The sequence below is a fragment of the Nitratireductor aquibiodomus NL21 = JCM 21793 genome (assembly GCF_000615975.1).
GTDB lineage: Bacteria > Pseudomonadota > Alphaproteobacteria > Rhizobiales > Rhizobiaceae > Nitratireductor > Nitratireductor aquibiodomus.
Genome location: NZ_BAMP01000024.1, coordinates 1 through 51,271 on the forward strand (window position 1 = coordinate 1; position 51,271 = coordinate 51,271).

General features: G+C 61.4%; 50 protein-coding genes, 6 pseudogenes and 1 riboswitch. Of the genes and pseudogenes, 29 read left to right on the forward strand and 27 right to left on the reverse strand.

Annotated features, from left to right (window positions below; all coding sequences use genetic code 11):
• Window positions 1–79: 79 nt before the first annotated feature.
• The 3 genes and pseudogenes from JCM21793_RS08925 to JCM21793_RS24955 all read right to left on the reverse strand — a co-directional run bounded on the left by JCM21793_RS08925 (window position 80) and on the right by JCM21793_RS24955 (window position 2,050).
• Window positions 80–466 carry a hypothetical protein gene (locus JCM21793_RS08925; RefSeq protein ID WP_025030160.1) on the reverse strand — a complete coding sequence of 129 codons (387 nt, stop codon included), beginning with the start codon at window positions 464–466 and terminating at the stop codon, window positions 80–82.
• Window positions 463–1,413: a phosphatidate cytidylyltransferase gene (locus JCM21793_RS08930; RefSeq protein WP_007007181.1), complete on the reverse strand. Its 951-nt coding sequence runs from the start codon at window positions 1,411–1,413 to the stop codon at window positions 463–465. Before JCM21793_RS08930 ends, JCM21793_RS08925 begins: the two co-directional genes overlap by 4 nt.
• Window positions 1,413–2,050: pseudogene (locus tag JCM21793_RS24955) on the reverse strand (lysophospholipid acyltransferase family protein). The gene JCM21793_RS08930 and the pseudogene JCM21793_RS24955 overlap by 1 nt, the downstream one beginning before the upstream one ends.
• Window positions 2,051–2,264: 214 nt before the next feature.
• On the opposite strand from JCM21793_RS24955, the pseudogene ugpB reads away from it, so the two are divergent.
• The 4 genes and pseudogenes from ugpB to JCM21793_RS08955 all read left to right on the forward strand — a co-directional run bounded on the left by ugpB (window position 2,265) and on the right by JCM21793_RS08955 (window position 6,468).
• A pseudogene (gene ugpB, locus JCM21793_RS24960) lies at window positions 2,265–3,585 on the forward strand (sn-glycerol-3-phosphate ABC transporter substrate-binding protein UgpB).
• Between the two features lie 61 nt (window positions 3,586–3,646).
• Entirely contained in the window at window positions 3,647–4,528 is an 882-nt protein-coding gene (gene ugpA, locus JCM21793_RS08945; RefSeq protein WP_007007184.1) for a sn-glycerol-3-phosphate ABC transporter permease UgpA, read from the forward strand.
• Between the two features lie 13 nt (window positions 4,529–4,541).
• Entirely contained in the window at window positions 4,542–5,378 is an 837-nt protein-coding gene (gene ugpE / locus JCM21793_RS08950; RefSeq protein WP_007007185.1) for a sn-glycerol-3-phosphate ABC transporter permease UgpE, read from the forward strand.
• Window positions 5,379–5,394: 16 nt separating this feature from the next.
• Window positions 5,395–6,468, forward strand: coding sequence for a sn-glycerol-3-phosphate import ATP-binding protein UgpC (locus JCM21793_RS08955; protein ID WP_025030161.1), 1,074 nt, complete (start codon window positions 5,395–5,397; stop codon window positions 6,466–6,468).
• A 3-nt stretch (window positions 6,469–6,471) separates the two neighbouring features.
• Here JCM21793_RS08955 and JCM21793_RS08960 read toward each other — a convergent pair whose 3' ends face one another.
• From JCM21793_RS08960 to JCM21793_RS24965, 5 genes and pseudogenes are all read right to left on the reverse strand, one after another.
• A complete protein-coding gene (locus tag JCM21793_RS08960) occupies window positions 6,472–6,957 on the reverse strand; it encodes a hypothetical protein (protein ID WP_025030162.1) in 486 nt (161 codons plus the stop codon).
• A gap of 27 nt (window positions 6,958–6,984) precedes the next feature.
• Window positions 6,985–8,043: a D-TA family PLP-dependent enzyme gene (locus JCM21793_RS08965; RefSeq protein ID WP_025030163.1), complete on the reverse strand. Its 1,059-nt coding sequence runs from the start codon at window positions 8,041–8,043 to the stop codon at window positions 6,985–6,987.
• Between the two features lie 4 nt (window positions 8,044–8,047).
• The gene (locus JCM21793_RS08970) at window positions 8,048–8,959 is read right to left on the reverse strand and encodes a MurR/RpiR family transcriptional regulator (protein WP_007007188.1); all 912 of its coding nucleotides are present in this window, start codon (window positions 8,957–8,959) and stop codon (window positions 8,048–8,050) included.
• Between the two features lie 2 nt (window positions 8,960–8,961).
• Window positions 8,962–10,029, reverse strand: coding sequence for an ABC transporter ATP-binding protein (locus JCM21793_RS08975; protein WP_007007189.1), 1,068 nt, complete (start codon window positions 10,027–10,029; stop codon window positions 8,962–8,964).
• An 11-nt stretch (window positions 10,030–10,040) separates the two neighbouring features.
• Window positions 10,041–10,797, reverse strand: a pseudogene (locus tag JCM21793_RS24965) (SDR family NAD(P)-dependent oxidoreductase).
• Window positions 10,798–11,082: 285 nt separating this feature from the next.
• On the opposite strand from JCM21793_RS24965, the pseudogene JCM21793_RS24970 reads away from it, so the two are divergent.
• The 6 genes and pseudogenes from JCM21793_RS24970 to JCM21793_RS09010 all read left to right on the forward strand — a co-directional run bounded on the left by JCM21793_RS24970 (window position 11,083) and on the right by JCM21793_RS09010 (window position 16,591).
• Window positions 11,083–12,314 (forward strand): annotated as a pseudogene (locus JCM21793_RS24970) (ABC transporter substrate-binding protein).
• 96 nt (window positions 12,315–12,410) lie between these two features.
• On the forward strand, window positions 12,411–13,286 hold the full coding sequence (locus JCM21793_RS08990; protein WP_007007192.1) for a carbohydrate ABC transporter permease: 876 nt from the start codon (window positions 12,411–12,413) through the stop codon (window positions 13,284–13,286).
• Complete coding sequence (locus tag JCM21793_RS08995; RefSeq protein ID WP_007007193.1) at window positions 13,283–14,107, forward strand: carbohydrate ABC transporter permease; 825 nt, start codon at window positions 13,283–13,285, stop codon at window positions 14,105–14,107. The genes JCM21793_RS08990 and JCM21793_RS08995 overlap by 4 nt, the downstream gene beginning before the upstream one ends.
• A 26-nt stretch (window positions 14,108–14,133) precedes the next feature.
• Complete coding sequence (locus JCM21793_RS09000; RefSeq protein ID WP_007007194.1) at window positions 14,134–14,499, forward strand: RidA family protein; 366 nt, start codon at window positions 14,134–14,136, stop codon at window positions 14,497–14,499.
• Between the two features lie 24 nt (window positions 14,500–14,523).
• Window positions 14,524–16,011: a M81 family metallopeptidase gene (locus tag JCM21793_RS09005; RefSeq protein WP_025030164.1), complete on the forward strand. Its 1,488-nt coding sequence runs from the start codon at window positions 14,524–14,526 to the stop codon at window positions 16,009–16,011.
• A 118-nt stretch (window positions 16,012–16,129) separates the two neighbouring features.
• Entirely contained in the window at window positions 16,130–16,591 is a 462-nt protein-coding gene (locus tag JCM21793_RS09010) for a pseudoazurin (protein WP_025030165.1), read from the forward strand.
• 61 nt (window positions 16,592–16,652) lie between these two features.
• Here the strand turns inward: JCM21793_RS09010 and JCM21793_RS09015 are convergent, their stop codons facing one another.
• From JCM21793_RS09015 to JCM21793_RS09025, 3 genes are read right to left on the reverse strand one after another with little or no spacing between them, the layout of a single operon-like run.
• Entirely contained in the window at window positions 16,653–17,111 is a 459-nt protein-coding gene (locus JCM21793_RS09015; RefSeq protein WP_306306740.1) for an Rrf2 family transcriptional regulator, read from the reverse strand.
• Between the two features lie 10 nt (window positions 17,112–17,121).
• Window positions 17,122–17,595 (reverse strand): DUF4149 domain-containing protein, encoded by a 474-nt coding sequence (locus JCM21793_RS09020; RefSeq protein WP_025030166.1) that lies wholly within the window; start codon window positions 17,593–17,595, stop codon window positions 17,122–17,124.
• On the reverse strand, window positions 17,585–18,052 hold the full coding sequence (locus JCM21793_RS09025) for a group III truncated hemoglobin (protein WP_025030167.1): 468 nt from the start codon (window positions 18,050–18,052) through the stop codon (window positions 17,585–17,587). Before JCM21793_RS09025 ends, JCM21793_RS09020 begins: the two co-directional genes overlap by 11 nt.
• A 201-nt stretch (window positions 18,053–18,253) precedes the next feature.
• On the opposite strand from JCM21793_RS09025, the gene JCM21793_RS09030 reads away from it, so the two are divergent.
• Window positions 18,254–18,712, forward strand: coding sequence for a GyrI-like domain-containing protein (locus JCM21793_RS09030; protein WP_025030168.1), 459 nt, complete (start codon window positions 18,254–18,256; stop codon window positions 18,710–18,712).
• Between the two features lie 172 nt (window positions 18,713–18,884).
• On the opposite strand, the gene JCM21793_RS09035 is transcribed toward JCM21793_RS09030, so the two are convergent.
• Both JCM21793_RS09035 and JCM21793_RS09040 read right to left on the reverse strand, forming a co-directional pair.
• A complete protein-coding gene (locus JCM21793_RS09035) occupies window positions 18,885–19,148 on the reverse strand; it encodes a hypothetical protein (protein ID WP_007007202.1) in 264 nt (87 codons plus the stop codon).
• Between the two features lie 305 nt (window positions 19,149–19,453).
• Window positions 19,454–20,275, reverse strand: coding sequence for a GntR family transcriptional regulator (locus JCM21793_RS09040; protein ID WP_025030169.1), 822 nt, complete (start codon window positions 20,273–20,275; stop codon window positions 19,454–19,456).
• Between the two features lie 196 nt (window positions 20,276–20,471).
• Between JCM21793_RS09040 and fahA the strand changes: the two genes are divergently transcribed.
• The 4 genes from fahA to JCM21793_RS09060 are packed head-to-tail and all read left to right on the forward strand — an operon-like array spanning window position 20,472 to window position 24,489.
• Window positions 20,472–21,797, forward strand: coding sequence for a fumarylacetoacetase (gene fahA / locus JCM21793_RS09045; RefSeq protein ID WP_025030170.1), 1,326 nt, complete (start codon window positions 20,472–20,474; stop codon window positions 21,795–21,797).
• Between the two features lie 19 nt (window positions 21,798–21,816).
• Entirely contained in the window at window positions 21,817–22,845 is a 1,029-nt protein-coding gene (locus tag JCM21793_RS09050; RefSeq protein ID WP_007007205.1) for an ABC transporter substrate-binding protein, read from the forward strand.
• On the forward strand, window positions 22,845–23,663 hold the full coding sequence (locus JCM21793_RS09055) for an ABC transporter ATP-binding protein (protein WP_007007206.1): 819 nt from the start codon (window positions 22,845–22,847) through the stop codon (window positions 23,661–23,663). Before JCM21793_RS09050 ends, JCM21793_RS09055 begins: the two co-directional genes overlap by 1 nt.
• The gene (locus JCM21793_RS09060; RefSeq protein ID WP_007007207.1) at window positions 23,656–24,489 is read left to right on the forward strand and encodes an ABC transporter permease; all 834 of its coding nucleotides are present in this window, start codon (window positions 23,656–23,658) and stop codon (window positions 24,487–24,489) included. The genes JCM21793_RS09055 and JCM21793_RS09060 overlap by 8 nt, the downstream gene beginning before the upstream one ends.
• Window positions 24,490–24,606: 117 nt before the next feature.
• Here JCM21793_RS09060 and uxuA read toward each other — a convergent pair whose 3' ends face one another.
• The 13 genes and pseudogenes from uxuA to JCM21793_RS09115 form a co-directional block, all read right to left on the reverse strand.
• Window positions 24,607–25,767, reverse strand: a complete 1,161-nt coding sequence (gene uxuA, locus JCM21793_RS09065) for a mannonate dehydratase (protein WP_025030171.1) — start codon at window positions 25,765–25,767, stop codon at window positions 24,607–24,609.
• Entirely contained in the window at window positions 25,764–26,627 is an 864-nt protein-coding gene (locus JCM21793_RS31440; protein WP_051556143.1) for a mannitol dehydrogenase family protein, read from the reverse strand. Before JCM21793_RS31440 ends, uxuA begins: the two co-directional genes overlap by 4 nt.
• Window positions 26,624–27,223, reverse strand: coding sequence for a mannitol dehydrogenase family protein (locus tag JCM21793_RS31445; protein WP_051556144.1), 600 nt, complete (start codon window positions 27,221–27,223; stop codon window positions 26,624–26,626). The genes JCM21793_RS31440 and JCM21793_RS31445 overlap by 4 nt, the downstream gene beginning before the upstream one ends.
• A 6-nt stretch (window positions 27,224–27,229) precedes the next feature.
• Window positions 27,230–28,290 (reverse strand): annotated as a pseudogene (locus JCM21793_RS24980) (ABC transporter ATP-binding protein).
• A 2-nt stretch (window positions 28,291–28,292) separates the two neighbouring features.
• Window positions 28,293–29,534: an AGE family epimerase/isomerase gene (locus tag JCM21793_RS09080; RefSeq protein ID WP_025030172.1), complete on the reverse strand. Its 1,242-nt coding sequence runs from the start codon at window positions 29,532–29,534 to the stop codon at window positions 28,293–28,295.
• Window positions 29,531–30,361 (reverse strand): carbohydrate ABC transporter permease, encoded by an 831-nt coding sequence (locus JCM21793_RS09085; protein WP_025030173.1) that lies wholly within the window; start codon window positions 30,359–30,361, stop codon window positions 29,531–29,533. The genes JCM21793_RS09080 and JCM21793_RS09085 overlap by 4 nt, the downstream gene beginning before the upstream one ends.
• Window positions 30,362–30,408: 47 nt before the next feature.
• Window positions 30,409–31,296, reverse strand: a complete 888-nt coding sequence (locus JCM21793_RS09090) for a carbohydrate ABC transporter permease (protein WP_007007211.1) — start codon at window positions 31,294–31,296, stop codon at window positions 30,409–30,411.
• A gap of 78 nt (window positions 31,297–31,374) precedes the next feature.
• The gene (locus tag JCM21793_RS09095; RefSeq protein WP_025030174.1) at window positions 31,375–32,697 is read right to left on the reverse strand and encodes an extracellular solute-binding protein; all 1,323 of its coding nucleotides are present in this window, start codon (window positions 32,695–32,697) and stop codon (window positions 31,375–31,377) included.
• Between the two features lie 144 nt (window positions 32,698–32,841).
• Window positions 32,842–34,104, reverse strand: a complete 1,263-nt coding sequence (locus tag JCM21793_RS09100) for a neutral/alkaline non-lysosomal ceramidase N-terminal domain-containing protein (RefSeq protein ID WP_025030175.1) — start codon at window positions 34,102–34,104, stop codon at window positions 32,842–32,844.
• Window positions 34,101–34,991, reverse strand: a complete 891-nt coding sequence (locus tag JCM21793_RS24985; protein WP_306306741.1) for an N-acetylglucosamine-6-phosphate deacetylase — start codon at window positions 34,989–34,991, stop codon at window positions 34,101–34,103. Before JCM21793_RS24985 ends, JCM21793_RS09100 begins: the two co-directional genes overlap by 4 nt.
• Window positions 34,988–35,251 (reverse strand): hypothetical protein, encoded by a 264-nt coding sequence (locus JCM21793_RS31210; protein ID WP_306306742.1) that lies wholly within the window; start codon window positions 35,249–35,251, stop codon window positions 34,988–34,990. The genes JCM21793_RS24985 and JCM21793_RS31210 overlap by 4 nt, the downstream gene beginning before the upstream one ends.
• A complete protein-coding gene (locus tag JCM21793_RS09110; RefSeq protein ID WP_051556145.1) occupies window positions 35,248–36,018 on the reverse strand; it encodes a sugar isomerase domain-containing protein in 771 nt (256 codons plus the stop codon). Before JCM21793_RS09110 ends, JCM21793_RS31210 begins: the two co-directional genes overlap by 4 nt.
• Window positions 36,011–36,709: a 6-phosphogluconolactonase gene (locus tag JCM21793_RS09115; RefSeq protein WP_025030177.1), complete on the reverse strand. Its 699-nt coding sequence runs from the start codon at window positions 36,707–36,709 to the stop codon at window positions 36,011–36,013. Before JCM21793_RS09115 ends, JCM21793_RS09110 begins: the two co-directional genes overlap by 8 nt.
• Window positions 36,710–36,967: 258 nt before the next feature.
• On the opposite strand from JCM21793_RS09115, the gene JCM21793_RS09120 reads away from it, so the two are divergent.
• On the forward strand, window positions 36,968–37,978 hold the full coding sequence (locus JCM21793_RS09120; RefSeq protein WP_025030178.1) for a LacI family DNA-binding transcriptional regulator: 1,011 nt from the start codon (window positions 36,968–36,970) through the stop codon (window positions 37,976–37,978).
• A gap of 204 nt (window positions 37,979–38,182) precedes the next feature.
• Here the strand turns inward: JCM21793_RS09120 and JCM21793_RS09130 are convergent, their stop codons facing one another.
• Window positions 38,183–39,091 carry a LysR substrate-binding domain-containing protein gene (locus JCM21793_RS09130; RefSeq protein ID WP_007007217.1) on the reverse strand — a complete coding sequence of 303 codons (909 nt, stop codon included), beginning with the start codon at window positions 39,089–39,091 and terminating at the stop codon, window positions 38,183–38,185.
• Between the two features lie 137 nt (window positions 39,092–39,228).
• Between JCM21793_RS09130 and JCM21793_RS09135 the strand changes: the two genes are divergently transcribed.
• The 13 genes and pseudogenes from JCM21793_RS09135 to JCM21793_RS28685 all read left to right on the forward strand — a co-directional run.
• Complete coding sequence (locus JCM21793_RS09135; RefSeq protein ID WP_007007218.1) at window positions 39,229–40,203, forward strand: Bug family tripartite tricarboxylate transporter substrate binding protein; 975 nt, start codon at window positions 39,229–39,231, stop codon at window positions 40,201–40,203.
• A gap of 26 nt (window positions 40,204–40,229) precedes the next feature.
• Window positions 40,230–40,742, forward strand: a complete 513-nt coding sequence (locus JCM21793_RS09140) for a tripartite tricarboxylate transporter TctB family protein (RefSeq protein ID WP_202901410.1) — start codon at window positions 40,230–40,232, stop codon at window positions 40,740–40,742.
• Between the two features lie 27 nt (window positions 40,743–40,769).
• A complete protein-coding gene (locus JCM21793_RS24990) occupies window positions 40,770–42,206 on the forward strand; it encodes a tripartite tricarboxylate transporter permease (protein ID WP_202901411.1) in 1,437 nt (478 codons plus the stop codon).
• 48 nt (window positions 42,207–42,254) lie between these two features.
• Entirely contained in the window at window positions 42,255–42,911 is a 657-nt protein-coding gene (locus tag JCM21793_RS29715; protein WP_202901412.1) for a M20/M25/M40 family metallo-hydrolase, read from the forward strand.
• The gene (locus JCM21793_RS29720; RefSeq protein WP_244439704.1) at window positions 42,902–43,444 is read left to right on the forward strand and encodes a M20/M25/M40 family metallo-hydrolase; all 543 of its coding nucleotides are present in this window, start codon (window positions 42,902–42,904) and stop codon (window positions 43,442–43,444) included. Before JCM21793_RS29715 ends, JCM21793_RS29720 begins: the two co-directional genes overlap by 10 nt.
• 93 nt (window positions 43,445–43,537) lie before the next feature.
• Window positions 43,538–44,455, forward strand: a complete 918-nt coding sequence (locus JCM21793_RS09155; protein ID WP_162175218.1) for a LysR family transcriptional regulator — start codon at window positions 43,538–43,540, stop codon at window positions 44,453–44,455.
• Window positions 44,456–44,553: 98 nt separating this feature from the next.
• Window positions 44,554–45,558: a TRAP transporter substrate-binding protein gene (locus JCM21793_RS09160; RefSeq protein ID WP_025030181.1), complete on the forward strand. Its 1,005-nt coding sequence runs from the start codon at window positions 44,554–44,556 to the stop codon at window positions 45,556–45,558.
• 34 nt (window positions 45,559–45,592) lie between these two features.
• Window positions 45,593–46,096, forward strand: coding sequence for a TRAP transporter small permease (locus JCM21793_RS28190; protein ID WP_007007224.1), 504 nt, complete (start codon window positions 45,593–45,595; stop codon window positions 46,094–46,096).
• A gap of 74 nt (window positions 46,097–46,170) precedes the next feature.
• On the forward strand, window positions 46,171–47,394 hold the full coding sequence (locus JCM21793_RS25005; RefSeq protein WP_051556147.1) for a TRAP transporter large permease: 1,224 nt from the start codon (window positions 46,171–46,173) through the stop codon (window positions 47,392–47,394).
• Window positions 47,395–47,431: 37 nt separating this feature from the next.
• Window positions 47,432–48,237 (forward strand): annotated as a pseudogene (locus JCM21793_RS25010) (carbon-nitrogen hydrolase family protein).
• Window positions 48,238–48,248: 11 nt separating this feature from the next.
• The gene (locus JCM21793_RS09180) at window positions 48,249–48,908 is read left to right on the forward strand and encodes an RraA family protein (protein ID WP_007007227.1); all 660 of its coding nucleotides are present in this window, start codon (window positions 48,249–48,251) and stop codon (window positions 48,906–48,908) included.
• A 174-nt stretch (window positions 48,909–49,082) separates the two neighbouring features.
• Window positions 49,083–49,207, forward strand: a riboswitch (TPP riboswitch).
• Window positions 49,208–49,319: 112 nt separating this feature from the next.
• Window positions 49,320–51,134, forward strand: coding sequence for a phosphomethylpyrimidine synthase ThiC (gene thiC / locus JCM21793_RS09185; RefSeq protein ID WP_025030182.1), 1,815 nt, complete (start codon window positions 49,320–49,322; stop codon window positions 51,132–51,134).
• A gap of 3 nt (window positions 51,135–51,137) precedes the next feature.
• The coding region (locus JCM21793_RS28685) for an FAD-dependent oxidoreductase (protein ID WP_155983404.1) at window positions 51,138–51,271 on the forward strand (134 nt) is incomplete at its 3' end.

The following is a 51,271-nucleotide window of genomic DNA, read 5'->3' on the forward strand; positions in this document are numbered from 1 at the left end:
GTCGCGGCCAGCCAGCGCGTCACGGTGTGGGCCCAGCCGGTGTCGCGGCTGGCCAATGGGCGGCGGTTTTCGGTCTCGCTCACGGTCGGGCACTCCATAGGGTGTAGGTGTAGAGGGCCGCATAGGATGTTGCGACCGTCAACGGTACGGTGATCGTTGCCAGAATTTCGGGCGTCCCGGCAAGGCTGTGGATGGCGTAGAGAAGGGTCAGCGAGGTGAGGCCTGCGTAAAACGGAGGCAGAACGAGGCCGGAAAGCCCCTCATGGCGCGTCACCAGCGTTTCGATGAACCGCTTGAGGAAAAGGGTTATGCAGGCCGAGAGGCTCCCCTGAACGACGCCTGCCAGCAATGGGTCGGGCATTGCGTGACCCCGGTTGGCAAACACCGCCCACACGCCCATGGCGAGAAACGCAAAACCCATGTGCACGGCGCTGCTTTTCGCCAGCCGGGCCAGCGCCGTTTTCATGTAAGAGACCACCAGTAGCGCACGAGGTGGAAGAAGATGGGGGCCGAGAAGATCACCGAATCCAGCCGATCGATGAAGCCGCCATGGCCGGCGATCAGGTGTCCCCAGTCCTTCACGCCACGGTCGCGCTTGATGGCCGACATGACGAGCCCGCCGAAAAAGCCCATGAGCACGATGACAAAGGACAGCAGTCCCGCCTGAACTGGCGTGAACGGCGTCATCCAGAAGAGGGCCGCACCGACGAGTGTGGCGCTCAGTGCACCGCCGACAAACCCCTCCACCGTCTTCGATGGAGAGAGCTTCGGCGCGATTTTGGTGCGCCCGATGAGCTTGCCCCAGACATATTGCAGCACGTCGCTCGACTGCACGACGACCACCAGGAAGGCGATCAGGAGCAGGTTGCGCCCTTCATAGCCGGGGATCTGCAGCGTGAGCAGTGCCGGCACATGGGAAACGCAGAAAACGCAGATCATCAGCGCCCATTGCACTTCCGCGACCCGCACAAGGAAATGATCCGTGTCGCCCCGCAGTGCCGAGACGATGGGCATCAGGAGAAATGCGTAGACCGGTACGAGGATCGAATAGAGCCCATACCAGTCGATATAGACGAGATAGTATTGAAGCGGCAGCACGAGGAAGAAGGCGGAAGCGAGCGCCCAGTGATCACCGCGCCGCGTGTCGGTCAGCGTCACGAATTCGCGCAAGGCAGCGAAGGAGGCGAAGCCGAAGAGAAGGATCGCACCCATCCGGCCGAAGAGCAGCGCACCGCCCATCAGGATGATCATCACCCACCAGGCGTTTACCCGGTCGTTGAGGTTTTCGACGACGGCATTGGACCCGTCGGGTGAAAGCCTGCGCTGGAGGAGATGACCCACAAGCGAGGCGGCAACGAGAACGGCGGCAAGTCCGCCAAGCAGTTTCAGAAGATCGATCTGGTGCTCGGTCATCACGCGTTCCCTTGTTTGACGCCGGACAGGGATAAGAGCGCGTTGCGCGCGCGGGTGAGGAAAGCGTCCTTGGCTTCGTCTTTGCCGACACGCAACGGCGCACCGAAGGTAACCGTGCAGATAAGCGGCACGGGAACGAACTCTCCCTTGGGCATGACGCGGTTCAGATTGTCGATCCAGACCGGCACGAAATCCACGTCGGGCCGCGCTTTTGCGAGATGAAAGATTCCGCTCTTGAAAGGAAGAAGAGCGGCATCGGTTTCATTGCGCGTGCCTTCGGGAAAGATGATGAGGGAAGCGCCTCCATCGAGCGCGTCGGCCATCTGCCTATGGGATCGCTTGCGCGCGTGTCGCGGTTCCTGTCGATCAGCACTGCATTGAATACGTCTCGGCCGATGAAACGGCGCGTGGGGGATTTCAGCCAGTAGTCTGCGCCGGCCACCGGTCGGGTTTGCCGGCGCATGCGGGCAGGCAGAACTGTCCACAGCAGGATAAAGTCTCCGTGGCTGACATGGTTGGCAAAATAGACCCGTTGCCGCGGGACAGGCTCAATGCCCTCCCAGTCGGCCCGCACGGCGGTGATGAAGCGTGCGAACAGCGTAATCGCACCCGCTGCCAGACGCGCTATGATTGCCATTGTCTCTCAAGCCCTGAACCGATTCGATTCCTGCCCTTGTATAGGACCGCCGTGAACAAGGCCAACCGCGTCAAAACATGACCCCGGCATGAAATTTCTATAACGGAAAAGGTATGGACAATGCATTCTGCAGATGCTGTCATCCAACCGTAACAATAGCCGACCAATAGAGACCGGTCCTAAACCGGCGTTCGACGCTACAGGGAGATGAAACATGAAACTTCGCGCAATGCTTTCCGCAGCCACAGCGTTGACTGTGGCGCTTCCGGCAATGGTCGGCGTCGCACAGGCGCAGACCCAGGTCCAGTTCTGGCATGCCTTTACCGGTCGTCTTGGTGAACTTCTGGAAAAGCAGGTCTCTGATTTCAACGCCAGTCAGGATGATTATGAAGTCGTTGCCACGCTCAAGGCAACTACTCGGAAGCCCTGAATGCCGGCATCGCCGCCTTCCGCGCCGGCGAGCAGCCGCACATACTGCAGGTGTTCGAGGTCGGCACGGCCACGATGATGGCTGCCAAGGGCGCGATCAAGCCGGTCTATGAAGTGATGGCCGAGGCCGAGCCGAGTTCGACCCGAGCGCCTACCTTGCTCCGGTTGCCGGCTACTACACCAACACCGATGGCGAAATGCTGTCGCTGCCCTACAACTCCTCGACGCCCGTTCTTTACATCAACAAGAACGCGCTTGAGGAGGCCGGTCTCGACCCCGAGGCGAAGCCTGCCACCTGGCCGGAAGTTGAGGAAATCCTCGTCAAGCTCAAGGAAGCTGGCTCTGAATGCCCGCTCACCACAGCCTGGCAGTCATGGGTTCATCTCGAGAATCTGAGCGCCTATCACAACGCGCCCTTCGCCACCGAAGCCAACGGGTTTGCCGGCACCAACACCGAGCTCGCCTTCAATGGTGACCTGCAGGTGAAGCACATCGACAAGATGGGTGCGTGGGCGAAGGATGGCCTCTTCAGCTATTCGGGCCGCCGCAATGAGGGCGGTGCGCGTTTCCGCTCGGGCGAGTGCGCCATGTTCACCGAATCGTCGGCCGGTTACGCCGGCGTGAAGGCCGAGGCGGACTTCCCCTTCACCGTGACCAACCTGCCTTACTGGCCGGAGGCGGAAGGCGCGCCCTACAACACCATCATCGGTGGCGCTTCGCTGTGGGTCATGTCGGGCCACGAGGCCGAGGAATATGCCGGCGTTGCTGCATTTCTGAACTATCTTTCCAGCGCTGAAGTGCAGGCTCAGTGGCACCAGGATACCGGCTATCTGCCGATCACGACCGCCGCCTACGACCTGACCAAGGAGCAGGGCTTCTACAACGAGAACCCCGGCACCGACGTCGCTATCCTGCAGATGACCGGCAAGGCTCCGACGGAGAATTCCAAGGGCATCCGTCTTGGCAATTTCGACCAGATCCGCGCGATCATCGATGAGGAGCTGGAAGCCGTGTGGCAGGGTCAGAAAGACGCCAAGGCTGCGCTCGACGAGGCCGTGAGCCGCGGCAACGAGCTCCTGCGCCGCTTCGAACAGTCGACGCGTTAATCCCGTCAACTCCGCGGGGGCCGGCATGGCATGTGCCGGCCCCGCATCATCTGGTCGGCCCATGGAAAAGCGCGTCACTTTCGACAACCGGTTGTTGCCATACTTGCTGCTGACACCGCAGCTGGTGGTTACGATTGTTTTCTTCTTCTGGCCCGCCGCGCAGGCCCTCTACCAGTCCCTGCTTCTGCCCGATCCGTTTGGGCTTGGAGCGCGCTTCGTCTGGTTTTCGAATTTCGAATATCTCTTCAACGACCGGTACTATCTTCAGTCCTTCGTCACCACCGCCGTCTTCACCTTCTTTGTGACGCTGGTTTCCATGTCGGTCGCGCTGCTCTTTGCCGTGATGGCCGATCAGGTTATCAAGGGGGCGGGGGCATACAAGACACTGCTCATATGGCCCTATGCTGTGGCCCCTGCCGTTGCCGGTGTGATGTGGCTCTTCATGTTCCAGCCCTCCATTGGGGTGATCGCTTTCTACATGAAGGCCGTTGGGATCGACTGGAACCCCGTGCTTGATGGCGGTCAGGCGATGACGCTGGTCATTCTCGCCGCCGCATGGAAGCAGATCAGCTACAATTTCCTGTTTTTCCTGGCCGGCCTGCAGGCGATCCCCAAAAGCCTGATCGAGGCGGCGGCCATTGATGGCGCGGGCAAATGGCACCGCTTCCGCACCATCATCTTCCCGCTTCTGTCGCCCACCACGTTCTTCCTGCTGGTGGTCAACATCGTCTACGCCTTCTTCGAGACCTTCGGCATCATCCACACGATGACGTCCGGCGGGCCGGGCCAGTCCACCACCATCCTGGTCTACAAGGTCTACTCTGACGGGTTCGTGGGGCAGGACCTTGGTTCCTCCGCCGCCCAGTCCGTCATCCTCATGGTTGTTGTGGGCATCCTGACCGTCATCCAGTTCCGCTTCATCGAGCGGCGCGTGCACTATTGAGGGGGGGCGGAGCATGGTTGAAAAACAGGGCTTTGGTACGATCCTGATGCATGCGGTGCTGATCATCGGCATCGCCATTGTCTGCTTCCCGATCTACCTCACTTTTGTCGGCTCGACGCTGACGCATTTCGAAATCATCCGCCCGCCCATGCCGCTGGTGCCGGGGCCGCATTTCATCGACAATTACAGCGAAGCGCTCACTTCCGGCATCACCGCGCCGGTGGGGCGCATGCTGTTCAACTCCTTTGTCATGGCCATGGGCATTGCCATCGGCAAGATCGCCATTTCGATCCTGTCGGCCTATGCGATCGTCTATTTCCGCTTTCCGTTTCGCATGTTCGCTTTCTGGGCGATTTTCATGACGCTGATGTTGCCGGTCGAGGTGCGCATCGTGCCGACCTATGAGGTCGTGGCTTCGCTCGGCATGCTCAATTCCTACACCGGCCTGATCCTGCCGCTGATCGCCTCGGCGACCGCCACCTTCCTGTTCCGCCAGTTTTTCATGACCGTGCCGGATGAACTCGTCGAGGCCGCGCGCGTCGATGGCGCGGGGCCGCTGCGCTTCTTCAAGGATATTCTGCTGCCGCTCTCGGTGACCAATATTGCAGCGCTTTTCGTGATCCTGTTCATCTATGGGTGGAACCAGTTCCTCTGGCCGCTTCTCATCACCACCAGGCCGGAAATGAATACCATCGTGATGGGTCTGAAACAGATGATGCCGACCGCCGACGACTACGGCAACTGGCCCGTGACCATGGCGGCGGCGACGCTGGCCGTTCTGCCGCCGGTGGCGGTGGTGATCTTCATGCAGCGCCTTTTCGTCAAAGGCCTTGTCGAGACAGAAAAATAGAAGGACCGAAGTCGGCATGGCGACGATTTCCATACGCGACGTTCGCAAATCCTACGGCAAGACCGAGGTCATCCATGGTGTGAGTCTGGATGTGGCCGATGGCGAATTCATCGTCATTGTCGGCCCGTCCGGCTGCGGCAAGTCCACACTCCTGCGCATGGTGGCCGGTCTTGAGCGCATCACCGCCGGCACGATGGAAATCGGCGGGCGTGTCGTCAACGATCTGGAGCCGCGCGAGCGCGACATCGCCATGGTGTTCCAGAACTATGCGCTCTATCCGCATATGTCGGTCTTCGACAACATGGCCTATGGTCTGAAGATCGCCGGCAAGACGAAGGACGAAATCCGCCAGCGGGTCGATCAGGCCGCCGCCATGCTGCAGCTCGAACCCTATCTCGACCGCAAGCCGCGCGCGCTTTCCGGGGGGCAGCGGCAGCGTGTTGCTATGGGCCGTGCGCTCGTGCGCAACCCGGCCGTGTTCCTGTTCGATGAGCCACTGTCCAATCTCGATGCGAAGCTGCGCGTGCAGATGCGGCTTGAGATCAAGCAGATGCAGCGCTCGGTCGGCACCACCGCGCTTTACGTGACGCATGATCAGGTGGAGGCGATGACGCTCGCCGACCGGCTCGTGGTCATGAATGCCGGCATTGCCGAACAGATCGACACCCCGATGGCCGTCTATGAACGCCCCGCGACACGCTTCGTTGCGGGCTTCATCGGATCCCCGGCGATGAACATTTTGAAGGGAAGCGTTTCAGGCTCCGACTTCGTGCTGGAGGGCGGTGGAAAACTAGCGCTCGACACGAAGCCGGCCGAGACCGGCCGTCCGCTGCTCTTCGGCGTGCGTCCCGAGCACCTGCAGATCGCCGCGGCGAAAGAGGCGACGCTCAACCTTTCCGTCACGGCGGTGGAGACGCTGGGAGCCGACACACTGGCCCACGGCACGCTGTCAGGCGCCAATGGTGCCGGCGGTGAGCTGATTGCCCGGCTTCCCGGCAGCGCCAGGGTCGCGCCCGGCGACACACTGCCATTGACCGTCCAGAAGGATATGACCCATCTCTTCGATGCGGAGACGGGCAAACGCGTTTGAGCCTCAGCCGCCCAGCGGATGCGGCATGTAGCCGACAAAGCCGGTGATCTTCCAGCGCCCGTCGATCCTGGCGCAGAAATAGAGCGTCTGCCAGTTCAGCCGGTCGACGCTGCCATCGGCCTTGGCAACACTGCCGTTGAATTTCTTGTGCAGCACGGCGCGGTCGCCATCGATGTCGATGTCGCGCATGTTCGTCACGCGGAAGAGCGCATCGCGCAGCGGCTCGGCAAACTCCGTTGCCGCCGTTTCCCTGCCCTGACGCAGCCATTCGTCGCGATAGGTTTTAACATCGGGAAACTGGAGCCGCCAGGAATCCGCGTCGTTGAGGAAATGCGCATGCATGCCAAAGAACCGGTCCTCGGCAAAATCCCCTTCCACCATCGACCAGTCCTGCGCGAGAAACGCGTCGATGTCGCGCCGCACCAGCATCTCCCAGAGATAGTGACGGTCGGCATCGCCTTCAGGGAAGGGGTTCTTGTCATAGGTCATTTGCTTGTTCCTCGGAATGACTGGTTCTCAGGTCAGGCGGCCGCGTGCGGCCACCGGAACCGTTTCGGTCACGCGGTCGCCATCGACGAGGTTCACCACGTCGTAAAGGTTCGACACCGGGCAGACATGATTGGGAATAATGCGTAGTTTCTCCCCGATCTCAGGCTTCGTCGCACAGTTCGAAAGGTCGACAATGCCGTGCTCCTCGCTAAGCGAGGCGATTACCGCATCGGGATACTCCACGATGTGCCCATGGCCGGGAACGGGTGCCGTGTCGGCGGCAAGCGCCTTGGAGCCGGCATCGATGATCGCGCGGTTTTCCGTGGGCCGGCTCACCACCGTGGCCAGCACTGTCAGCGCGCAGTCTTCCAGCGTGCCATGACCGAAAGCCACCTGCATGCGGTCGGAATAGATATAGGTGCCGGGCCGGTGTTCGGTGGCGCTGGTGATCTTCTGAGCCTGGTAAAAATCGGGCGATCCGCCATTGGAAACCGTGTTGACCGCCAGCCCGCTCTCCTTGAGCGCGGCGATGGCATCGGCCAGCCAACGCTCCACCTTTTCCGGTTCGCCGCGCGGCGGATAGGTCATCAGCCCTTCGAAGCGCAACCCCGGTGCTGCATCGATCTGTTTCGCCAGCGAAACGACTTCTTCCACCGTCTGCACGCCGCAACGGCCCATGCCTGTGTCGCATTCCACGAGCACGGGGAGGGGATGGCCGGGATCGGTGAAATGCCCGGCATAGCCGGCAATCGTCACCGCGCTGTCCGCCGTCACCGTTAGCTTCACACGTTTGTGCAGGGCCAGAAGCCGGTCGAGCCTGGCAGTGCCCAGAATGTTGTAGGGAATGAAGATATCGGTCAGCCCCGCATCGGCCATCACTTCGGCCTCGCCCACCTTCTGACAGGTGATGCCGGTCGCCCCCATTTCGCACTGCATTTTCGCGAACAGGGGCAGTTTGTGGGTCTTGATGTGCGGGCGCAGTTTCAGCCCATGAGCGTCTGCATGGGACTGCGCGCGGGCAAGGTTTGCCCTGACCTTCGCAAGGTCGATCACCACGGCGGGCGTTTCAAGGTCGAGAATGCGCAAGGCATCAGTCTCCGATGGGCAGGTTGGGGTTCTTGATGTTCTGGCTCGCCAGGCTGTGGCGCACCCGCCGGAGCGGCTCCAGCACCTTCTTGCCGAGCGTGAGCGCCGTCGCCATGGCGATCATGTCCACCGCCGAGAGCAGCGCATAGCGCATGGAGGACGGCTTGTAGAGATTGCCGTCCTCCTTGAAGGTGAGCGGCAGAATGTCGTCGCCGGCAGCGGCCAGCGGCGAATTGGGTGTGGTCACGACAAAGGCGCGCGCGCCATATTGCCGGGCAATCGTCACCGCATCCATCACCGAGGCGGCCTGCCCCGAAACGGAAAAGCCGATCACCACCGCCTTGGGCTCCAGCACGGAGGCGCTCATGCGCTGGAGCTGCGGGTCGGTGTGAGCGGTGACATGGAGCCCGAGCCGGAAGAGCCTGTTTTGCAATTCCACCGCTGCAAAGGAAGAGCTGCCGCCCGTGCCATAGACAAGGATCTGGCTCGCGCGGCTGATCTCTTTCGCCATGGGCTCAAGATCAATGTCTGCGAGCGCCATCGACATGAGGTCGAGCGCGGCATGGGCGCCCGAGGCAACCTTGGCCACCACCTGTCCGGAGAGTGGCAATTCTTCCACCGGTGCGCTCGGCTCGCGCAGATAGGCGCCACCAATGGCGAGCGCCTGCGCCAGATGAAACCGCATCTCCCGCGTGCCGGGAAACCCCAGCGCCCGCGCCAGCCGCGTGATGGTCGGCTCGCTCACGCCTGCGCGCTCGGCGATCTGCGCGATCGGCGCATGGGCGGCAAGTTGCGGATCGGCCAGAATGCTCTCCACCAGGCGGATTTCTGCGCCGCGCCCGCGCTCAAGGCGATCCTGCAACCGGGCGATGATATCGACCGTGCGTTCGCTGTCATCGGGCACGCGCTTGTCCATGATCAGTGCGCCTCCAGCCTTTGTCCGCCATCGTGGTCAAACAAATGCACATGTTCGACCGGCACGGAAAGCGCCAGCGTTTCCCCCGGTTTCGGCAATTCCCTGTCACGCAGCACGACGCGCACGTCTTCTCCGGCAATGGTGCCGAACACATGGATCTCCGGGCCGGTCGGCTCCACGACTTCGACATGGAGTTTCAGCGGCCCTTCCGGGTCCCTTTGATAGGATTCGGGGCGAATGCCAACCGTCACGGTCTCATGGCCGAACCCCTGCGCGATGGGGAGGCTCGTCCCATCCTGAAGCACCGCCACCGGTGTCGCGCCCACCATGCCCGTTTCAGCTTGCAGAAAGCTCATCGCCGGCGAGCCGATGAAGCCGGCAACGAAGGTGTTGGCGGGCCGGTCGTAGAGTTCCAGCGGTGTGCCCACCTGCTCGATGTTGCCGCCATTCATGACAACGATCCGGTCGGCCATGGTCATAGCCTCGATCTGGTCATGCGTCACATAGACGATGGTCGTGCCAAGCTTCTGGTGCAGCGCCTTGATCTCGGTACGCATCTGGATGCGCAGTTTCGCATCGAGGTTCGAAAGCGGCTCATCGAAGAGAAACACTTTCGGATCGCGAACGATGGCCCGGCCCATGGCGACGCGCTGGCGCTGGCCGCCGGAGAGCTGGCCCGGCTTGCGGTCGAGATAGGCATCGAGATTGAGAATTTCCGCCGCCTTGCGGATGCGCCGCTCGGTCTCGTCTTTCGGTTCGCCGCGCACACGCGGCCCGAAGCTGATGTTCTCGCGAACGCTCATATGCGGGAAGAGCGCATAGGACTGGAACACCATGGAGGTGTCGCGCTTCTGGGGTGGCACGTCGTTGGCGCGTGCGCCGCCAATGACGAGGTCTCCGCCGGTGATCGGCTCCAGCCCGGCAATCATGCGCAGTAAGGTCGACTTGCCGCAGCCAGACGGCCCGACCAGAACCACGAATTCGCCATCGTCAATCGCCAGTGAGAGTTTCTCGATCACGGTCAGCGAACCGTAGCGCTTGGAAATGTCCTTCAGTTTCAGCTCTGCCATGAAGGGTCTCCTCAGCCGGCTATCTGTTCAAGAAAGGGCAGGTTCCCGGCGGAAATGCCCGCATCCACTGGAAGCACCGTGCCGGTGATGCCGCTTGCAAGCGGGGAGGCGAGGAACGCGGCAGCGCGCGCCACTTCCACAGGCTCAACCATGCGCCCCAGCGGATAGAGCTGCCGCACCTTGCTAAGATGCCCGGGTCGCGTTCGATGCGGTGATCCCAGGCCATGGTGCGCACCGAACCCGGCGTAATCGCATTGGCGCGGATGCCGTGTCTGCCTTCCTCCGTGGCGATGGCGCGCATCCAGGCGATCAGCCGGCCTTGGCTGCCGCATAGGCGGGGTTGCCATAGTGCGAAAGCGCGTTGATCGAGGAAATGAACACGAAGGCCGCCTCCTTTCGGCCTGCGCGCATGGCAGGCAGGAAAGCCTGTGAAAGCCGCGCCGCGCTGCGCAGGTTGAGATCCAGTTCATGGGAGAGCGCCTTGGGCGTCACATCGTCCAGCGTTTCGGCACGCGTCCAGCCGGCGTTGGAGATCACGGCATCCGGAACGCCCCCATCGCAGATGCGCCTGACCGCCGCTTCGACCGCACTGTCGTCCAGCAGGTCAAAGCGTTGGGCCTCTCCAACTCCGTCAAAAGACAGGTCGGCTTCCTCTAGATCGCATGCGACCACAAAGGCGCCAAACCCCGAAAGGACGTCCACCATGGCCCGGCCGATGCCACCGGCCGCACCCGTCACGACAGTTCTGTGACCATTGAGATCGATCATTGCGCTCCCGTTCTTCCCCTCATCCGCCCGCTTTCGTGGGGTCTCTTCGTTCTTTCCAGCAATCTGGCGCTGCCTGAAACACAGGCCGGCAGCCAAAGATTTGCCGATAAATCGTAATTTAGCAACATGAATGTGTGATTTCACTTGCTTATTTCCAATTTCTGTAAAAAAATTACACGAAAGATCGCTGCTCGCGCCATGCGGCAATCCGCAAGAACAGTCAAGGCGCAGGTGCCCTTCACCGGGCACGCATCAGGAACCCGAGAGAGGAACAGGGAGACAGGAATGAACAGGACCGCATTGAAAGCCACCGTCGCCGGTGCCGCGCTTCTATCCATGGCTGGGTGGGTGCAGGCCGAGACCGTGCGCGTCACCGTGGCTGAATACAGCTCCAAAACCGGCCCCTATTTCGAAGAGGCCGCCAAGGCATTCGAAGAGGCCAATCCCGGCTCCGATATCCAGATCGAGGTGGTGCCCTGGGATGTGCTTCTGCAGAAGCTGACCACCGACATTTCCGGCGGCGCCAATGCCGATCTGTCGATCATCGGCACACGCTGGCTGATCGACTTTGTCGATCAGGGCATCGCTGCGCCGCTGGACGATTACATGACACAGGACTTCAGGGACCGGTTCTTCCCGGTCTTCCTCGAGCCCTCCGTGATGCAGGAAAAGACCTATGGTCTGCCCATCGCCGCGTCGGCCCGCGCCATGTACTACAACAAGGCACTGTTCGAGCAGGCCGGCATCGCGAGGTTCCCGACACATGGGACGAGCTTGCCGAAGCGGCCAAGAAAATCGGTGCGCTGGGTGACGACATTGCCGGCTTCGGCCTTCAGGGCAAGGAGATCGAGACCGACGTCTATTTCTACTACGCTTTCTGGGCCTATGGCGGCCAGCTTGTTGAGGAGGACGGCACATCCGGCCTCGATAGCGATGCCGGCTACAAGGCTGCGGAGATGTACAAATCGCTGATCGATTCCGGCGCGACGCAGCCCGGTGTCACCTCCTATAACCGCGAGGATGTGCAGAACCTGTTCAAGCAGGGCAAGGTCGGCATGATGATCACCGCGCCGTTCCTCTCGAACCAGATCAAGGAAGAAGCGCCCGATCTCGAATATGGTGTTGCTGCCATTCCGGCGGGACCGGATGGAGACCGCGGCACTTATGGCGTGACCGATTCCATCATCATGTTCGAGAACTCAGAGAACAAGGAGATGGCCTGGAAATTCCTCGACCAGCTCTTCACCACCGAATGGCGCGCGAAGTTCACTTCGGGCGAGGGTTTCCTGCCGGTCAATCCGGAGGTCGCGGCGCAGCCGGCTTTTGCCGACAATGCCGACCTGAAAGCCTTCACGGGGCTTCTGCCGGACGCGCGCTTTGCCCCGGTCATTGCAGGCTGGGAGGAGATCGCCGCCACCACGTCGGATGCGGTGCAGACCATCTATCTCGGCAATGGCGAGCCCAAGGCAACGCTCGATGCCGCCGCTGGGGAGATCAATGGCATTCTTGGTCAGTAGGCCAAAAATCCGGTGAAACAGACATGCGCGGCGAGAAACCGCGCATGCTTCTCCTGACGTCCATCCGGCAAGGCGCCGGACAACCGTGACGGGACCATGATCCGCTCGCCCCTGACAAATCCCTATCTTCTGATCCTGCCGGGGTTTCTTCTCGCCGCGTTCATCATCCTGTGGCCGCTTTACCAGCTCGGCACGATTTCACTCAACGACGTCAACCGCTTCGGCCAGCTGCGTGGTTTCAACGGCGTCGAAAACTATGTCGCCGTCTTCACCGATCCGGATTTTCTGGGCGCGCTCTGGCGCACCTTCATCTGGACCGGCGGCATCGTGTTCGGCACACTCATCGTTTCCGTGCCCGTCGCCATGATCCTCAACGAGGATTTCTATGGCCGCTCACTTGCGCGCGTCATCGTCATGTTGCCCTGGGCCGTGTCGCTCACCATGACCGCCATCGTCTGGCGCTGGGCGCTGAATGGCGAGAGCGGCATGCTCAATTCGGGGCTGCAGAACATTGGCCTGATCGATCAGAACATCCAGTGGCTTGCCCGCGCTTCGACCGCCTTCCCGGTGCAGATCATGATCGGCATTCTGGTCACGATCCCGTTCACGACAACCATCTTTCTCGGCGGCCTCTCATCCATTCCCGACGATCTTTATGAGGCGGCGAAGCTTGAAGGTGCATCGCGCTGGCAGACCTTCCGCGAGATCACCCTGCCACTGATGAAGCCGTTTTTGAATATCTCGATCGTGCTCAACATGATCTATGTGTTCAATTCATTCCCGATCATCTGGGCGACCACGCAGGGCGGGCCCGCCAACTCGACCGATATTCTTGTTACCTATCTCTACAAGCTCGGTTTCCGCTTCGGCAAACTGGGCGAGGCGTCCGCCCTGTCGGTGATGATGTTCGCGCTGCTTCTGGTCTTCACCATCCTCTATGTCGCGCTGGCCATGCGCAGGGAGCGGACATGAACCCCAAACTGAAGAAATCGCTTCTCTACTGGGCGCTGCTGTCACCGCTCATTGTGCTGATCCTGTTTCCGTTTGCCGTGATGTTCATCACTGCGATCAAGCCGGCCAACGAGGTGCTGTCGCCAACCTGGTGGCCGCGTGAGGCGGCATGGCGGAATTTCATAGACATGTGGGCCGTCACCAATTTCGGCACCGCGCTCTGGAATTCGATCTATGTCTCGGTGCTGTCGACCGTTCTGGCGCTCGCGGTCTCCATTCCAGCGGCTTACGCCATGAGCCGTTTCCGCTTCAGGGGGCAGGGCTTTTTCCGCCAGTTCCTGCTCGTCACGCAGATGCTCTCGCCCATCGTGCTTGTCATCGGCCTGTTCCGGCTGGTGGTGTGGCTCGGCCTGCTCGACAATGTGAACTCCATCGTCTTCGTCTATGGTGCGTTCAATGTCGCTTTCACCGTGTGGATGCTGCAGAGCTATTTCTCTACCATTCCGAAGGATCTGGAAGAGGCCGCGTGGATCGAGGGCGCGAGCCCGGCAAAGGCGCTGGTGATGGTGTTCCTGCCGCTCGCCCTTCCTGCGATGACGGTCACCGCCATCTTCTCCTTCATCAATGCGTGGAACGAGTTCGTCATCGCGCTCACCATGCTGCGGCGTCAGGAAAGCTACACGCTGCCGATCCAGATTTTCTCTCTCGTCGCCGGCCGCTACACGGTCGAGTGGCACCATGTCATGGCGGCCACCTTTGTCGCCACGATCCCCGTCGCCGTCATCTTTGCCTGGTTGCAGCGCTATCTGGTGCGCGGCCTGGCCATCGGTGCGGTGAAATAAAGCAATTCCAGGAACGGAGTATATTCATGACCAAGCAGTGCTTCGGCACCTCCCATGTGCCGCTTTCCCCCGCCGTACGCGCCGGCGATTTCGTCTACATCTCCGGCCAGGTTCCGGTGGGTGCCGATGGCGTTGTCGTCAAGGGTGGCATCACCGAGCAGACCGGGCAGGTGATGGAAAACGTCAAGGCGGCGCTGGCGCTCGCCGGCTGCACACTCGACGATGTGGTGAAAACGACCGTCTGGCTGGAAGACGCACGCGATTTCGGCCCGTTCAATGCAGTTTACGGCAAGTACTTTCCCAAGAACCCGCCGGCGCGCACCACGGTTGAATCGCGGCTGATGATCGACATCAAGATCGAAGTCGAGGCCGTCGCCTACAAGCCGCTCTGATCCATAAAGCCGGAACCTCATCGCATGCGTGTCTTTACCGCCTCGCTCGCCACCGAAACCAACACCTTCTCGCCGATCCCGACCGATCGCGGGGATTTCGAGATGGCGTTTTATGCCGGGCCGGGGGAGCACCCCGAGACTCCGACGCTCTGTTCGGCGCCCATCCCGGTTTTGCGGCGGCGGGCGCGGGAAGAGGGTTTCACCCTGATCGAGGGCACTGCCACCTGGGCGGAGCCGGGCGGCTATGTCCGGCTCGATGTCTATGAGGCGCTGCGCGATGAGATTCTGGATCAGTTGCGTGACGCCATGCCGGTGGACTGTGTGGTGCTTGGCCTGCACGGCGCAATGGTCGCGCGCGGGCTCGACGATTGCGAGGGCGATCTTCTCGCCCGTGTGCGCGAGATCGTCGGCCCGGAGGTGATCGTCGCCGCCGAGCTCGACCCGCACAGCCATCTGACGGCGAAGCGCGTTGCGGCGGCGAACATCCTCGCCGCCTTTCTCGAATTCCCCCACACCGATTTTCTCGAACGTGCCGAGCATGTGGTGGATCTCGCCCTGCGTGCCACGCGCGGCGAAATCCGCCCGGTTATCTCCACCTTCGACTGCCGCATGATCGACGTCTTCCCGACAAGCCGCGAGCCCATGCGCTCCTTCGTGGACCGTATGAAGGCACTGCAGGGCAGGGAGGGCATTCTCTCCGTCTCGCTCATCCACGGCTTCATGGCGGGTGATGTGCCCGAGCTTGGCACACAGGTCATGGTCGTCACCGACAATGTGCCGGAGAAAGGTGCGGCGCTGGCCGAAAAGATCGGGCAGGAAGTGCGCGGCATGCGCGGCATGACCGCCATGAAAAGCCTCCCCGCCGCAGATGCCATCGCTAGGGCGAGGGCCGGCGGTGCAGGTGGCAAGCCACTCGTCATCGCCGACATGTGGGACAATCCCGGCGGCGGCACGGCGGGCGACAACACCGTTCTCCTGCATGCGCTCGTTCAAAGCGGCATCATACGTGCAGGTGTTGCCACCATCTGGGACCCGCAGGCCGTCGGCTTTGCGCATGGCGCGGGCGAGGGCACGATTCTCGACATGCGCATTGGCGGAAAGGCAAACGCCGCCAGCGGCACGCCGTTCGACGGGTCATTCGAGATCCGCAAGCTGGCTGGGGAAGGCTGGCAGACCTTTGGCACAAGCCGCGTCACGCTCGGCCCTGCCGCGGTGGTTCGGCTTGTCGGCACCGAAATCGACATCGTGCTCAACACCAATCGCACCCAGACCTTCGAGCCCGACATCTTCTCCAATCTCGGTGTCGATCCGCTCGAAAAACAGGTGCTTCTGGTCAAGTCGACCAATCATTTCCATGCGGGCTTCGCCCCCATTGCAGAAGAGATCGTCTATGCGGCGGTGGAGGGTTGCTACCCGAACAACCCGAAGACGGCCGGCTACAGGAAGCTCGCGCGCCCGATCTGGCCCATCGCCGAAGACATCTTCGATCGGGAAAACGCGATGCCTCTTTGACCCATCGCAAAGCGTGTCTCCATAACGGCGGCTAGAAAGAACCGTCGAACCAAAAAGCAATTCCAGGAAGCGTGGAAACTGGTTTCCCGCCTGGAATTGTCAGAAACGGAGACCGTTCATGACTGCGATCAAAACCGCCGCCTTTCTGGCGGCAGGCCTTGCTCTTGGCATCACTGTAGCGCCTGGCTATGCAGCCGATTTTGAGATCAGGATGCTCAACAAGGGCGAGAAGGGGGTGATGGTCTTCGAGCCGGATTTTGTCCGCGCCCAGCCCGGCGACACCATCAAATTCGTGTCTGTCGATCCCGGCCACAATGCCGAGACCATCAAGGGTATGCTCCCGGAGGGGGCAGCCGCGTTTCGCAGCAAGGTGAGCAAGGATTTCTCCGTGACACTCACGGAAGAAGGCGTCTACGGCGTCAAATGCACTCCGCACTATGGCATGGGCATGATCGCGCTGATCGCCGTGGGCGAACCCGTGAACGGGGAGGCCGCCGCAAGGGTGAAGCACCCCGGCAAGGCCAAAAAACATTTCGCCACGCTCTTCGAGGCGTTGCCGGAAAAACTTGCCGCGAAATAATTTCAGGAACCATGGAGGCCCGCCTGGAATTATGGGCCCAGGGGCGGGCAGGGGGCGGTTTTCATCCAGATGTGATTGCCATCGGGGCTTCTGCTCCGAGCCCGAGAAGGCCGGCAAGAGTCTGTCGATTGGCCACAAGATCGGCGAGGGAATAGCGGTCGAACACGGCAAGATAGGCGTCGAGAGCTTCCTTTACGACGCCTTTCAGCCGGCAGGCCGGCGTCAGGACGCAGGCGCTTTCTCCGGTCCCCATGCATTCGACCAGGGCGAGGCTCTCTTCCATCCCCCGAATGATCGTACCCAGCCCGATTTCCTCGGGCGCGCGCGCCAGCGCGATCCCGCCTGCGCGGCCACGCAGCGTTTTCACAGCGTCCAGCTGTCCCAGCCGACGCGCCACTTTCAAAAGGTGATTGCGCGAGAGGCCGTAGGTCTCGGCAACATCGCTCACGGTGCAGGGCGCACCCTGTTTTGCCGCCAGATAAATCAGCATCCGAAGTGCATAGTCCGTGTGGAGCGTCATGCGCATCGCACTACCTTTCGGGTCGCGCGAGCGTGGCAAGCGCAACAAGGCCTGCTCCGGCAAGCAGAAGTGCCTTCACCGCCTCACCTCCCGCATAGAGGAAATGATGCATAGAGGCCGGCAGTGGATTGCCGGCAATCACGGCAGCGACCCGTGCATCCAGCGCGGGCAGAAGCCAGAATGTCTGCGCCAGGACGATTGCCACCACAAGGCCCGTCGCAGCCAGAAGAGAGCGTTGCCTGTAAGCGAAAACCGTCGCCATCATCAGCAGGACCGCAAATCCCCACTCGACCCTGGAGAACGCCGCGAAGGTGACATTGCCCACTTCCAGCGCCACGGGCAGCGACAGGGCCTGCGCCTGAAACTTCACCGGGGTCGCAAGAAAAGAGACCCCGCAGACCATGCCCAGCCAGAAAAGCGCTACCAGTCCATAACCTGCAAGCGCATAGGGGTTGGCCTTCTCCCCTTCGGTGTTACGCATCATCTCTGGTCCGGGCTCGTGCGGCATCGGGGCCAAGCGTGGCGGGCAGGCGGAAGAACATTGCGAGTTTCAGGCTCTTTGCAATGCGCTCAGCCCGTTCGATGAACACCGCGGCAACCGCTGGCGTGCAAAGATCTCCGACGGTCTGCCGAAAAAGACCGAGCCAGATATCGAAATCCGCTTCCACCACCGTTTTGAGCCTCAGATGCGCGGGCACCGGCCGGCCATGATAGCTGCCGTCCTTGAGGATCACGGCGCACCAGAAATCGGTCATCTTCTCGAGATGCGGTTCCCAGTTGTCCTTTATCTCGCCGGCGAAAATCGGCCCAAGCCGCGCATCGCTGCGCACCCGTCGATAGAACTCCCGCACCAGCCGGCCGATGAAGTCCCTGTTCACGGCGGGGTCTTTCAAAGCCTCCTCCGGTCGAGGCTTTGGCCGGGCGATATAGGTGTCGCTCATGGAACCCTCCTAAACTGGCATTTTACATACCTCTTTTATCATTCCAATGACCCGCCTCAACTGACGTGATGTCGCACATTCATAAATGGGAATGAAATTCTCATTCTTCTTTTCATGGAGCGGTAAATTGGAAATCCATCCTGCAAATTGTCTTGTGGCGAAACTCATCCCGGCCTAACCCTCGCGTACAAGGAGAACACGATGGACATCAAGGAAACGCCCGACATGTGGGTTTTGAGCCTGCAGCAGCGGCTAAAGATTCCAGATATCAGGAATGCAACTGCCCATTGTGCCGCCGAGATCGAGAGCTCGATCGAGAAGGAAGGGCTCACGGCTTCGGGCCCCTGGACATTCATATCCTCGAATCTTCCGCGAGACAGCAAGACCCTGTTCGACTGGCGTATATGCAGGCCGGTGGCGAAGCCCGACCTTTACCGGGGCAAAATCCCACTGCTTCACCTGGAGCCGATCATGGTTGCGGCACGCACCCATCTGGGTTCGCTGCGAACTCTGTTCACGCAGGGCTATGCACCGCTGGTGCAGGAGATACACATGTCACGGCATGCGTTTTCCGGCGAAAGCCGCGAGGTTTATCATGACTGGCGTGGTCCCGGCGTGGGCTATCAGCGCATCGAAATTCAATTCGGTCTGTCGCGGTGAACACAATGGAACAACGGTCTATCGGGCAGGCAGGAATGGCGCCTGGTCTTTCGCGTGCGGTGCCACAGACTAGATCGCCGCGCGTCCATCCGGACGCACAAAGGACGATTTAAACTGTTGATGGAGCATCGGAATAAACCGAAAACCGGATCCCACTTTTCGGTCCGATGCTCTAGTCCGTGTGCGGCTTCCACATGGGCATTCCAAGCGCGATCGCCGAGCACGCAAAACCGATATGCGCCGGAGCGCCTTCCTGGCGGTATTTGGCAATTGTCGTTCTGGATATCTGCAATATTCTCGCCGCATGCCGCTCGCTGAAGTCGACATGCTTCAGCCACGCGCTGAACTCTTCCGCCGACATGGCAGGAAGCCGGGGTTTTCTGACGGTCTTTTCGGCATGCAGACGTTCCGGATCGTCAAAAGCGAGAATGTTCACCCGTTCCCCACCACGAAGAAGCTTGCAATATCTATGCCGCGTTAAAGTTGAAATGCACTACGCTGGATTGCATAATACAACCTGAGGCTACTGGCTACCCGCACCCTCAACATTTTTGTGGAATGCGATTGAGGGGAATGTTTCCGGTCGTCCGGTCCGGGCGCAGTCCCATCGCTATCCGTATGGCGATGCATCACACAACATGGCGGCTCATCACACAACCCCCCTGGCGAAAACACCCTGTACAAGGGGCGTGTCAAATTGTCTGGTGCAGTATCCGGGCCTCGGGCTTTGTCATCCTGACCCTAAAGCAGCTTGTAGAACTTTTCGAATGCGAGATAGGTCGATTTGACGTGCTGACGGGCGACCAGCTCGGCTTCCGCCGGGTTTCGAGCGGCAATCGCATCGGTGATCAGCTCGTGCTGCTGCTGAAAAAGTGCAGCCTCTTCTCGAGACACGAACTGCGCAAAACGATGCGCGAAATAGTACTGCATGTTTTTTCTGATCGAGCTCACCAGGCGTTCATTGCCGGAAGCAGCGAAGATCAGCCCGTGCAGTTCCCGATTCGATGTCAGGCGATCCGAGATATCGTCGAAATCGAGTTCCGAGCGGGCCTTTGTGGCAGCCGCGATTAAGGCGATCTCTTCTTCACTTGCGCGAATGGCCGCCTGCGCCGTGGCGAAACCCTCCAGCGCCATACGCACTTCATAGGATTCGCGTATCTGGACGAGATCCAGTTTTCGAACCTCCCAGCCACGTTTGCGGCGGGAAAGAAGACCATCGGCCGAAAGCCGCTGCATCGCTTCGCGCACAGGCGTGCGGCTGACAGCCAGTGCGTCCCCGATCTCGGCTTCGATCAGCGGCGTACCGGTCGCCAGGGCACCGGTACGAATTGCGATCCGGAGCATTTCGTAGACGATCTCGACAAAGGGAACGGCCTGCGCACCGGTTTTCACAGGGTCGGCCTGTTGCGCCTTGTCGTGGCGCAGCTCCCCGGCGATCTGCCAGAAATCATCGCCGGCAATGACGCGCTCCTCCAGCTCACGCAACCAGGAAGGCGATGTCTGGCCGGCAGGCGCCATGCGGTCGCGCGGCAGAGGCCCATCGATGATCCAGGCTCCGTTCATGTGATGCTGCTCCCGAGACTTGCTCATACGGCTCAAACTGCTCCTCAACCAGCCTGCGGAATCCGGCCTGCCGGTGCGGAATGAATATTCCACAAACCGTTCTGCCTTCAAACCAATATTTGCATCCCTTGACGTATTCGGATTTGGATGCTTTTTTGTATGCAAACTTTGTAACTATTCATCGGCACAACAATCAATGACTATCTGGACGCTCGACGAAACGCATGATCCCAACGCGGAAAGCTGGATTTCCAGCGCCAATCTGGAGAGCTCGGCGTTCGGCCTGCAGAACCTGCCTTATGGTGTTGCCACAGCGGGCAATAACGCGGAACCGGTGATCGTAGTTGCGATTGGCGACCAGGCGCTCAATCTCTCGGCCTGTGCCGCAGCGGGGCTTCTCGATGAAATCTTCGGTGTGGATGCATGCGGCATTCTGTGCCGGGACGATCTGAACGGGCTGATGGCGCGTTCGCCGGCTGAATGGCATGCGCTGCGCCTGTGGCTGCACCGCGCGCTGCGTGCCGGCTCCGAGATGCAGTCCGGCATTGAAGGCTTCCTTTTGCCGATCGAAACCCTGCGGATGCGCCTGCCGGCGCGAATCGGCGACTACACGGATTTCTACTGCTCGGTCGAGCACGCCACCAATGTCGGCAAGGTGTTTCGTCCGGACAATCCGCTGCTTCCGAACTTCAAGAGCCTGCCGGTCGGCTATCACGGGCGCGCGTCGTCCATTATTGTGTCGGGAGCGGAGGTGCGTCGTCCCAACGGTCAGATCCGTGTGGATGGCGACATCGTGTTCGCGCCAAGCCGCATGCTCGACTACGAGCTGGAGCTGGGTGCCTTCATCGGCGGTGGCAAAAATGACGGCGGCGTGCACCGTCTGCCGGAAGCACGCGAACGGCTATTTGGCGTGTGCCTCGTCAATGACTGGAGCGCGCGTGACATTCAGGCCTGGGAATACCAGCCGCTTGGTCCGTTCCTCTCCAAGAGCTTTGCGACGACCATCTCGCCCTGGGTGGTGACGATGGATGCGCTGGCTCCTTTCCGGGTGGCCGCGCGCGAGAGGCTGGCCGACGATCCGGCGCTGCTCGGCTATCTTGCCGATCAGGACGAGGCCAGGGGCGGCGCTCTGACCATCGATCTGGCCGTGCGTCTTGAAAGCGCGGCGATGCGGGAGCGCGGCGATGCCCCGCTCACCGTGACACGCACCAATGCGGCGGGGCTCTACTGGACCTTCGCGCAGATGATCACCCACCACATGTCCAATGGCTGTCCGATGATGCCGGGTGATCTGATTGCCAGTGGCACGATCTCCGGTGAAACGCAGGGCTCGCAGGGCAGCCTGCTTGAGCTGACGCGTCGCGGCGCGGAGCCGCTGGATCTGGGCAATGGAGAGAGCCGCGGCTTTCTGCAGGACGGGGATGAAATCGTACTCGAAGGCCGATGCGAACGGGAGGGTTTCCGGGCAATTGGCTTTGGCGAGTGCCGTGGAGCCGTGCTCCCGGCATCTGACTGGTCGTAGGCAAAACAGGGAGGACCGAATGTTTAACGACTGCAAGACAATGGCACAGAAGGCATCGCGCTGGATGCGCCATATGGGCGTGGCGGCTGCCGCGCTCGCAATCACCGGCGGGGTCGCCATGGCCCAGGAGCTGAAGCAGGTCACGGTGGTTCTGCCGGGCTCTTCCGCAATGGCCTGGTATCCGATGATCGTCGCGCAGCAGCGCGGGTTCTTCAAGGAAGAAGGCCTTGAAGTCACGATCAAGAGCCTGGATGGATCGGGCGCCGTTCTTCAGGCTATGGAAGCCGGCCGTGCCGAGTTCGGCGCGCCTGGACCGGGCCCGGTGCTCAATGCCGTTGCGCGCGGCGCTGACGTAAAATTCTTCTACAATCTGTTCTCGCGCGGCCTGTTCGTGCTTGCCGGTGACCGCAATGACGGCATCGAAAGCGCAGAAGGCCTGCGTGGAAAGCAGATTGGCGTCTCAACGGCTGACGGCGCCGAGGTTTCGTTCGCCCGCAGCGCGCTTGCATCCGTGGGTGTCGAGCCGGACGAATACAAATTCGTCACCATCGGCCAGGAAGGCATGGCCGTAACGGCGTTCGATCGCGACACGATCCACGCATTTGCGGCATCCTTCACCGGTATCGCGGTGTTGAAGGACCGTGGTGTTGACGTGGTCGACCTCACGCCTGAGGGCCTCGACCTTTTCGGCAATGGTCTGGCTGTTCGTGGCGAGATCTACCGTGACAACCCGGAGATGGTGGCCGGCTTCGCAAAAGCGATCCACAAGGCAACCAAATGGGGCATGGAAAACCCGGAAGGCGTTCTCGAAGACGGCGAGACCTACAATCCGCAGGAAGTCGAACGTCGTGAATATGCGCGTGCTCTTCTCGACACCGTGAACCAGCAATATGCGCCCATCGGCGACAACACGCTCGGCTACCTGCCGGAGAGCGGCTGGAACGCATGGCACAAGAGCCTGCTCGACACGGGCGAGCTTGATGCAGCGATCGAGGATCTGTCGGTCGTCTACACCAACGAGTTCGTCGAAAATCTGGAGGCCAAGTGATGCATGATGTGCGGTCGGACGGGGACGCGATCCTTCGTCTTGATAATGTGAACAAGCATTACCGCCGCGCACGATCAGGCCAGGCTGACATCATCCATGCCGCCAAGGATGTGTCGTTTGAGCTGGAGAGGGGCCAAATGGCCTCTCTCGTCGGCGCGAGTGGGTGTGGCAAGTCGACTGTTCTGAAGATGATTGCCGGCCTGATCCCGCCGACGGGCGGAGAAATCACGCTCAGAGGCGAGGCTCTGACCGGGCCGAATGAGCATATCGGCATCATGTTCCAGCAGCCCACGCTTCTGCCCTGGCGCAGCGTGATGGAAAACGTGCTGCTTCCCATCGAAATCCGCGAGGGGCGAAAAGCAGCGAACGCTGCGCGCGAACGCGCTACGCAGCTTCTCGAGATGGCGGGGCTTGCCGAATTTGCCAGTGCGGTGCCATCGGAGCTTTCCGGCGGCATGGCGCAGCGTGCGGCCATTTGCCGGATGCTGGTGACACAGCCGGAAATCCTTCTCCTGGACGAACCGTTCGGCGCGCTCGATGAATTTACACGTGAGCAGATGAATGTGGAGTTCGAACGGATCTGTCGCTCGCGCGAGGCCACGGCCATCATCGTTACGCACTCCATCCAGGAAGCGATCTTCCTGGCGGATTCCGTCTTCGTGATGTCGCCGCGACCGGGCCGGATCGTCAAGCGCATCGACATCGATCTGCCGCGTCCGCGTACGCCCGACATGATCACCGGCAACCGCTTCAACGAATATGTCCGCGAAATTCACGACCTGTTGTTCGGAAGCGGAGAGGGGGCCAGCCATGACTGACCAGCAAACTGTCGATCCCGAGGTGCTGATCGCGCTTGCCGAAAATGAGCGCAAGACGCTGATCGAGCGCACGCCGCAATGGCTGCTCGTGCTGCTGTTCGGTGCGGCCGTTGTCACTGTGTGGCATCTGGCTGTCACCTATAGCGGCATCTCGCAGCTGGTTCTGCCGGGGCCCTATCAGGTTCTGCAGGATCTCATCTTCACGCTCAACAACCTGTTCACTGGTGGTTATGTGGCACATGCCACCTGGATCACGCTGGTCGAGGTTGTCTTCGGCTTCCTGCTGGCTTCGGCCATCGGTCTCACGCTCGGCATGATCATCGGCGCGACCACGTTCGGCCGCAAGGCAATCATGCCCTATGTGGTGGCGATCAACACCATGCCGAAGGTGGCCTTCGCGCCGCTGTTCGTCGCGTGGTTCGGCTTTGGCATCGAATCGAAGATCATGATGGCCGCGTTCATCTCGTTCTTCCCCGTGACGATCAACACGGCGGCGGGTCTGGCGGCAACCGACAGCAACATGTCGATGCTGTTCAAGTCTCTTGAGGCAAACCGCTGGCAGACGCTCATCAAGCTGCAGATGCCCTATGCGACGCCCTATATTTTCGCGGGCCTCAAGCTGGCGGCGGTGTGGAGCGTGATCGGCGTTGTCGTCGGCGAATATATGGGCGGCGGCGAAGGGCTCGGCGAGCTGGTTCGTGTCGCGGCAAGCCAGCTGCGCGTTGGCCGTGTTTTCGCACAGATCCTGCTGCTCAGCCTGATGGGGCTCTCGGTGTTCGGTTTCGTGACACTGCTCGAGCGCTATTTCGTGCGCTGGAGGCGCTAGGGTTTTTACGTCAGGTTTCGGTTCCTGAGACCGCCCGCATCCGTTCTATCGCGGATGCGGGTGGTTCTTCTTTGTAGAGAATCCGTAGCGGGCTTGCGGCGCGGGAAGCCATCGGTGTCACGTCCGCACGTACTCAAGTGTCCGCATCACGCCGCGTAGCTCGGCCAGCCCCTTCAGCCTGCCAATGCCCGAATAACCCGGATTCACGCGCTTGCCGAGATCGTCCAGAATGGCGTGCCCATGGTCGGGGCGCATGGGTATCTGCCCGCCACGTCGCATCTCTTCATTCATCAGGGCAGCCACCACGGCGATCATGTCCGTGTCGCCTTCCAGATGCTCGGCCTCATGGAAAGAGCCGCACGGCTCTCGCTTCACGTTGCGCAGATGCGCGAAGTGAATATGGGGCCCGAGAGCTTTCGCCATGGCCGGAAGGTCGTTTGCCGGGTTCGCGCCGAGCGAGCCGGTGCAGAAGGTCAGGCTGTTTGCCTCTGAGGGGACAGCCTCGAGCAATGCCTTCAGATCCTCATGCGTTGAAACGATGCGTGGCAGGCCGAACAGCGGGAACGGAGGGTCGTCGGGATGGATCGCCATCACCACACCTTCCTCCTCCGCGACCGGCATGATTTCCCGGTGGAACTCTGCCAGATTTTCGCGCAGACCATCGGCCGAGATGTCGCGGTATGTGTCCAGCATGCGCCGGAAGCTCTCGCGGTCATAGACGAATTCGCGGGCCGGAACCCATTCGATGAGATTGCGCTCCAGCCGCGCCAGATCGCTTTCGCTCATCTTCTTCAGGCGCGCGCGCGCGGCCTCCACCCGCTCGGTCGGGTGGTCCGCCTCGGCGCCCGGACGCGCCAGGATGAAGACATCGTAGACACAGAACTCGATTGCATCGAAGCGCAGCGCCGTCCCGCCATGCGGCATCGGATAGTCGAGATCCGTGCGCGTCCAGTCGGTGATGGCCATGAAATTGTAGCAGATGGTGCGCACCCCGGCGCGGGCGACATTGCGGATCGAGGTCTTGTAATTGTCGATCAGTGCGCGAAAGTCGCCGCTGCGCGTTTTGACATGCTCATGCACGATCACGCTTTCGACGACCGACCATTCAAGGCCGGCCTGTTCGATTTCTTGCCTGCGCTTGTCGATCTCGTCCTGCGGCCAGGCGCGGCCGTCATTGAGGTGGTGCAGGGCGGTGACGATTCCTGCCGCACCCGCCTGCCGCACATGGGCGAGCGTCACCGGATCGTCCGGACCGAACCACCGCCAGGTCTCTTTCATTGGGGGATGTCTCCTCGAGCGTAATGGGCAAGGGTCGCCGAAACGCCATGATCCGAGATGCGCTGACAGGCTTCGAGGACGGCAGGCAGGTATCGGTCGACCCTGTCGAAACGGGCAGCCTGAAGAACGGCGGCGACGGTGTCGGCGGGACTGGTCGTGTTTGCGATGGCCGCTTTCAGCGCCTCATCCAGCGGATCGGTAAAGGCCGGCGGCTCGCCTCTATCGGCGAGTGCTGCAATCCAGAGTGCAACACCGGCGGAAAGATGCGGTGCATCTTCGCCCGCATCGAGCCGCTCCAGCAGCGGATTGATGAAGCGCTGCGGCAGTTTCTGCGAACCGTCATTGGCAATCTGCGCCGTGCGATGGCGCAGCGCCGGATTGGCGAAACGGTCTGCAAGCCGCGCCATGTATTCATCCGGCTTCAGGCCGGCGTCGCCGGAAAGTGTCCGGGCAGATTCCCGCCAAAGCCCCTTCACGAAACCATGGATAACCGGATCGGCAAAAGCATCCGCCACCGTCTCGTGCCCGAGCAGCTGTCCTGCATAGGCGATGGCCGAATGCGCGCCGTTCAGAAGCCGAAGCTTCATCTCCTCGAAAGGAGCGACATCGGCCACCATCTCGACGCCATGGCGTTCCCAGGCGGGCCTGCCCATCGGGAAATTGTCTTCCACCACCCATTGCATGAAGGGCTCTGTCACCACGGGCCAGGCATCTTCAACGCCGAGTGCCTGCGCAACCCGTTCGCGGTCGTCATCGGTGGTTGCCGGAACAATGCGGTCCACCATGCTCGAAGGGAAAGCCACATTCTGCTCGATGTAACGGCCCAGTTCGGGATCGCGCAGGGTCGCAAATTCGGTCACCAGCCGTGTAGCGTTTTACCGTTAGCGGGCAGGTTATCGCATGAAAGGACGGTAAAGGGAGGGATGCCGTCAGCCCTTCTTCGGGAGAGGGCTTCGGTCAGAAAACCAAGTATGCCGGTCGGCCGGTCGGGGTTGGCAAGGTCCGCCGCCACTGTGCGATCCTGCGCATCCAGCGTGCCGTCCGAATTCCGCGGATAGGCCTTCTCCGTCACAGTCAGCGTCACAATCCGCGTCTGCGGACTGCTCATGGCGGTCAGAACGGCCTGCGGGTCCTCCGGCGCCACCAGCACCTTCATCACGGACCCGATGACCTTCAGCGTTTCACCGGAACCATCACGCTGTGCAAGTGTGTAGAGACAGTCCTGCGGGGCGAGGGCGTCGCGCATGGCGGAACTGCGGAGGGAGACACCGACAATGCCCCAACTGGCATCTCCCTCCGCGAGACAGGCATCCACATAAACAGCTTGATGAGCGCGGTGAAACGCCCCGATGCCGATATGCACGATGCCCGCGACCAATCCGGTTGGATCGTAGGCCGGACCCTGAACGGTGCCCGCCAGATGCGAAAGACTGGAGCGGTTAAGACGCTGCGCCATCACGGATCAGCCAAGCCTCTGGCTTGTCTCCGCGTCGAAGAGATGCGCCTTGGCCGCCTGCACACCAAGGCGCACTGTGTCGCCCGCGCGAATGTGGACGCGATCACGAAGCTGCGCCGAGACGATCTGCTCCCCCACGCGAACCTGAACGAGGGTTTCAGACCCTGTCGGCTCGACATTGGTCGCAACGGCCTCAAACCCTTCGCCGTCAGTGGCCAGGTGCAGATGCTCGGGACGGATGCCGTAGATCACCTTGCCGGCGGCAGGTGATGTGCCTTCAAGCGGCAGTTCCGCGCCACTTTCAACACGGACGCTCTTGCCACCATTGGTAAGGAGGCCCGGCAGAAGGTTCATCGAAGGCGAGCCGATGAAGCTTGCCACAAAGGTGTTGTTCGGTCGGTCGTAAAGGTCCAGCGGCGCGCCCACCTGCTCCACGATGCCATCGCGCATCACAACAATGCGGTCGGCCATGGTCATGGCTCGATCTGGTCATGCGTGACATAGACGGTGGTTGTCTTCAGCCGGGCGTGAATGTCCTTCAGTTCAGCCCGCATCTGCACGCGCAGTTTGGCGTCGAGGTTGGAAAGCGGCTCGTCGAACAGGAAGACCTGCGGATTGCGCACGATGGCACGGCCCATGGCGACGCGCTGGCGCTGACCGCCGGAAAGCTGGCGCGGATACCGGTCGAGATAGTCCGACAGGCCGAGAATGGCGGCGGCCTCGCGGACCCGCTGGTCGATCTCGTCTTTCGGGCGCTTGGCGAGCCTGAGCGAAAAGCCCATGTTCTCGGCAATCGTCATGTGCGGATAAAGCGCATAGTTCTGGAACACCATGGCGATGTCGCGGTGCTTTGGTTCCACATCGTTGATCACACGCCCGCCAATGCTGATCGTGCCACCGGAAATGTCCTCAAGCCCGGCGATCATGCGCAGGAGCGTGGACTTGCCGCAGCCGGAAGGCCCGACCAGAACCACGAAGGCGCCATCCGGCACGTCGACGGTTACGCCCTTGATGGTTTCGAGCTGTCCGTAGAATTTGCGGACATCCTGGATGTCGACTGAAGCCATGGTTACCTCGAGGCGTAAGCGGTGTGTGACGTTGAAAGAGCCTCCGCAACGTGGATCGCGGCAAGAAGGCTCAGACCGGTGTGATATCCGGGGTCGAGATCGGGCGTGGCGGGCACATAGTCCGTCGGGCCATCTGCCGTTCGGGTCTGGTAGGCGATGGCCGGCGTACCGCGCCAGTAATGGTCGAAGAATGCACTGTCCGCCTCTTGCCAGATGGCGAGGCTGTCGGCGCTTCCGGTCAGCTGGTGGCAGAGCGCGGCGGTGCGGATCGTTTCCGGCAGCGACCACCATGGCCGGTAGGGGCTGAGCTTTTCGCCGGACGAAACCGAGACGGTGAGATGCAGCCCGCATTCGGCAAAGCTTGCCCGAAAGGACGCAATCAGGATGCGCTCCAGCGTGGCCACCAGCGCCGCGTTCCGGCGAACGGGCGCATGGTCCAGCGCAAAGCCCGCAAACTCGATGCCGTGTCCGACATTGCACTCATCGCCGCCGGGCACATTGCGCAGCAATCCGGTTTTCGCGTCCAGATGGTTCTCGATGACATGATCGATGAAACGCTGCGCATAGGCGGTGTGATCTGAACGGCCGCAGCGCTCCAGCATGCCGGCACCGCCGAGCAGGATCATGCGCGGCCCGAAATCGTCCGGTTCGCTGGCGAGCGCTTCGCCCCCCAGAGGTTTTTCCTCACTCATCTGGAAGCGGCCATCCTCGATGACAGCAATCACATCGGCTAGGTAGCGCAAATATCCGGGCAGTTCTTCAGGCGCATAGCGGGCTGCCGCAGCCACCAGTCCCTTGGCGGCGAAAGCATCGGAATAGGTGAACACGTCTCCCGCCGGTTCCTGAGCGGTCACCGTGCCATCGCCGTCCGCGCGAACAGGGCAAAGCCCGGCATCGTAGCGGAAATAGACATGGCCATCGCGCGCCTGAAGCGCCTTGATGCGCGCGAAGAGCGAGCGTCCGGCATCATCGAGCCGCTGAGACAGCGCCGCATCGCGCGTCTCGAAGAAAGCCGCATGCGTGACCAGCGCTTCGAGACCACGCCCCTGAATCCAGCCATAGGTGTAGTCGGGCCCGCGCAGCCCGTCGGCCTCGCCATAATCGGCAAGCGTCAGGCTGTTGACCTTGGTGTTCAGGAAGCCCGCCCCAAGCAGGGGGCGATCCAGCATCCACCTGAGCGTGCCGGCATTTGCCGATGCATAGCGGTCGGCGGCCTCTGGAAAGAAGGCGTTCGCGGCGGTCATTCCTTCATCCCCGTGCTTGCGACACCCTGCACGAAGTTGCGACGCAGGATTACGAACAGGGTGATAGAGGGCACGAGCACGGCCGCAGACGCTGCACTCAACCGGCCGAGATCGACCGTGAATCCGGTCTGGAACAGAGCGAGGCCAACCTCAATCGTGTAGCTGTTGCGGGTCGTCGTCACGATCATCGGCCAGGCAAATGACGTCCATGCCTGGAAGAAGGCAAGAACGGCAAGCGCGCCGAGCGCGCCGCGCAAGAGCGGCAGGACGATCCTCCAGAAGATCCAGAACTCTCCCGCCCCGTCGATGCGCGCAGCCTCGAGCAGTTCGTCTGGAATGGAATGCATCACATTCTGGCGGATCAGAAAGATGCCGAAGCTCATCACCAGATAGCCAAGCAGCAGGCCCCAGAGAGAATTGAGCACACCCAGCGCCTGTGCCTGGAAATAGAGCGGGATCATATAGACCTCGAACGGCACGATGGCTGTGGCGAGAATCAGGATGAAGATGATGTTGAGCGAGCGAAACGGAAACTTGGCCAGCACATAACCGGCGATTGCCGAGGTCATGACAATCGCCACCATGGAAAGGGTGGAGAAGGCGACGCTGTTGAAAATCCACAGCGGCAGCGGTGTGTCCGCCAGCACCGAGCGGAAATTCTCCAGCGTCGGATCGCTCGGGATGATGCGTGGCGGCCAGGCGACGATCTCCTCAGGTGTCTTGAACGCGTTCGACACCAGAAACACCAGCGGCAGGATCATCAGGATTGAGAAGCAGAACAGGAACACATCGATGGCGAAATCGATGAGTTTGCCCCGCGTTTTCATGCGCCCACCTGCTTTCGGGCGTGGTGTGGAAGCGGCTATCGTTTGTGTCATTTCCGCCCCTTTTCCCGAAGAAGACCGAACTGGATGAGGGTCAGCACGAGAACGATGGCCAGAAGCACCACGGCTTCGGATGCCGCATAGCCGACACGGTAATTTCGGAAGCTGTTCTCGAGCATGTCGAGCACCAGAACCCGCACTTGCCTGCCCGGCGCGCCTTGCGAATCCGAGGCAAGGACGAAGGCCTGCGCATAGACATTGAAGCCGGAGATCAGCGTGACGACGGAAACATAGAGCGTGATGGGTTTCAGCATGGGCACCGAAACATGCCAGAAGCGCTGGACGCCGGACGCGCCATCAAGCTTGGCAGCCTCGAAGAGAGAGACCGGAAGGTTCTTGAATCCGACGAGATAGATCAGCACGGCATAGCCGAGCGCCTGCCAGGAACACAGAACGATGATGCAGATCACCGAAAGAACGGGATCGAAAAGCCATGCCTGCGCCGGAATTCCAAAGAATTCGAGCAAAGCGTTGAGCGGGCCGAGCTTGGCGTCGAAAATCCATTTCCAGGCCATCGCCGCCGGCACCAGCGACACGACATGCGGGATGAAGACCGATGTCTCGTAGAACCCGGAGAAGCGCGAATGCGTGCGGTGGTGAATGAGCCCGGCGATCACCATGGCGGTGGGCACCGTGAGAATGACCACGCCGAAAGCAATGATCGACGTGTTTGTCAGGGCGTTCAGGAAGAGCTGGTCCTGAAAGAGCTCGCGGAAATTCGCCAGGCCGATGAACGGTTTGTTCTTCGACAGGATGTTCCACTGATGCAGGCTCAGCCGCAATGTCTCGACGATCGGGTACATGCGCACCCAGGCAAAGATCGCCAGCGTCGGTAGGATCGCCAGAATGGCAAAGCGCCATCGCTTTTGTTGCAGCATTTTGTTCCCGTCCGCCTGAAGTCACTGATCGGAAACGGCGCGGACGCCGTTTCCGGGATGAGGGTATCGTTGAAGCGCTTACTCGGCGAGAAGGCCTTCGCGCTTCAGGATGTTGTTGGTCTCTTCGGCAGCCTTTGCAAGCACGGCGTCGATGGCGGCGTCATCCTCGGCAAGCGAGGCATCGCCATAGGCGTTGGTAAGCTGGGCGGCGAGACGGGTCAGCACCTCCTCGATCGGACCGATGGCCGGCAGGGTGAAGAACTTGTAGTCGGCCGGATAGTCGACGAATGCGCCGTAGGCGGGAACCTTTTCCGTGACAACGCCGTAGTCGACGCCCGAACGGTTGGGCAGCCAGCCGATATTGTCCAGAAGCCAGACGAGGTTCTCCGGGTCGTTGGCGGCCTGCACATAGGCCCATGCGGCCTCTGCGTCCTCACCCTCGACGGAGTTCACATAGAGATTGGCCGGCAGGGCGATGGAGCCGACCGGCAGCGGTGCGGTCGCATAGTTCAGGTCGGGTGCCTTGGCCGCGATGTCGGCGATAACCCAGGATTCGCGAATGAACATGGCCGTCTGGCCGCGCTCGAAAGCCTCGGCGTCTGCCGGCATTTCGGGCGTCACGGTCTTCAGAACATGCACGTTCTCGAGATACTGCTTGAGCGCTTTGCGGCCGGCCTCGTTGGCGTAGTTCGCCTGCCATTTGCCCTCGCTCACTTCCTCGATAACCGAGCCGCCATACTGGAACAGGTTGATCCAGAATTTCTCGGCAATGCCCTGACCCCCACCCGAAAGGCGCAGGCTCCAGCCTGAAACGGTCGCTTTGCCGTCAGCGTCGCGTTGGGTCAGCTTCTCGGCATACTCCGTGTAGGCCTCCATGGTCTGCGGCGGCTCTTTGAGCCCCGCCGCTTCGAACATGTCGACATTGTAGAAAAGCGCGCCCTGTCCGCGGAAAAGCGGAACGCCGTAAACGGTGCCGTTCTTGGAAGCGGCGTCGACGAAGAACTCGCCGAAATTATCGCTGCTGGTAACAAAATTCGCCACGGCTTCCGGTGCCGCCGGCAGCAGATCGTTTTCGATGTAACGGCTGGCCGTGGAGCCCGCGAGTTCGATCACGGTCACGCCGGCGGAGCCGGAGGTGAGGCCGAGCGCAATGCGCTTTTCATGCTCGCGCAGAGCAATCGCTTCAACGTTGACCGTGAGATCAGGATATTTTTCCTTCAGCCCTTCCGCGACATGCTCATAAAACGGCGCCATTTCGGGGTAGCCGCTCCAGACATTGATGGTCTGGGCAAATGCTGAACCGGAGATCGCGGTGATCGCCGCCCCCAGTGACAGCGCCGCCACCCGAGCCGTGAAGCTCGTGCTGCCGGATTTTGTGTTGCTGGACCTGTACGCTCTCATCTTTTGTTCTCCCTTTCGACGTGAGCAGACTGCAATTTCGTTCCCAATGAAAAACTGCCATGCAACCGGTTGCGCGTCAAGCCGACTTCCTTTTGCATCAGCATGGGCCGCCCGCATTTCGCGAAGGCGTCGCCTCGTCTCCCTCTATTCCCTGCCAGAGCGCGTTTTCTTCAAAAGTGTTACACTGGCCGCAGCGAGTGCTTCTGCGCAACCGGGTGCGAAACTCGCCGGCTGGCCGTAATAGCGGTGCGCTTCATCCACCTCATATCCGCCGAAAGCAAATTCCTCTGACGGCGGAATATAGCCGGGATTGTCCTCCGCAAACCCAGCGATGAAGGCCGGGCGCTCGCCGCATGCAGCCCGCAGGCTAAGCGCGGTCGCCGCAAAGATCTCTCCGGGCAGGCCAATTACGGGCAGACCACCCCAGTCGAGCACGGAAACCCGGCCCGACAGGGCGTCGGCTGGCTCAAGCGCAATGGACTCCGCCCAGTGGGTCCAGGCGTCGAGCAGCGCTGCATGCGCGGGTTCAGCCCCAGCGCGCTCAGCGCGCCACCGCGCTGCCAGTTCTGCCGGCGTCTCTGTCTCACGCCGCTCGAACGGCAGGGAAACCTGCGCTTCCAGTGCCATCACATCCCCGCCAAGCGCCAGTTCAGGTGCTTCCAGCGCTGCTTTCGCAATCGCTTCGCCAATCCGTTCGGCGGCGGCAAAGCTGCGATCCGGGTTGGCGGCAAGGCTGATCGAGGCATGGGCGCTGTGCCCCGTGTTCGCGTCGCCCACACATCCGGTAACGAACAGGGCGGTGGCTCCGGGATGCGCGGTCTCAAGCGCCCGGCGCACATAGTGCGGATAGTCGGCGGTCCACAGCCGGTTGTCTGCGCCGAGCACCACGGGGTGGCAGGCATAGCCTGTCATCAAGGCAATCATGCCGCCATTCTCGTCGCGCGCACGCAAGAGCGGCAGAGCGCGATCCACCGGGCCGTCCGGATGGCGGCGATTGCGGGCAATGTCGGGGTCGGATCCGAGCCCGACCGAGAGCGTTGCAGGCCTTTGCGCGGCAACAGCCTGATCGATGGCCTCGACACAGGCGTCTTCCAGCCTTTGCAGATAGGCCTCGTCGGTCTCAATCGTCAGGCGTCCGGCCATGGAAACCGGGCCGCCATGATTGTGCAAAGCGCTGATGATGACATTCGCGTCAGGAAGGGCGCAGCGGCGGCGAATGCGCGCGCTCATGTCTCCATGCAGGCCGATCACATCGGCAACCACCATCGCCGTATCGTTGACAGCCAGCGCACGCACTGTCAGCGGGTCATGTGCACCAGTGGCCGGCAGGGTGCGGGCGGCAAAGCCGGAAAGCGGCAAGCCCGCGGGCGGGGTGATGTCTACCGTGGCGACGCCTGCGCGGATCATGCGGAGAACACCTCCTCGCCGTGAACAAGCGTGGTCTTCAGCTCAAAGGAGCCGGTTTTCCCGTCAATCGAAAAACGGATGAGATCGGCCGGTGCATCCAGCTTCATCACGCCCCGCCCATCGACAAACGCGCCGGGATTGGCCGTGGCGAGCCTCAGCGCCTGCGCCAGCGAAAGCCCGGCCATGCGCATGGCAATCGAGACATTCTCAATCAAAGGCAGGCCGGCTCCGGCCAGATAAGGTGTCCCGGCAATGCCCACGCGCCCGTCGGCGCGCACTTCGACATCGCCGCCAATCGGCTGCCGGTAGATGCCGGGCTCCATGCCGGCCAGCGCCACGCTGTCGGAAACGAGCAAGGCGCGTTCCAGCCCCTTGGCGCGCAACATGGTCTTGAAGGTGTCGTCCGGCAGGTGATGGCCGTCGGCGATCAGCGTGGCCGTCAGCCGGTCATCGGCAAGCTGCGCCCAGATCAGGTTCGGATGGCGCGGCATGAGCGCGGCTGCGCCATTGCCCAGATGCGTCGAGAGCCGCGCACCTGCCTCGGCTGCCGCATGCACCTGCTCGGGTGTGGCAGAGGAATGCCCAATGGCGACATGAACGCCCTGCGCCGAGATGGCGCGAATATAGGCCGGGGCCTCTTCATATTCGGGCGCAAGGGTCACGAGACGGACAAGGCCGCCGCTCGCCTTTTGCCACGCATCGAATTCTTTGAGGGAAGGCGGCCGCACATGCTCTACGGGATGCGCGCCGCGCGGCCCGTCCTCGGGCGCGATGCTCGGGCCTTCCATGTGAACGCCGGGGATCATGCGCGCGCAGAGAGGATCTTCGCGCCGCGCCGTAGCGATGGCGTCAAGCCCATCGAGCAGCCGCCCGCGCGATCCGGTCACAAGGTTGGCAGATAGGTGGTCACGCCGAGCCCGGCCATGATGCGGGTGAGCTCGGAAACACGCTTCGGCGTCATCGCGCCGTCATTCAGGTCGAGGCCCGCATAGCCGTTGACCTGAAGGTCGACCAGGCCGGGCGTGAGATAGGTTTCATCCTGCGAATCCGTCTCGGCAATTGCCGCGATCCGCCCGTCGCGCATCGTGATGGCGATGCCGCCTCCGGTAACGGGATCGCGCCCGGTTATGGTCTTCTCCGTGCTCACAGCGCGCGAACCCGGTCGCGGAAACGGGCCAGAAAGCGGGCGTTTGCTTCATCGCCGCCCGGTGCGTTTCCGCTGCGCCAAACCGGCGGTTCGACGCCACGGTCGAGCAGCTGCGCGACGGTGCGGATCACCAGGCAGTTGAGCGCGAACGCATTGGCAAATGTGGAGATGGCGGAGATGTTTTCCGTCATGCCCGGCAGGCTGACCACCGCATCGCCGATCGGAACTTTCGTGTCGATGGCGATGTCGACCACATCATGCAGGTTCTTCTTTTCCGGGTGGCGCGCCGGGTGGTCCGGGCTCGTGCTCTCGGCATGCTCGCGCGAGCTCACGCCAATGAGGAAAGCCCCGCGAGACTTCGCCTCCAGTGCAGCGTCGATCAGGGCTGCGTTGATGCCGTAGGCGTTTGCGAGGATCAGCACGTCGCCTTCGCCAAGGCGGGCATCGGCGATGACAACGCGGCCATAGCCCGGCGTGCGTTCGATCGCCATGGAGCGCAATGCCCCGTTGGAAAGCAGCGTGCCTTCATCGAGAATGGCGCTCATATGCATCAGGCCGCCGGCCCGGAAAAACACCTCCTGGCTGGCGAGATTGGAGTGTCCGCCGGGGCCGAAAATGTGGATAAGCCGGTCTGCCTCGATCTGGGAGGCGAGGCGCTCGGCAGCCTTGTCCAGAGTGTCGCGCTCTTCGACAAGGATGCGTTGCATGAGCGCGTGGCTCGTTGCGAGATAGTCTGCGCAGATCGCGTCGGCGTTGATCTCAGGCATCGGGGTCGGCCTCTTTGTCCAGATAGAGTGTGCAGTTCTCATGCTCGCGCAGAATGCTTGCCGGGCAAGCCGTTGTCCGCTCTCCGTGCAGCGTTCCGCGCACGGCGTCGCGCTTGTGAGCGCCGGGCACGATGCAGAACATGCGGTCGGCGCGCAACAGCCTTGGAATGGTGAGCGTCAGCGCGGTGCGCGGCACCGCATCGAGGCTCTCAAAGCCGCCATCATCATATTGCTGCTGGCGGCAGACCGCGTCGAGCTCCACGAGTTTGACGTCCAGCGGATCGTCAAAGTCGGCGATGGGCGGATCGTTGAACGCGATATGGCCGTTGACGCCGATGCCGAGGCACACAAAGTCGATGGGCGCTTCGTTAAGCAGCGCCGCGTAGCGTTGCGCTTCTCTCTCCGGGTCTGCGCCGGGATCGATCCGGTGTGCGGCAGCCAGTGGAAGCGCATCGAAAATGTGCCGGTTCAGCCAGTGCGCGAAGCGCTGGGGCGCATCCGGCGCAAGGCCGATGAACTCATCCATGTGAAAGGCGGTCACGCGCGACCAGTCGATGTCGGGCATGGCGCGAAGCTGCTCGATCATCGAAGCCTGGCTCGGCGCGGAGGCGAAAATGACGCGCACATTCTCCTGGCTGGCCAGCCGTTCGCGCAGCGCTTTGGCGATGTCGGCGGCAGCGGCGGCTCCCATCGCGTCGCGGTCTGCAAAGGTTTTTACGGTGAGCCTGTCGATCTTTCGGTCAACGAGCGGAGTTGGCTCGAGCGCGGCTTGGCTATGCTGCAAATCATGTCTCCGAAGATTGCGCCCGCTGATCGCAGGGGCCTTGCGGCAGAGTAGAACAAGAATGCGGGCACTATGCTGTGCAACCGGTTGCATGTCAACCGGTTGCCTGACGCCTCGCGGCGGTGCATCTTGTCGCCAGAAAAGCACAGGGTTCGAGGGCAGGCGGTGGCAGCGGAACGCAAAGGCGGCGTCACGATCAGTCAGGTGGCGAAGGAGGCCGGGGTGGCGCGTTCGAGCGTGTCTCGCGCCTACACGCGACCCGATATGCTGAGCCCGGAGACGGTCGAGCGCATCAAGGCGGCCGCCGGCAGGCTCGGTTACGTGCCAAATCATACGGCCCGCGCGCTCAGCACCGGGCGTTATGGCAATCTGGCGCTGATCGTGCCGGATGTCGCAAATCCGTTTTTCCCGCCCATGATCCGCGCCGCCCAGGTTGAGGCGGATCGCTCCGATTTCTGCGTGTTTCTCGGAAATTCCGACGAAGATCCGGAAAAAGAGGACCAGCTTCTCGGTCGTTTTTCCGGGCAGGTCGAGGGCATCATCTTGGCATCGCCCCGACTTTCCGACGAGCGCATTGCGGCTCATGCGCTTCTGCGCCCTCTGGTTCTGATTAACCGCGATGTGAAGGGCATCCCGAAAGTGCTGATTGACAGCGGCACGGGCATTGCCGAGGCAACGCAGCATCTGGCGGATTTCGGGCACCGCAACATTGTCTATGTCAGCGGCCCATCCACATCCTGGTCCAACAAGCAGCGCCGTGCTGCCGTGCGCCAGGCCTCAAAGAAGCTCGGCCTTGATCTGAGCTTCGTCTCGGCCAGCGTTCCAAGTTTCGAGGCCGGTTTGCAGGCGGTCGATGCCATCCTCGCAAAGGGTGCGACGGCGGCGATTGCCTTCGACGACGTGACGGCGCAGGGCATTCTGGCCGGCCTCGGCGAGCGCGGCGTCAGCGTGCCCGGTGAATTCTCGGTGGTGGGCTGCGACGATGCGCTGGGACCGTTGACCGTGCCAAGCCTCACAACCGTTTCCAGCCGCTCGATAGAAGCAGGAAAACTGGCTGTGTCTCTGCTGCTGGAGGTGCTGGGCTCGCAGGCGGTGCGCGATGCTTCCTATGTTCTGGAGACCCATCTGATCGTGCGCTCGACCACCGGTCCGGCGCCCGAGCGCGGGCAGGGCTGAGAAAAGATACCGCACGGCTGGTGCCCACCGGGTTTCCCCATGGGGGAGGCTAGAAAAAGCTCTCGTGTTCTTCCCTGCAGATGGCCTTGCCCATTTGCCTTATGGCCAAGTGGGCTGTGAATGCGACGGCAACGTTTGCTGCAATGTTGCAATCACCCCATTCAACAATAGCTCGCATAATATGCATTATGGAACTTGCGACCTTCACGAAAGAACACCCTCTTCTCGCAATTCGCCGATTTCGGCTCTGATCGTTTCGATGAAGGCATTCTCGATGCGGCTCAGCGGCCGGTCTTCATGGTGGAAAATCGCCATTTCCCAGGGAATGGAAGGCTCCAGTGGCCGTTCAATCACATCATCGCCCGATGGCAGGAGAATGCTGAACGGGTCGACGATTGCGATGCCCACGCCGCGTCGCACGAGACCGTGCACCGCGCGCAACGTGCGCGCTTCGGCGGCAATGCGCCGCTGTGCGCCTGCCGTCTGCATCATGTAGTCGACACGCGTGCGCAGCGGGCTGCCAATGGCCAGCTCGACAAACACCTCGCGCCGCAGGTCTTCAAGGCGCACAACGTCGCGGCTCGCCAGCCGGTGTCCGCGCGGGATCAGGCAACGTGCCTCGCAGGCGCCGAGCGGTATCAGGCGTGCGCCATAGGGGCTCGCATCGAGCGTGATGCCGACGCCCAGATCGCAGCTCCCCTCGTTGAACATGCGCAGCAGTTCTTCCAGTCCCGTATCGACGATCTTCACCGCCACGTCGGGATGGGTCTCCTTGAAGCGCGCCACCACATCGAGGAGAAACGTGTCCACATAGATCGGCTGCGCCGCCACCACGATGCGCCCCACCTGACGGTTGGCGATGGCGCGCGCCTCGCGTTCGAGCTCCTGAAATGTGGTCAGCGAGCGTGAGACATTGGCGTGAAAAAGGATCGCCTCATGTGTCGGCATCAGCTGGTTGCGTTTGCGCACGAACAGCGGAAAGCCGATCGTTTCTTCCAGTTGCCCCAGAAGCCGGCTCACCATTGGCTGGCTGATCTTGAGCGCGGCCGCTGCCCGTGTCGCCGAGCCATGGCTCATGAACGCATCGAAAGCTTCGAGCTGCTTCAGGTTCATCTGCGTATCCTCAATAGTCAGTATTCATAAATGTAATACTAACAGGCATAATTTGCAGAGGAAAGCATACTGTGTAAAAACCTCAAGGCGCTCGAACCCTTCGGGCGAATGGATTCACTCTCCCTGGGAGGATTTGCATGAAATCTCTGATGAAAACCGTTCTGGCGGCAGCGGTTGTCGCCCTTGCTGCCGGCACTGCCCACGCCGATTATCCGGAAAAGGCCGTGACCATCGTCGCCCCTTATGGCGCTGGTGGTGCTTCCGATCTTGCAGCCCGCGCGCTGGCCGAAACGTCCCGCGAATATCTCGGCGATCAGCCGGTCGTGGTGGTGAACAAGCCGGGCAATGGCGGCATGAATGGTGCCCGCTTCGTTTCCGAAGGCACACCCGATGGCTACACGCTGCTGCTCGCCCGCGTCGGCATGGCGTTATACCCCGCCGTGCAGGAAAGCTCGCCGGTCGGTTGGGACGATTACACCTTCCTCGGCTCTCTGGAAGCCACGCCGATGATCCTCGCCGTGGCGGAAAACTCTCCCTATAAGACCGCTGAAGAGCTGGTCGAGGGCCTGAAGGCCAACCCCGGCGCCCTCACCTATGGCGCATCGGGCGCCACCGCCATTGACGGTTTCACCGTTCAGGCGCTGCTGGCCGACAACGAGCTCGACCCGCTGACGGCAGCAACCCTCGTTCCCTACAAGGGCGGCGGCGCGCTGGCGACTGCACTTCTCGGTGGCCATGTGGACTTCCTCGCCATCGCGGCCGGTTCGCTGATGCCGCACATCGAGTCCGGCAAGATGCGCGCCCTCATGGTCTATGCACCGTCGCGCATGGACACGCTGCCCGACGTGCCAACCGCCGCCGAGCTTGGCTTTGAAAAGGCTGGCCAGATCACCGGCTGGAGCGCACTCTACGGCCCGAAGGACCTGCCGGAAGAAATCGTGACCCGCTGGCAGGAAACGCTTGCAAAGGTTGCCGAGGACGAGAAATGGCTGGAGCTCGCCGAGCGTCGTGGCTCCATCTCCACCGCCGGCAAGGAAGACATGGCAGCCTATGCCAAGTCGCAGTACGAGCTGTTCAACGGGCTCGCACGCGAGTTCGGCTACATTAAGTAAGCCGGCACAACAAAGGAGGACGCGGCATGTTGAACAAGGCCATGCTCCGGGGGCTGCTGATAGCCCTGTTCTTCGGCACAGTGCTTTTCGCATTGATTCCGGTTCATGTGCCGCGTCCTTCCTTCATTCCGGGCTTCGCGCCGCCGCCGGACATGTGGCCGCGCACTGTCTCGATCCTCGGGCTCGCCCATGGCCTGCTGGCGATGGCGTTCGCGGCGCTTGGCGGCGGGAACGAAACGAGCGATGAGCCGGAGCGGGGACCGGCGTCGGCGGTTGAATGGCGCAATCGGCTCATCCGGCTCGCGCTGGCGCTCGCCGCATTCGCAGGTTTTGTCGTTCTTGTGCCGTTGCTGGGTTTTCTCGCGTCTTCCATGCTTCTGGCGCTTGCCTGTTTCCTGCTTGCCGGCGCATCCGGGCGGTGGGTTGCCGTTCTGGCTCTTGCCGTTCTTCTGCCGCTCGGCCTGCAGCTCTTCTTCGGCAATGTGACGCACACACCCTTTCCGTCGGGAAGCTGGAGCATCTTCCCCACCCTCAACTGACCGACCGCCACCGGGACCGCTCAACACATGTGGAACGATCTTCTTTTCGCATTCGAATCCGTCGCCACGCTCGCCAATGTGCTGGCCATGGGCGCGGGCATCCTGGCCGGCGTCGTCATCGGCGCCATTCCGGGCATGACCGGCACAATGGCGGTCACGCTTGCTCTGCCCTTCACCTTCTATCTGCCGCCCGTTACCAGCATTCTGCTGCTTGTCGCGCTCTACAAGGGTAGCACCTACGGCGCGTCGATTTCGGCGATCCTGATCAAGACGCCGGGCACGGCGTCGGCCGCCTGTACGGTGCTCGATGGCTGGCCGCTCGCCCAGAAGGGCAAGGCCGGCAAGGCGCTCAACATGGCGCTCATCTCGTCCTGCATCGGCGACTTCCTGTCGAACATCTCGCTGATCTTCCTCGCGGCCCCGCTGGCGCTTCTGGCGCTGCGCGTCGGGCCGCCGGAATATTTCATGCTGATGGCCTTTGCGCTCACCATGGTCGCCTCCATTTCCGGCGGCTCGCTCCTGCTCGGCGTTGTGTCGGCCTGTTTCGGCCTGCTGCTCGCCACGGTTGGTGAGGATATGTACGGCTCGTTCCGCTTCGCGATGACGGAAGACATGAAGAGCGGCCTCTCGGTTGCGCCCGTGCTGATTGGCCTGTTCGCCCTGCCAGAGCTGCTGCGCCTCATCATGTTCCGTGAGGAAAACCACGGTCAGGCCATGAAGCTCGGCGACAACCGGCTGACGCTGGCAGAGTTCCGCGGCTCGCTGAAATCCATCATTCGCGGCAGCTTCATCGGCGTGGTTCTGGGCGCCATTCCCGGCATTGGCCCGTCAGCCGCCGCCTTCTTCTCCTATGGCGAGGCGCGCCGCTCCTCGCCCAACAGCGAGAATTTCGGCAAGGGCGAGCTGGAAGGCATCGCGGCATCCGAATCGGCCAACAATGGCTGCTGCGGCGCGACCATGATCCCGCTTCTGGCGCTCGGCGTTCCCGGTGACGTTATCACCGGCGTCATGCTTGGCGCGTTCATGATTCAGGGGCTCACCCCCGGCCCGCTTCTCTTCCAGAACAATCTGAACGAGGTCTACATGCTGTTCATCGGCATGATGTTCTCTTCCGTTTTGTTGTTCGGCGCCGGCAAGCTCACAGTGCGCTTCTTCTCGCACATCTCCTCCATTCCGCAGGTGCTTTTGACGCCGGTCGTTCTGATGCTGTGCATCTACGGCATCTACTCGATTTCCAGCAGCATGTTCGATGTCACCGTCCTGCTCGTCATGGGCGTGGTAGGCTTCATCATGCTGCTCCTGAACATCCCCCGGCGCCGTTCCTCATCGCCTTCATTCTGGGGCCGATGTTCGAGGACAATCTGCGCCGCGCGCTGGCCATTTCGCGCGGTGATCCGTCCGTCTTTTTCCAGTCCGCCATTTCCTGGATTTTCGCAGGCCTCATCGTGTTCTTCGTCGGCCTGACGATCCGCCGGGAGTGGCAAAAATTCAGAGAGAACCGTGCTGCAAAGAATGCCTGAGGCCGAAAAGTCCACCATGTCACTGCTTGAGAATGCCAAGAAGCACCTAAAGGATCTGGTCGCCTTCGATACGACGAGCCGCTACTCGAACCGGCCGCTGATCGACCACATGGCGGCGTTCCTGCGGGGATACGGCATCGAGCCGGTCATTCTGCTGGACGAGACAGGCGAGAAGGCAAACCTGATCGCCCGCATCGGCCCTGCCGACGTTCCCGGTGTCGTTCTGTCAGGTCACACCGATGTGGTCCCGGCGCTGGAAAAGGGCTGGACCTCCCCGCCCTTCGATCTGACCGAGCGCGACGGAAAGCTCTATGGCCGCGGAAGCTGCGACATGAAGGGCTTTGCCGCCTGTGTCATGGCGATGGTGCCGCAGCTTGTCGCCGCGAAGCTGGAGCGCCCTGTCTGGCTGTGCTTCTCGCATGACGAGGAAGTGGGCTGCCTTGGCGCGCCGGCCATCGCCGAATGGCTGGCCGCGCTCGACGTGCCGCCCATGCTTGCGATCATCGGCGAGCCGACCGACATGAAGCTGGTGACCGGCCAGAAAGGCAAGATCGCCATGCGCTGCCATGTTCATGCACGTCCGGCCATTCCTCCTTCGCGCCGGATCATGTCAATGCGATCGACAATGCCGCGCGCATCATCGCGATGATCGCCGAGCGCGCCGAAGAGATTGCTGAAAACGGCCCCTTCGACCACGATTTCACCGTGCCGCACTCCACCATGCTGGCAACAATGATTTCCGGCGGCGTCGCCACCAATGTGACGCCGGATCTTTGCAGTTTCACCTTTGAAATCCGTAGCCTACCGACCCACGACGCACAGGCCGAGCTGGAATTTCTGAAAACGCGTGCAAATTCGGAAATTCTGCCCAGAATGCAGGAAAAATGCGCCGAAACCGGTATCGAATGGGAAGAAATCTTCGCCTATCCCGCGATGGGCGACAACACCTCGAGCGAGGGCTTCGCTTTCTTCCGCGACATCATGCCGGAATGGTCCGGAAAAGTCTCTTACGGTTCGGAGGGAGGCGTGTTCGAGACCATTGGCGGCATCCCTTCCGTGATCGTCGGTCCGGGCTCCATCCGGCAGGCGCACAAGCCGGACGAATTCGTCGAGGTCGAACAGCTTTCGCTCTGTCTTGCGTTTCTGGGGAAGCTGGCAGCGAAGATTTCCGAACCGGCGTGAACTTCGGCGCTATGGCGCGGGAGCAAAGCATCAACTAGCATGCGGCCTGCTGCCCGAGAGGGTGGTGGGCCGTTGTTTTTTGAGGTGCCTTCCGTGCAGTTGCGATTTCTGGAAACCTTCATTCACCTGGCGAAAGTGCGTAATTTTCGCAAGGTTGCCGATCTTCTGCACACCACCCAGCCGGTCATTTCCTCGCGCATCAACGCACTTGAAAATGAGCTGGGCACCAGGCTTTTCGAACGCTCGAAACGCGGGGTGCAGTTGACCAGCGAAGGCCGGGTCCTTCTTCCGCATGCGGAGATGGTGGTCGAACTCACCAATGAAATGAAATGGCTGGTCAACAAGAACAGAAAGATGACCGGTTCGCTGCGCGTTGGTGTGACCGACACGATCCTGCGCTCCTGGTTCGTTCAGCTCATGGAATGCTTCCGGGAAAAATATCCCGGCGTGAACATCGAGATGCTGTCGTCGACCTCTGCCGATGTCATCCAGTCGCTGCGGGATCATGCGGTGGATGTGGGACTGGCGATGCGGGATGGAAACGACCCCAAGCTCGATTTCGTGCCGCTCGGCTCTTTCCCGGTGGCCTGGGTGGCGAGCCCAACCGCTTTCCCCATCCGCAGGGCGGCGGTGGGTACGCTGCTCGACCTGCCGATTCTCAGCTTTCCCAAGAACTCGATCCCCTACAAGACACTGGAGCGCTATCTGAAAATGCACTCCAAGGTGCGGGTCAACGTGCACTCGTCCAACTCCATTGCAACCATCGTGCAGATGGCCGAGGAAGGGCTTGGCATCGCGCCCATGCCGCGTGCGGTGGTGATGAAAGAACTCGCGAGCGGCACCCTGCATGAAATTACCGTGGATGTGGAGTTTCCACCGCTGGAGTTCTTCGCGATCACTGAGGCCTCACCCCGCAAGACGCTCAGGGACGAGTTCGTGGAAATGGCCCGGCAGCAGGCGATCGCCTATTCCAGCCGGTTCCCGGATGACTATCTGATCAATCTTGATTGAAAAAATTTATCACCGGAAGCCATATTTTTCATTTGGACTTTTTAAGACGGCTCTCCGATCCTGTTCCCATAACCAGACAAAAACGATGGGGAAGGATAATGAACCGTATTCTACGCAATGTTCTGGCTGCAGGTGTGATGACGGCGATCGGCGCCGCCGCCACGGTCTCTGCTCAGGCCGAGACCTGGCGCATGGCGCACAAGATGCCGCCGGACAGCATTGAGGGTGAGCTTTTCCAGTTCTTCGCCGACAAAGTGGTCGAAAAGACCGGTGGTGAGGTCGAGATCAAGGTGTTTCCGAACGAGCAGCTCGGTTCCGATGACACCGTTCTTGAGCAGCTCCAGATCGGCACCGTGAACGTCTATCCCGAGGGCACCAGCTATCTTCAGAAATGGGTTCCGGACATCAAGTTCACCTCGGCTCCGTTCCTGTTCGACGACCGCGAGCACTGGGTCCGCTTCATGCAGTCCGATCTGGTGAAGGGCTGGTTCAAGCAGATCGAAGACGAAGCCGGTATTGCGCTGATCGGCTCTCCGACTGCGTTCCTGCGTGGCCCCTATCGCGTGATGGTCACCGACAAACCGTGGACAAATCTGCAAGAAATGCAGGGCACGCGCCTGCGCATGCATCCTGACGAGCTGGCCGCGGCCGCCTGGCGTCATCTTGGCGCAGAGGTTCGCACACTTGCCTGGACGGAAGTCTACGAATCCATCAGCCGCGGTATCGTCGATGCGGTGAACAGCCCTATTGCACTCGTCGAACCGATGAAGTTCTACGAGGTGGCGCCTCACGTCATCCGTCATGACGAATATCCGCAGGGCATGGCCTTCATGACCAACGCCAAGCGCTGGAACGCTCTTTCTGACGAACGTCGTGCGCAGATCCTGGACGCTTTCGCCGAGATGGCGGTGGAATCGGAAAAGCGCATGAACGCGGCGGCCGACAAGGATCTTGAGGCCATGAAAGCCAAGGATGTCGCCTATTCCGAGCCTGACACGTCTGACTTCGTCGAGCGCATGGGAAGCTTCTATCAGGAGATGGAGGAAAAAGGCGAGCTCCCCGAAGGGTTCCTCGATGCGGTTCGCTCCTCGCGCACCGAATAGGTTTCCTTTGAACTCACATTGATGGGGAGGTTCCATGCCCGTCCTGGATCGAATCCTGGCCGTTATAGACCGGCTGTTTCTTGTGGGAGCGAATGCGGCCTTGTTCGCCATGCTCCTTGTGACCGCACTCAATGTTGCGTCACGTGCGTTTCTCGGCCAGGGGGTGGTCTGGGCCTTCCCCATCAGCATCGTCTGCTTCGTGTGGATGAGCTTTCTGGGCTTTTTCGTCGTCTACCGGCAGAACAAGGACATCACCGTCGACTTTCTCTTGAACGCGACCCCGCCCCCGGTGCGTCGCGCCGGGCGGATGCTGGTGGACATCGCCGTCATCGCGCTTTTGCTCATCATCCTGCGTGAGGCACCAGAACTGATCCAGCGTCAGGTGGGCAATATCGAGATGGTCGGCATCCAGCGCTATTGGCTGAGTGTCCCCTTCTTCGTCTCCTGCGGGCTCATCGCCCTGCATTTCTTCAGCGACTTCGTCCATGCCCTTAGAGGGCATCCGGAGCCTGAACATCATCATGTCGGCGACATCTAGGACCCGGGTAGAACCATGACCTTGCTTCTTTTCGCGGGCTTCGTCGCCTCATCCTTCTGCGTGTGCCGATCACCATGGCGATCGGCCTGGCGGTGCTCTCCGCGCTCATCTATGCGGGCTTTTCCGACACGCTCTACATCATCCCGCTTCAGGTTCTCGACGGGGTCGACAACCCGTCCCTGCTTGCCATCCCCTTCTTCATCATGGCCGGCAATCTGATGAACGGCGTCGGCATGACCGACCGCATCTTCAACTTCGCCTCCGCGCTTGTCGGTCATATGCGGGCGGGCCTCGCACAGGTGAACGTTGTCTCGTCGCTGCTCTTTGCCGGTGTCTCCGGCGCGGCGGTGGCCGATTGTGCCGGCCTTGGCACGATCGAGATCAAGGCGATGCGCGAGCGCGGCTATCCAGCGCCCTTCGCGGCTGCTCTGACGGCGGCAAGTGCGGTGGTCGGGCCAATCATCCCGCCCTCGATCAGTCTTGTCGTCTATGCGTTTCTGTCCAACACCTCGGTGGCGCGGCTTTTCCTCGCTGGCATCATTCCCGGCCTCATTGTCGGCATGTCGCTGATGGCATTCAACTACCTCGTCGCACTGAAGCAGGACTTTCCGCGCGAGGAACGCAAGAGCCTGCCGCAGATCGGCCGTTCCGCCATCGACGGTATCGCCGCGCTGGTTGCACCGGGCATCATCCTCGTAGCCATCCTCACCGGTTTCACCACGGCCACGGAAGCCGGCGTTCTGGCCTGCGTCTACACCATCGCGCTCGGCTTCGTTTACCGCACCTTCTCCTTCCGCATGCTCTGGCAGGCGCTGACGGAGACGATGACCATCACCAGCGTCATCATGATCATCATCGGCTTCTCGCATGTGATGGGCTGGCTTCTGGCCATCGAGCAGATCCCGCAGCAACTGGCGGACCAGATTCTTCTGTTCACCGAATCGCGCACGGTCTTCCTGTTCCTCCTGCTCGGCTTCCTGCTTCTGGTGGGCTGTTTCGTGGAAGGTGTGCCGGCAAAGCTGATCCTCGTGCCAATGCTTCTGCCGATCATCGACCAGTTCGGCATCGACCGCATTCACTTCGGCCTGATCATCACCCTGGCGCTTCTGATTGGCATTGCCACACCGCCCATGGGCATCGCGCTCTACATCGTCGCTGAGGTGGGCAAGGTGCCGTTCGAAAAGGTGGCGGTGGCGATCCTGCCCTTTCTCATACCACTGATCGTTGCCCTGCTCATGATCACCTTCGTGCCCGAGCTGGTGCTCTTCCTTCCCAATCTCGTTCTGGGGCCGGCCTGACGGCCGCCCCAATCAAACTCCAAAGCAAGGGATACTTATGAAAATCTCCGTCATTCAAATGAACTCGCAGGACGACAAGGCAAAGAACATTGCTGATGCGGAAGCGTTCGTCCGAAAGGCCGTTGCCGAGGACAAGTCCGATCTCGTCGTGCTTCCCGAGACTTTCACCTATATGGGCGGCACCGTGGAAAGCCGTCGCGCCAATGCGGAAACCTTTCCGGACGGCGAAGCCTATCGCGCCATGTCGGCTTTGGCCGCCGAACTGAAAGTGAACATTCACGCCGGCTCCATGGCCGAGGCTGCGGGCGAGAAGTGCTACAACACGACCATCGTGTCGACCGGCAGGGCAAGGAGATTGCCCGCTATCGCAAGATCCATCTCTTCGACGTGAAGGTTCCGGGCGGCCAGAGCTATCTGGAATCCGACACGATGAAGCGCGGCGAGGAAGTGGTCGTCTACGAGCTGGAAGGCGTGAAGATCGGTTGCGCCATCTGCTACGATCTGCGCTTCCCGGAGCTCTTCCGCAAACTGCGTGACAAGGGTGCCGAGGTGATCGTCCTGCCCGCCGCTTTCACGCTGCAGACCGGCAAGGACCATTGGGAACAGCTTCTGTGCGCCCGCGCCATCGAGACCCAGTCCTATGTGGCCGCATCGGCACAGATCTTCGGGCATGACGAAGGCAAAAAGCTGTGCTTCGGCCACTCTCTGATCATCGATCCATGGGGCGTGACCATTGCCAACTGCTCGGATCGCGTCGGCCATGCAAGCGCAACGATCGACACGGATTACGCAGCAAAAATCCGCAGCTCCATGCCGGTCGCAGATCATCACGTCGTCGCATAAGGAATACGCATATGTACCAGGTCAATTCGATGCCGGAGCAGCTGGCACAGGCCAAGATCGACAAGCTGATGCAGGTGGAGACCGCCACGGTCGGCCACTTTCTGCACGCAAACTTCCTCGACACGGGCATCCGCTCCATGCTGCCCAGGGTGCGGGCCGCTGGAACGGCGGTGACCCTGCGCCTGCCCCATGCCGACAGCACGCTCCTGCATTACGCGATGGACCATATCCGGCCCGGCGATTTCGTGATCATCGATCGTGCCGGCGACACACGCCACGCCTGTTGGGGCGGCGTCATCACCCACACGGCGGCCCGCAAGAAGGCCGCCGGTGCGGTGGTGGACGGGCCGGCGACAGACGTTGCCGATTTCGAGCGTCACGGTTTCCCCATGTGGTGTCGGGGCCCCTCGCCCATCACCACCAAACTGCTGGGCGTTTCGGGCGAAATGAACATCCCCGTCAGCGTGGGTGGTGTGGTGGTCAATCCGGGCGATGCGGTGCTGGCCGATGAAAACGGCGTGCTGATCCTGTCTCCCGACGAAGTGGACATGGTGGCAGACCGCGCCATCCAGATGCAGGCGCGTGAAGTCGAGCTTCTGAAGCGCATCGACGCCGGCGAAAGCCTGCCGACCATCTCCGGCGCGAAAGCGCGCGTTGAGGCAAGCGCATAGGATCTCGACAACAGTATTGCGGTTGCGACCATCCTCTTCTCCCCGCTTGCTGGGAGAAGGGGGCTTCGAGGGTGGAGGGTTGCGGTTTCAACCCTCCAAGCCGCACTTTCCCACACGTGTCCCCCGGCATCTGACATGGGTGCTTGACAAGAGTGCCCCTCTTCACTCACCTTGCGGCCTCACCTGGGGGGTCCCGCCAAGGGGCTGAGATTCTGCTGGGCATGGTTTTCCATGCAGCGCAGTGACCCGATGAACCTGATCCAGTTCATACTGGCGTAGGATGGTGCATGCCTGGCGGGTCGCTGGCTCCTTCGAGCCGAAATCCATATCCGTTGCGGATCGTCAGCGCTCTTCCTCCTCTCGGCACGAACTGGGTCTCCATTGCTGAACACGCAGAGGAGGCTCTGACCCATGGATGCTATCGCTCCGAAAGTGACCACCGGCCCGTTGCCGGCATCGCGCAAGATCTACAAATCCGGCACACTTCATCCCGATATTCGCGTGCCCATGCGCGAAATCGCCGTGCACCCGAGCGCCGGCGAGCCGCCGGTGACGGTCTACGATTCCTCCGGTCCCTATTCCGACCCGGACGCGCTGATCGAGATCGAGAAGGGCCTGCCGCGTATCCGCGAGGCCTGGGTGAAGGCGCGCGGCGATGTGGAGGCCTATGAGGGCCGCCATGTGAAGCCGGAGGACAATGGTTTTGTTTCCGGCGACCGGCTGACGCCTGAGTTTCCCACGCGCCACCAGCCGCTGAAGGCCAAGGACGGCAAGGCCGTCACGCAGCTTGCCTATGCGCGGGCCGGCATCATCACGCCGGAGATGGAATACATCGCCATCCGCGAGAACCTTGGCCGCGAACAGGCGAAGGCCGCGCTCGTGCGCGATGGCGAGAGCTTTGGTGCCGCGATCCCCGATTTCGTGACGCCGGAATTCGTGCGCGACGAAGTGGCGAAGGGCCGGGCGATCATCCCCGCCAACATCAACCACCCGGAAGCCGAGCCGATGATCATCGGCCGCAATTTCCTTGTGAAGATCAACGCCAATATCGGCAATTCCGCCGTCACCTCCTCCATGGCCGAGGAGGTGGACAAGATGGTGTGGGCGACGCGCTGGGGCGGCGACACGGTGATGGACCTTTCCACCGGTCGCAACATCCACAACATCCGCGAATGGATCATCCGCAATTCGCCCGTGCCCATCGGCACCGTGCCGATCTATCAGGCGCTGGAGAAGGTGAACGGCATTGCCGAGGACCTCAACTGGGAGGTCTTTCGCGATACGCTGATCGAGCAGGCCGAACAGGGCGTCGACTATTTCACCATCCATGCGGGTGTGCGGCTGCACTACATTCCGCTGACGGTCGACCGGGTGACGGGCATCGTCTCGCGCGGCGGCTCGATCATGGCCAAGTGGTGCCTGCATCACCACAGGGAGAGCTTCCTCTACGAGCATTTCGAGGAAATCTGCGACATCTGCCGCGCCTATGACGTGTCGTTTTCGCTGGGCGATGGCCTGCGTCCGGGCTCCATCGCCGATGCCAATGATGCGGCGCAATTTGCCGAGCTGGAGACGCTGGGCGAGCTCACGCAGATCGCCTGGAAGAAGGATTGCCAGGTGATGATCGAGGGCCCCGGCCATGTGCCGATGCACAAGATCAAGGAGAATATGGACAAACAGCTCGATGTCTGCGGCGAGGCACCCTTCTACACGCTCGGGCCGCTCACGACCGACATTGCGCCGGGCTATGACCACATTACGAGCGGCATTGGCGCGGCAATGATCGGCTGGTTCGGCACGGCCATGCTCTGCTACGTCACGCCGAAGGAGCATCTGGGCCTGCCCGACCGCGACGATGTGAAGACCGGCGTCATCACCTACAAGATCGCGGCCCATGCGGCGGATCTGGCCAAGGGGCATCCGGCAGCGAAGATCCGCGACGATGCGCTTTCGCGGGCGCGTTTCGAGTTTCGCTGGGAGGACCAGTTCAACCTCTCGCTTGATCCCGAGACAGCGCGCAACTTCCACGACGAAACGCTACCTAAGGAGGCGCACAAGGTGGCGCATTTCTGCTCCATGTGCGGCCCGAAATTCTGCTCCATGCGGATCTCTCACGACATCCGCGCCGAGGCGCAGAAAGAGGGCATGGCGAAGATGGCCGAGAAGTTCCGCGAGGGCGGCGATCTCTATATGCCGCTGGAGAAGGTGGTCGAGCCCGGGGAGTGATCCATGCATGTCCTTGTTCGTGGGGCCGGTGTCGCCGGCCTCACGCTGGCGCATGAGCTGGTGCGGGCGGGTGTGCGGGTGACGGTGTGCGACACCCGCTCCGGCCCGGCGGGCAGTGCCTCGTGGCTGGCCGGCGG

Excerpts from the sequence above, each read along its gene's own strand:
- JCM21793_RS08925 (WP_025030160.1), bottom strand. The coding sequence starts at position 466 with ATGAAAACGGCGCTGGCCCGGCTGGCGAAAAGCAGCGCCGTGCACATG.
- JCM21793_RS08930 (WP_007007181.1), bottom strand. The coding sequence starts at position 1,413 with ATGACCGAGCACCAGATCGATCTTCTGAAACTGCTTGGCGGACTTGCC.
- ugpA (WP_007007184.1), top strand. The coding sequence starts at position 3,647 with ATGGAAAAGCGCGTCACTTTCGACAACCGGTTGTTGCCATACTTGCTG.
- ugpE (WP_007007185.1), top strand. The coding sequence starts at position 4,542 with ATGGTTGAAAAACAGGGCTTTGGTACGATCCTGATGCATGCGGTGCTG.
- JCM21793_RS08955 (WP_025030161.1), top strand. The coding sequence starts at position 5,395 with ATGGCGACGATTTCCATACGCGACGTTCGCAAATCCTACGGCAAGACC.
- JCM21793_RS08960 (WP_025030162.1), bottom strand. The coding sequence starts at position 6,957 with ATGACCTATGACAAGAACCCCTTCCCTGAAGGCGATGCCGACCGTCAC.
- JCM21793_RS08970 (WP_007007188.1), bottom strand. The coding sequence starts at position 8,959 with ATGGACAAGCGCGTGCCCGATGACAGCGAACGCACGGTCGATATCATC.
- JCM21793_RS08975 (WP_007007189.1), bottom strand. The coding sequence starts at position 10,029 with ATGGCAGAGCTGAAACTGAAGGACATTTCCAAGCGCTACGGTTCGCTG.
- JCM21793_RS08990 (WP_007007192.1), top strand. The coding sequence starts at position 12,411 with ATGATCCGCTCGCCCCTGACAAATCCCTATCTTCTGATCCTGCCGGGG.
- JCM21793_RS08995 (WP_007007193.1), top strand. The coding sequence starts at position 13,283 with ATGAACCCCAAACTGAAGAAATCGCTTCTCTACTGGGCGCTGCTGTCA.
- JCM21793_RS09000 (WP_007007194.1), top strand. The coding sequence starts at position 14,134 with ATGACCAAGCAGTGCTTCGGCACCTCCCATGTGCCGCTTTCCCCCGCC.
- JCM21793_RS09005 (WP_025030164.1), top strand. The coding sequence starts at position 14,524 with ATGCGTGTCTTTACCGCCTCGCTCGCCACCGAAACCAACACCTTCTCG.
- JCM21793_RS09010 (WP_025030165.1), top strand. The coding sequence starts at position 16,130 with ATGACTGCGATCAAAACCGCCGCCTTTCTGGCGGCAGGCCTTGCTCTT.
- JCM21793_RS09015 (WP_306306740.1), bottom strand. The coding sequence starts at position 17,111 with ATGACGCTCCACACGGACTATGCACTTCGGATGCTGATTTATCTGGCG.
- JCM21793_RS09020 (WP_025030166.1), bottom strand. The coding sequence starts at position 17,595 with ATGATGCGTAACACCGAAGGGGAGAAGGCCAACCCCTATGCGCTTGCA.
- JCM21793_RS09025 (WP_025030167.1), bottom strand. The coding sequence starts at position 18,052 with ATGAGCGACACCTATATCGCCCGGCCAAAGCCTCGACCGGAGGAGGCT.
- JCM21793_RS09030 (WP_025030168.1), top strand. The coding sequence starts at position 18,254 with ATGGACATCAAGGAAACGCCCGACATGTGGGTTTTGAGCCTGCAGCAG.
- JCM21793_RS09040 (WP_025030169.1), bottom strand. The coding sequence starts at position 20,275 with ATGAACGGAGCCTGGATCATCGATGGGCCTCTGCCGCGCGACCGCATG.
- fahA (WP_025030170.1), top strand. The coding sequence starts at position 20,472 with ATGACTATCTGGACGCTCGACGAAACGCATGATCCCAACGCGGAAAGC.
- JCM21793_RS09050 (WP_007007205.1), top strand. The coding sequence starts at position 21,817 with ATGTTTAACGACTGCAAGACAATGGCACAGAAGGCATCGCGCTGGATG.
- JCM21793_RS09055 (WP_007007206.1), top strand. The coding sequence starts at position 22,845 with ATGCATGATGTGCGGTCGGACGGGGACGCGATCCTTCGTCTTGATAAT.
- JCM21793_RS09060 (WP_007007207.1), top strand. The coding sequence starts at position 23,656 with ATGACTGACCAGCAAACTGTCGATCCCGAGGTGCTGATCGCGCTTGCC.
- uxuA (WP_025030171.1), bottom strand. The coding sequence starts at position 25,767 with ATGAAAGAGACCTGGCGGTGGTTCGGTCCGGACGATCCGGTGACGCTC.
- JCM21793_RS31445 (WP_051556144.1), bottom strand. The coding sequence starts at position 27,223 with ATGGCGCAGCGTCTTAACCGCTCCAGTCTTTCGCATCTGGCGGGCACC.
- JCM21793_RS09080 (WP_025030172.1), bottom strand. The coding sequence starts at position 29,534 with ATGACCGCCGCGAACGCCTTCTTTCCAGAGGCCGCCGACCGCTATGCA.
- JCM21793_RS09085 (WP_025030173.1), bottom strand. The coding sequence starts at position 30,361 with ATGAAAACGCGGGGCAAACTCATCGATTTCGCCATCGATGTGTTCCTG.
- JCM21793_RS09090 (WP_007007211.1), bottom strand. The coding sequence starts at position 31,296 with ATGCTGCAACAAAAGCGATGGCGCTTTGCCATTCTGGCGATCCTACCG.
- JCM21793_RS09095 (WP_025030174.1), bottom strand. The coding sequence starts at position 32,697 with ATGAGAGCGTACAGGTCCAGCAACACAAAATCCGGCAGCACGAGCTTC.
- JCM21793_RS09100 (WP_025030175.1), bottom strand. The coding sequence starts at position 34,104 with ATGATCCGCGCAGGCGTCGCCACGGTAGACATCACCCCGCCCGCGGGC.
- JCM21793_RS09110 (WP_051556145.1), bottom strand. The coding sequence starts at position 36,018 with ATGCCTGAGATCAACGCCGACGCGATCTGCGCAGACTATCTCGCAACG.
- JCM21793_RS09115 (WP_025030177.1), bottom strand. The coding sequence starts at position 36,709 with ATGGGAGCCGCCGCTGCCGCCGACATCGCCAAAGCGCTGCGCGAACGG.
- JCM21793_RS09130 (WP_007007217.1), bottom strand. The coding sequence starts at position 39,091 with ATGAACCTGAAGCAGCTCGAAGCTTTCGATGCGTTCATGAGCCATGGC.
- JCM21793_RS09135 (WP_007007218.1), top strand. The coding sequence starts at position 39,229 with ATGAAATCTCTGATGAAAACCGTTCTGGCGGCAGCGGTTGTCGCCCTT.
- JCM21793_RS09140 (WP_202901410.1), top strand. The coding sequence starts at position 40,230 with ATGTTGAACAAGGCCATGCTCCGGGGGCTGCTGATAGCCCTGTTCTTC.
- JCM21793_RS24990 (WP_202901411.1), top strand. The coding sequence starts at position 40,770 with ATGTGGAACGATCTTCTTTTCGCATTCGAATCCGTCGCCACGCTCGCC.
- JCM21793_RS29715 (WP_202901412.1), top strand. The coding sequence starts at position 42,255 with ATGCCTGAGGCCGAAAAGTCCACCATGTCACTGCTTGAGAATGCCAAG.
- JCM21793_RS09160 (WP_025030181.1), top strand. The coding sequence starts at position 44,554 with ATGAACCGTATTCTACGCAATGTTCTGGCTGCAGGTGTGATGACGGCG.
- JCM21793_RS28190 (WP_007007224.1), top strand. The coding sequence starts at position 45,593 with ATGCCCGTCCTGGATCGAATCCTGGCCGTTATAGACCGGCTGTTTCTT.
- JCM21793_RS25005 (WP_051556147.1), top strand. The coding sequence starts at position 46,171 with ATGGCGATCGGCCTGGCGGTGCTCTCCGCGCTCATCTATGCGGGCTTT.
- JCM21793_RS09180 (WP_007007227.1), top strand. The coding sequence starts at position 48,249 with ATGTACCAGGTCAATTCGATGCCGGAGCAGCTGGCACAGGCCAAGATC.
- thiC (WP_025030182.1), top strand. The coding sequence starts at position 49,320 with ATGGATGCTATCGCTCCGAAAGTGACCACCGGCCCGTTGCCGGCATCG.